The organism is Brevundimonas sp. ZS04 (assembly GCF_001956865.1).
Classification (GTDB): Bacteria; Pseudomonadota; Alphaproteobacteria; order Caulobacterales; family Caulobacteraceae; genus Brevundimonas; species Brevundimonas diminuta.
Genome location: NZ_MTHE01000001.1, coordinates 1 through 55,453 on the forward strand (window position 1 = coordinate 1; position 55,453 = coordinate 55,453).

Sequence of the window (55,453 nt, forward strand, 5' to 3'; positions counted from 1 at the left end):
GGTCGGCTTGGCCGGTTCGGGCGGCGTCGGAATGCCCAGTCCGCTCGAGGTACTGTTGTCGAGGGGTTTGTTCTTGTTGAACATCTATACTCTCCGCGTCACGCCGGGACGACCGGCGTTTGGTCAATGTCAGCCCCTGAGGATACAATCCCTGCCGATACTTAGGGGGGGCTGAGACGGAGAGGTCAAGCGGGGCCTTTCGAACCCCGCTCGCCGATCACAGCGCTTCGACGGCGGCCAAAACCTCTTCGGCATGCCCCTTCACCTTCACGTTCCGCCAGGCGCGGCGGACCGCGCCCTGGCTGTCGATCAGGAAGGTGGCGCGTTCGATGCCCATGTATTCGCGGCCGTAGAGCTTCTTCTGCACCCAGACGCCCCAGGCTTCGGTGACCACCCCGTCTTCGTCTGAGCCGAGCACCACCTTGAGGTCATGCTTGGCCTTGAAGCGGTCCAGCTTCTTCACCGTGTCGCGGGACACGCCGATCACCACGGCGTCGGCCGCCGAGAACCGGTCGATCAGGGCCGAGAAGTCCTGGCCCTCGGTCGTGCAGCCCGGCGTGTCGGCCTTGGGGTAGAAGTAGAGGACGACGTTCTTGCCCTTCAGCCCGTCCAGCGACACGCGCCCGCCGCCATCCGTCGCCAGGTCGAAAGCAGGGGCGGGGGTGTTTTCGGTGATGTTGGTCACAGCGCTCTCCCTAAACCGGCCGCACCAGCACCAGCTTCTTCTTGCCGGCGCCGAGTTTCAGCACGCCGTCGGCGTTCAGGTCGGCCTCTTCGATCAGGCGGGCGCCGTCGTTGACGACCTCGTCGTTCAGGCGAAGGCCGCCGCCCTGGGCCAGACGGCGCGCTTCGCCGTTGGAGCCGCTGAGGCCCGCCTTGGTCGTAACGGCGGCGATCATGGCGCCGATCACTTCGTCACGCGGCAGTTCGACGGTCGGCAGGTCGGCCGACAGCTGACCCTTCTCGAAGGCGGCTTCAGCAGCGGCGCGGGCGGCCTGAGCGGCCTCGACGCCGTGCAGCATGGAGGTGGTGGCGTCGGCCAGGGCCTTCTTGGCCTCGTTGATCTCGGCGCCTTCCAGCGCCTCATACCGCTCGATCTGATCCAGAGGCAGGTCGGTGAACAGGCGCATGAAGCGGCCCACGTCGCCGTCCTCGGTGTTGCGCCAGTACTGCCAGTAGTCGAACGGCGACAGGGCGTCGGCGTTCAGCCACACGGCGCCGCCGACCGTCTTGCCCATCTTCTGGCCCGAGGCGGTGGACAGCAGCGGCGTGGTCAGGCCGAAGGCGGCCTTGTGGTCCACCTTGCGGGTCAGTTCAACGCCGTTGATGATGTTGCCCCACTGGTCCGAGCCGCCCATCTGCAGGGCGCAGCCATAGCGGCGGTTCAGTTCCAGGAAGTCCGTCGCCTGCATCAGCATGTAGTTGAACTCGAGGAAGGTCAGCGGTTGTTCGCGATCCAGGCGCAGCTTGACCGAGTCGAAGCTCAGCATGCGGTTGATGGTGAAGTGGGTGCCGTAGTCGCGCAGGAACTGCAGGTAGCCGAACTGCGACAGCCACTCGTCGTTATCCAGCATGACGGCGTCGGTCGGGCCGTCGCCGAAGGTCAGGAATTTCTCGAACACGCCTTTGATGCCGGCGATGTTCTCGGCGATCTTTTCCTCGGTCAGCAGGGGACGCTGGGTGTCCTTGAACGAGGGATCGCCGACCTTGGTCGTGCCGCCGCCCATCAGGACGATCGGCTTGTGTCCCGCCTGCTGCAGGCGGCGCAGCAGCATGATCTGGATCAGGTGACCGACGTGCAGCGACGGCGCCGTCGCATCGAAGCCGATATAGCCCGTGACCACGCCGGCCGCGGCCGCCTCGTCCAGTTCGACCGGGTGGGTGATCTGGTGAATATAGCCGCGCGCCTTCATCAGGCGCAGGAAGTCCGATTTGAAGGCGGTTTCGGAAACGGTATGGGTCGTGGGCTCGGTCATGGTCGGGTCCGTAGCATCAGAACCGGCGGCCGTCTTCCGAGGAATAATGCCGCCGAGGGAAGGGCGGCAAGGATCGCGGCCGCTCTCTAGTAGAGGCCGTAGTAATAGGCGGCGAAAAGGGCCGATTGCGCGATCATGGGCGCTAGCTACGTCGCGCCTGACGTGGCAGTCAAGCCGCCATGACGACCTCCCCGAAAAAGACTCTCCGCGTGCTCGGCTTCATGACCGGCACTTCGCTGGACGCCGTGGACATGGCGATGATCGAGACCGACGGTCACGACATCCTGTCTTTCGGTCCCGCCGGCGAGATGAAGCTGGACGGCGAGACCCGCGCCATCATCGAAGACGCGATCGACGACGCCTTCGACTGGGAACGCGACGAAGAAGAGCCGGACAGCTTTGAAGACGCGCGCATGGCCGTGGCCGACGCGCATCTGGCGGCGGCGCTCGGCTTCATGGCGGTGAACGGGGTGAAGTCCAGCGCGCTGGATCTGGTCGGCATTCACGGTCAGACGGTCTTGCACGAGGCGCCGACGCCGGATGCTCCGGGCCGCACGGTGCAGTTGATCGACGCTGTCAGCGTGGCCGAGGGACTGGGCGCGCCGGTGGCCTTTGATTTCCGTAGTGCAGACGTGGCGGCGGGCGGGCAGGGCGCGCCGCTGGCCCCTGTCTATCACGCGGCGCTGGTCCGTAAGGCGGGGATGGAGGGGCCGGTCGCCGTGCTGAACCTCGGCGGCGTTGGCAACATCACCCTGATCCGCGCTGACGGCGGGCTGGAGGCCTTTGACACCGGCCCGGCCAACGGCATGGTCGATCTTCTGGTCCAGTCCCGCATGAAGAAGCGGATGGACGAGGGCGGCCGTCTGGCGGCGGCGGGAACGGTCGATCCGGTCGTGCTGGACGCTTACCTGGCACATCCCTATTTCGCGGCGACCGGGCCGAAGTCGCTGGACCGCTTTGACTTTTCGCTGGACCCGGTGGCGGAACTGTCGCTGGAGGACGCGGCTGCGACCCTGACCGCCTTCGCGGCTCAGGCCGTGGCCCTGGGCGTCGCCCGCTGTTCGGAACAGCCGAAGGAGGTCGTCGTCTGCGGCGGCGGTCGCCACAACCCCGTGTTGCTGGCCGCCATTCGTGAACGTGTCGGCGTTCCCGTCTCTACGGCTGAGGACAAGGGCTGGCGCGGCGACTCGATCGAGGCTGAAGCTTTCGCGTTCCTGGCCGCGCGCTGCCGCATGGGCCTGCCGATCAGTTTTCCCGGCACGACGGGGGTCGCAAAGCCGATGACCGGCGGCCGGATTGTAGAGCCAGGAGAAGAATAGGGGTGGGGGCTTCATCGCGTTTCTGGGGCGTCGCCAGCGGTCTGGCGGCGGGCGCCCTGTGGGGTCTGGTGTTTCTGGCGCCGAAGGTCGTGCCCGAGGCTTCGCCGCTGCTGCTGACGGCGGGGCGGTATCTCGCCTATGGCCTGATCGCGGCTCTGTTAATCGCGCCGCGCTGGAGGCGGGCGACAGCGGCCCTGACGCGCAAGGCGTGGGGCGCGCTGGTCTGGCTGAGCCTGGCGGGCAATCTGATCTATTTCGCCTTTCTGGTGGTCGGCGTGCATTACGCGGGCGTTGCAGCCTCGGCCCTGATCGTCGGCATGGTGCCTGTGGTGGTGGCGCTATGGGGCCTGAAGGACAAGGACTCGCCGCCGCTGTCGCGCGTGGCGCCGCCGATCGCCGTGGCGGCGCTGGCGGTCGGCCTGATCGGCTGGGAATCGCTCAGCCAGGGCGGCGGCGCGGCGGCCCAAAGCGGAACGGCCACCCTGATCGGCCTGGGTTGCGCCGTGGCGGCCTTGCTGTCCTGGACCGCCTTCGCCGTAGGCAACAGTCGCTGGATGGGACGCTTGCCTGACGTCACCCCGCATGAGTGGTCGCTGCTGACCGGGGTGGTCACAGGAGGGCTGGCGCTGCTGCTGGTCATCCCGTCGCTGTTCATGCTGGACGGCATGACGGATGACGCCTGGCTGCGCCTGATCGGCGTCAGCGCAGGGGTGGCCATCTTCGCCTCCGTCATCGGCAACGCCTTCTGGAACCAGGCCAGCCGCCTGCTGCCCCTCACCATGCTGGGCCAGATGATCGTTTCCGAGACGTTGTTCGCCTTCATCTACGGCTTCATCTGGGAGCAGCGCGGCCCAACGGTGATCGAGGTCGTCGCCATGATCCTGATGATCGTCAGCGTCGTCTGGTGCGTTCGCGCTCACCGCCCGGCGGCCGTGGCGGCGGCGGAAGGCGAGCATTAGAAAACGACGTAATTTCGTCTTAATCTGCTGTCCAAGTTCTTCATCGGGAGGGACACATGATTGCATGGATCGCCACACTGTTTCTGTTGGGTCAGGCAGAGGTCACCTCGCACTCCAGTGAACTGAGCGCCGAGGCGCGAGCCCTGATTGCTCCCGTGCTTGAAACAATCACCGAGGAACAGCGACGACAAGCGCAAGCGCCGCCTCCTCAGGATCACGAGGAACGTTTTCTCCGGATGTATCGCCTGGATCAGATGGGGCGACAGGCGATGCAGAAAGTCGATCTGAGTATTCTTCCTCCGGATCAGGAGCAGGCCGCCAACAAGGCGATGTGGCAGGTTCAGGAGGAGGTGGACGAAGCCAATCTCAACGCCTTGCTCGCCATGCTGCCGCCGGAAGGCTGGTTCCTCAAAAGCCGCTATGGCGAGGGGCCGTCGCAGACGGCCTTTCTCATCATCCAGCATTCAAACCTTGAGCAGTGGCGACGTTTCGTGCCGGTGCTCGAGCCTCTCGTGGCGACGGGCGAGGTTGATGGGGCGCAGTTCGGTCTGATGTACGATCGACTGGCCGTGAACGAGGGGCGTCCGCAACGCTACGGGACGCAAGTGACCTGCAAGAATGGACGCTGGGTCATCGACTACGACAACCTTGAGGATCCCGCGAACGCCGACCGCCGTCGCGCGGAAGCAGGATTTCCGCATACGCTGGCGCAGTACGAAGCGCGTTTCGCCTCCTGGCCGACTTGCCGCGAAAACTGAGCAACGCTCGCCGTCGCCATGCGTTGAGGTCATAGCGGACCGGGCCCCTCTGGCGACCCTTCATCGCGATGTCGGCCGCGTCGTTGGAAACGGCTCGCGAAGGCGTCGATGGAACTGTTGCTATTGGAGTGGTTGGGCAAGCCCGTCTGGATGTGGGCGGGTTTCCTGACGGTCGTCATCGCCTTGCTGGCGCTGGATTTAGGGCTGTTCAATCGGCGCGATCATGAGATCGGGGTTCGCGAAAGCTTGGCGCTGTCCGCCTTCTACGTCGCCGTGGCTTTGGCCTTCGGCGCGTGGCTGTGGTCATCGCAAGGGGCTGACAGCGCCGTCGAATACCTGACCGCCTACGCTGTCGAGAAAAGTCTGGCGATGGACAATGTCTTCGTCATCGCCTTGATCTTCAGCGCCTTTTCCGTGCCGCGCCTCTATCAGCACCGGGTTCTGTTCTGGGGGGTGCTAGGCGTCATCGTTCTGAGGGCGATCATGATCGGCGGGGGTGCGGTGCTGGTCGCCCGCTATCACTGGGTGCTTTATCTGTTTGCCGGGTTTCTGATCCTCACGGGCGTGAAGATGTTCTTTTCGCGCGGCGAGGAAACGGACATCGCCGATAACGCCCTGCTGAAGTGGTTCCGGCGACGGATGCGGGTGACGAACGACCTGCACGGGCACGCCTTCTTTGTCCGCACGCAAAGCCGCCGCTCCGGCGAGGTGAAGCTGCACGCTACGCCGCTGTTTCTGGCCTTGGTGACGATCGAGATCGCTGACGTGATCTTCGCCGTGGACTCCGTGCCGGCGGTCTTCGCCATCACGACGGACGCCTATGTCGTCTACACGTCCAACATCTTCGCCATATTGGGGCTGAGGGCGCTCTATTTCGCCCTGGCGGCGGTGATTCACCGCTTCGCCTATCTGAAGCAGGCGCTGGCCGTTCTGCTGGTTTTCATCGGCGGCAAGGTGTTCGCCGCGCCGTTGCTGGGGATCGAGAAGGTGCCGCCCGCCGTCTCCCTGTCGGTGACGGCGGCGATCCTGGCGACGGGAGTGGTCTGGTCCCTGTGGCGGACCCGCGCGGAGGCCGGACCTCCGCGCTGATCTTCAGGACGTCAGGCCGGCTTTTCGGCCAGGCGCTTGTCCAGATAGGCGCCGACGCGGCGCTCGACAGCGCCGATATGGTCCTGCCAGAAGTGGGTCGCGCCTTCTTCCAGCTCATAGTCGATGACGATGCCCTTCTGGGTGCGCAGCTTATTGACCACGCGCTCGACCTCGGCCGGGGGCACCACCGTGTCGGCCGTGCCATGCAGGAACAGGCCCGAGGCCGGGCAGGGGGCCAGGAAGCTGAAGTCGTAGATGTTCGAGGGCGGCGACACCGAGATGAAGCCGTCGGTCTCGGGGCGGCGCATCAGCAACTGCATGCCGATGTAGGCGCCGAACTGATAGCCCGCGACCCAGGTCTGGGTGGCGGCAGGGTTGTTGGCCTGCAGCCAGTCCAGCGCCGTGGCCGCATCGGCCAGTTCGCCGATGCCGCTGTCGAACTCGCCCTGGGACTTGCCCACGCCGCGCGAGTTGTAGCGCAGGGTGGCGAACCCGCGCTGAACGAACAGCTGGTGCATCGTCAGGGCGACCGGGTTGTTCATGTGCCCGCCCGCCTTGGGGTGCGGGTGCAGGATCAGGGCGATCGGCGCATCAGGCCGCTTGCCGGGCGAATAACGGCCTTCGATGCGGCCAGAGGCGCCGGGCAGAATGACTTCAGGCATGGATCGCGGTCCCTACAATCAATAGAGGTTTCGCCGGACGGATAATACTTGACCGAGGAGGTAGGACTTTCTAAGTCCCCGGTGCGTGACGCACTCGCCAGCGAGGCCGGGGGTCTTAGCATGGCCGCCCCAAAAAGCGTTAGAATTTTGAGGTTATAGGGATGCGCCTGTCGACAAAGGGACGTTACGCCGTGATGGCGATGGCCGATCTGGCGAAAAACGGCTCGGGCCGGGCCGTGTCCCTGGCCGAAATCGCCACCCGTCAGGAAATCTCGCTCAGCTATCTGGAGCAGTTGTTCGCGCGTCTGCGCAAGGGCGGGCTGGTGAAGAGCATTCGCGGGCCGGGCGGCGGCTATCGCCTGGCCAAGGGGCCGGAGGAGACGGTCGTGGCCGACATCGTTCTGGCCGTCGACGAGCCGATCCGCGCCACGCGCTGCGCGGCCCATGGCACGCCGCGGGGATGCATGACCGGCGGCGCGCGCTGCATCACCCACGATCTTTGGGAAGATCTGGGCGCCGAGATCCATCGCTATCTCGCCGGGGTCAGCCTGGCCGATGTGATTGAAAAACGCACGAACCGGGCGCGCATGGGTCAGAAGGATCCGGCGTCCATGGAGGCAGCAGCGTGAGCGTATATCTGGATTACAACGCCTCGGGTCTGGTTCGTCCTGAAGTTCAGGAAATCATGGCTAAGGCCTTGGCCGACAACGGCAACCCTTCGGCCGTGCACGCCGCCGGTCGACGCGCCCGAGCTCGTATCGAGACGGCGCGCGCCCAGGTGGCCGATCTGGTCGGCGCCGATCCGACGGCGATCATCTTCTCTTCGGGCGGGACCGAGTCCAACGCCCAGGCGATCCACAGCGCCCTGGCCGCTGGTTGTGAGCGACTGATCGTCGGCGCGACCGAGCACCCTTGCGTGGCCGAGGCCGCCGCCGTCAGCGGCGTTCCGGTTGAAGTTCTGCCGGTGGATGCGGATGGCGTGCTCGATCTGGCCTGGCTGGCCGAGGCGTTGGCGCGTCCGGGCCGTGCGGTCGTCGCTATTCATCACGCCAACAATGAAAGCGGCGTGATCCAGCCGATCGCTGAGGCGGCGGCTCTGGCTCGCGCGGCAGGCGGCTGGTTGCATGTCGACGCCATTCAGTCGGCGGGCAAGATTCCCGTGACCATGCGTGTGCTCGGCGCTGACAGCCTGACCCTTTCGGCGCACAAGCTGGGCGGGCCGCAGGGTGTGGGCGCTCTGGTGCTGAGGGACGGCGTTTCAGCCGTGCGCATCTTGCATGGCTCTGGACAGGAGCGGGGCCTCCGCGCCGGAACCGAGAACGTGCCAGGGATCGCCGGCTTCGGCGTCGCCGCCGACTGCGCCGCGCGTGATCTGGACGCCGCCATGGCTCATGTCGCCTGGCGCGACGCGGCCGAGGCCAAGGTCAAGGCGGCGGGTGCGACCGTCATCGGCGGCGCGGTCGAGCGCCTGCCCAACACCCTGTTCATGGCGGTTGAGGGCTGGGACAGCCCGCAGCAGCTGATCACCCTCGATCTGGTCGGGGTCATGGTCTCGGCCGGTTCGGCCTGTTCGTCGGGCAAGGTCAAGCCATCCAAGGCGATCAGCGCCATGGGTCTGCATCATCTGGCGACCGGCGGCGTGCGCGTCTCCGGGGGCTGGGGCACGACCGAGGCTGACTGGAATCGCTTCGCGGATGCCTGGGTCATGGCCTGGGATAAGCACAAGGCGCGCTTGCAAGAGCGCGCAAAGGAAATCGCGTAACTTATGGCTATCGTTCAGGAAACAATCGATACGGTCGCGGAGCTGGAGCGATACAAGTACGGCTTCACTACTGACGTCGAGCAAGAGTTCGCCCCCAAGGGCCTGAACCCCGACATCATCCGCTTCATCTCTGAAAAGAAGGGCGAGCCGGAGTGGATGCTGGAATGGCGTCTGGCCGCCTATGAGCGCTGGCTGGCGATGGAAGAGCCGACCTGGGCGGCGGTGAAATACGATCCCGTCGACTATCAGGATCTCTACTACTACGCCGCGCCGGTGAAGAAGGAGGGGCCGAAGTCGCTGGACGAGGTCGATCCCGAGCTGCTGGAGGTTTACGCCAAGCTGGGCATTCCGCTGAAGGAGCAGGAGGTTCTGGCCGGCGTCCAGGGCGCGCCCAAGGTGGCGGTCGACGCCGTGTTCGACAGCGTCTCGGTCGTCACCACCTTCAAGGAGGAGCTGGCCAAGGCGGGCGTGATTTTCATGCCGATTTCCGAAGCTTTGCGTGAATATCCTGATCTGGTGCGTCAGTATCTGGGCACGGTCGTTCCGGTCAGCGACAACTATTTCGCGGCCCTCAACAGCGCGGTCTTTTCCGACGGTAGCTTCGTCTACATCCCGCCGGGCGTGCGCTGCCCGATGGAGCTGTCGACCTATTTCCGCATCAACGCCAGCCAGACCGGCCAGTTCGAGCGCACCCTGATCATCGCCGACAAGGGTTCCTACGTCTCCTATCTTGAAGGCTGCACCGCGCCGATGCGCGACGAGAACCAGTTGCACGCGGCGGTCGTGGAGATCATCGCCCTGGACGACGCCGAGGTGAAATACTCGACGGTTCAGAACTGGTACCCCGGCGACGCCGAGGGCAAGGGCGGCATCTACAACTTCGTCACCAAGCGCGCCGACTGCCGCGGCGATCGTTCAAAGGTCAGCTGGACCCAGGTCGAGACCGGCTCGGCCGTCACCTGGAAATACCCGTCCTGTATCCTCAAGGGCGAAGAAAGCTCGGGCGAGTTCTACTCCATCGCCATCACCAACGGTCATCAGCAGGCCGACACCGGCACCAAGATGCTGCACCTGGGCAAGAACAGCCGCAGCCGCATCATCGCCAAGACGGTCTCGGCCGGTAAGTCGGACTCGACCTATCGCGGTCTGGTGTCGATCCACCCCAAGGCGACCGGCGTGCGCAACTTCACCCAGTGCGACAGCTTGCTGATCGGCAAGGAGTGCGGCGCCCACACCATTCCCTATATCGAGGTCCGCAACGGCTCGGCCCAGCTTGAGCACGAAGCGACCACGACCCGCCTGTCCGAGGACCAGCTCTTCTACGCCCAGCAGCGCGGTCTGTCGGAAGAGGAGGCCGTGGCCCTGCTGGTCAACGGCTTCGTCCGCGACGTCCTGCAGGAACTGCCGATGGAGTTCGCCGTCGAGGCCCAGAAGCTGGTGGCGATCAGCCTCGAAGGCTCGGTCGGCTGAGTGAGTTGAAGAAGAAAAACAATGCTTAAGATCAATAACCTGCACGTCTCCGTCGCCGACAAGCCGATCCTCAAGGGGCTGACGCTGGACGTGCCTGCGGGCGAAGTTCATGCAGTCATGGGGCCGAACGGGGCGGGCAAGTCGACGCTGGGCTACAGCCTGTCGGGCCGTCCCGGTTATGAGGTGACGGATGGTTCCGCCTCGTGGAACGGCGTGGATCTGCTGGACATCGAACCGGCCGAGCGCGCGGCGGCGGGTCTGTTCCTGTCGTTCCAGTATCCGATCGAGATTCCCGGCGTTCCGGCTATGACCTTCATCCGCACGGCGCTGAACGCCCAGAAGCGCGCGCGCGGCGAGGAAGAGGTTTCGGCCCCGGCCTTCCTGAAGCTGGTCAAGGCGGCGTCGCAGTCGCTGAAGATGGACTTCGACATGCTGAAGCGGCCGCTGAACGTCGGCTTCTCCGGCGGTGAGAAGAAGCGGATGGAGATCCTGCAGATGGCCCTGCTGGAGCCGTCGCTGCTGATCCTGGACGAGACGGACTCCGGCCTCGACATCGACGCCCTGCGCATCGTCGCCGACGGCGTGAACGCCATGCGCAGCCAGGAACGGTCGATGCTGGTGATCACCCACTATCAGCGCCTGCTGGACTACATCAAACCGGACCGCGTGCACGTTCTGGCGGGCGGCCGCATCGTCGCCTCGGGCGGGCCGGAACTGGCGCATGAGCTGGAGGCGGAAGGCTACGACAAGTTCCTGCCGGAGGCGGCATGAAGGCGCTGGCCCGGCTAGATCTGACCGACGCCGCGACCTTCCCCTCGCGGCGGGTTGAGGAATGGAAATACAGTGATCTGAAGCGCCTTCTTCGTGAAGCGCCTGAACCGTCCGGCACCGCCGTCGTGGGCGCGCCGGGGCCGTTCTATGATCTGGGCGGCGACGCGGTCGTCTTCGCCAACGGCCGCCCGGTCGGGGTGAAGGACTATATCGCCTCGGGCGAGCAGACGCTGCGCCTGCGCTTTATCTCGGACGCTGTAGGCACTGGCCACACGGCGGCGGCGCGCATCGTCGCCCGTCCCGGCGCGCGCCTGCTGCTGTTGGAGACGCATGAGGGCAAGGGCTCGGCCTATGTCGCCCACAACAAGGTCGAGATCGACGTCGCCGCCGACGCCGAAGTTATCCGGATCGTCCTGACCGACGAGCCCGCCGACGCCATTTCTGTGGCCGAGGCCGAGGTGCGGCTGGAGGCGGGCGGGCGCTATCGTCAGACCATCGTCGCCACCGGCGCCAAACTGCAACGTCTTGAGACCCGCCTGCGCCACGGAGCGGAAGGCGCCGACGCGCGCGTGGACGGCCTCTATCTGCTGAACGGCGCGCGCCATTCGGATCAGACCTCGGTGATCGACCACGTCGCGGCCAACGGCACGACCAGCCAACTGATCAAGGGCGTGGTCCGCGACGAGGCGCGCGGCGTTTTCCAGGGCAAGATCCTGGTTCAAAAGGGCGCCGACGACACCGACGCACGGATGGGCCACCACGGCCTGATCGCTTCGGATCGCGGCGAGATCGACGTGAAGCCCGAGCTGATCATCTACGCCGACGAGGTGCAGTGCGCCCACGGCGCGACCGTCGGGACGCTGGACGAAAGCGCCCTGTTCTACATGCAGCAGCGCGGCATTTCGGCCGATGAGGCCCGCGCCCTGTTGACCCATGCCTTCCTGATCGAGGTCGTCGACCGGATCGAGCACGAAGGCGCCAGAGAGGTGGTGCGGGAATGGCTGACGGCTCGCCTGTGACCAACGCTTCCGTGACGGGGTTCGATCCCTATGCCGCACGCGCGCAGTTCCCGATCCTGTCGCGACAGGTGAATGGAAAGCCGCTGATCTATCTGGACACCGCCGCCTCGGCGCAGAAGCCGCGCGCCGTCATCGACGTCTTGGTCGCGTCGATGACGGGCAGCTACGCCAACGTCCACCGGGGTCTGCACACCCTGTCGAACGAGGCGACGGAGGCCTATGAGCGTGCGCGCGAGATCGTGGCTCGCTTTTTGAACGCGCCCTCGGCCGACAATATCGTCTGGACCAAGGGCGGGACCGAAGCGATCAATCTGGTCGCCAACGGCGTCGGCCTGTCGATCCAGCCGGGCGATGAGATCATCGTCACCGAGATGGAGCACCACTCCAACATCGTGCCCTGGCACTTCCTGCGCGAACGGCGCGGGGCGGTGCTGAAATGGGCGCCGATCAGGGACGACGGTTCGCTGGACATGGAAGCCTTCGCCGCCCTGCTGGGGCCGAAGACGAAGCTGGTCGCCGTCACCCACATGTCGAACGTGCTGGGCACCATCAATCCGGTCGCTGAGATCACCCATCTGGCCCATGCGGTCGGGGCGCGGGTGCTGGTCGACGGCTGCCAGGGCGCGGTCCACGCGGCGCCGGATGTTCAGGCCATCGGCTGCGACTACTATGTCCTGACCGGGCACAAGCTTTTCGCGCCCACGGGCATCGGCGTCCTTTGCGGCTCGACTGAGGCGCTGGAGGCCCTGCCGCCGTATCAGGGCGGCGGCGAGATGATCGTTACGGTCGAGAAGGAAGGCGTGACCTACGCCAAGCCGCCGCACCGTTTCGAAGCGGGCACGCCGCCGATTCTGGAAGCCATCGGCATGGGCGCGGCGGTCGAGTGGCTGTCGCAATATGATCCGGCGGCCATTCAGGCGCATGAAATGGCGCTGTATCACCATGCCGTCGAGCGCTTGCGGGGGCACAACTGGCTGCGGATTCTGGGCGAGGCGGAAGGGAAGGGCGCCATCCTGACCTTCACCGTCGAGGGCGCGCACGCCCATGACGTGGCCCAGATCATGGACCGTTACGGCGTCGCCGTCCGCGCCGGACTGCACTGCGCTGAGCCACTGGCGAAAAGACTGGGCGTGAGCGCAAGCGCGCGCGCCTCCTTCGCCTTATATAACACCATGGAGGATACAGACGCCTTCGTGGACGCGCTGATCAAGGCGCGGAACTTCTTCGTGTGACGAGTATGGACGCCAAGACCGACAACGCGATCAGCGACAGCGACGCCTTCGCCGCCAGCTGGGACGAGCCGCAAAAGAGCGCCTTGTCCCAGACCGAGCTGGACAAGCTGACGGACGACCTGATCGAGGCGCTGAAGACGGTGTACGACCCGGAAATCCCGGTCGACATCTATGAACTGGGCCTGATCTACAAGGTCGACGTGTCTGACGACCGCGACGTGCTGGTCGAGATGACGCTGACGGCGCCGGGTTGCCCCGTGGCGGGCGAGATGCCCGGCTGGGTCGAGACGGCGGTGGCCAAGGTCGAGGGCGTGCGCAGCGCCAAGGCCAACCTGGTGTTCGATCCGCCGTGGGACTCCTCCAAGATGAGCGACGAGGCCAAGCTGGCCCTGAACATGTTCTGAGGAGGCCCTGATGACCGAACTTCAGACTGCAACGACCCGGCCCCGGCGGCCCCGGCCCAAGGCGGTGACCCTGACGGACGCCGCCGCCGCGCGCGTGCGCGAAATCATGGACAACGCTGAGAAGGACTACGTCGGCCTCCGCGTCGGCGTGAAGAACAGCGGCTGCGCCGGGCAGGAATACACCTTCGCCTATGCGGAAGAAGCCCTGCCGCTGGACGAGGTGGTCGAGGACAAGGGCGTCACCATCCTGATCGAGCCCAAGGCCGTTCTGTTCCTGATCGGCACCGAAATCGACTATGAGGTGACGAAGCTGGCCTCGAAATTCGTCTTCCGCAATCCGAACGAGACGGACGCCTGCGGCTGCGGCGAGAGCGTCACCATCATCCCCGCCGCTGCTCTGGACGCCGACTGACATGATCCGATTGGAGGGGGTGACCCGGCGCTATCGCAGCGCGGCGGGCGACCGCACGGCGCTGGACGCCGTCGATCTGCATGTCGCGCGCGGCGAGGTGTTCGGCGTGGTGGGCCGTTCGGGGGCGGGCAAGTCTACCCTGATCCGCGCCATCAACCGGCTGGAGACGCCTGATGCGGGCAAGGTCTTCGTTGATGGGCAGGAAATTACCGCCCTGAACGCCGCCGAACTGCGGGCCGCGCGGCGCGGCATAGGCATGATCTTCCAGCACTTCAATCTGCTGAACGCCAAGACGATCGAGGACAACGTCGCCTTCCCCTTGCGGCTGGAAGGGCGGCCTGAGGCTGAGGTGAAGGCGCGGGTGAGGGAGCTTCTGGCCCAGCTGGGGCTGGCCGATCATGCCAAGAAGCACCCGTCCCAGTTGTCGGGCGGCCAGAAGCAGCGCGTCGGCATCGCCCGCGCCCTGGCCTGCGGGCCTAGCGTCCTGCTGTGCGACGAAGCGACCAGCGCCCTCGACCCCGAGACGACCGAAGACATCCTGACCCTGCTGGACGGGCTGAACCGCGATCTCGGTCTGACCATCGTCCTGATCACCCATCAGATGGAGGTGGTGCGCCGCGTCTGCGATCGGGTGGCGGTGCTGAAGGACGGCCGGATCGTGGAGCAGGGCGCGACGGCCGACGTCTTCCTGCATCCGCAGCACGCCGTGACCCGCGCCATGCTGGCCGAGGGCGAGGAGACGGTCGACGCCTCGGTCGCGCCCGCCGGGGCGCGCATGGCTCGTCTGACCTTCCGTGGCCCGTCGACCTATGAGCCGGAACTGAGCCGCGTCGCACGCACGGCGGGCGTGGATTACTCAATCCTGTCGGGCCGGATCAGCCGCATCCGGGGCGAGCCCTATGGTCAGATGACGGTCGCCTTCAACGGCGGCGACGCCGAGGCGGCTCTGGCGCAACTGGCCGCGCGCGGCGTCGTGGTGGAGGCGGTCTGATGTTCGCCAATGTGGACTGGGCCGATATCGGCAAGGCGACGATCGACACCCTGCTGATGCTGGGCGGGTCGATGGTGCTGACGGTGATCCTGGGCGTGCCGCTGGGCGTGCTGCTGTATCTGTCGGGCAAGGGGCGGCTGGCGGCCAATCCGGTGCTGAACGCCTTGCTGTCCTTTGTGGTCAATGTGCTGCGTTCGGTGCCCTTCATCATCCTGCTGATCGTCATGCTGCCGGTGACGGTGCTGCTGGTCGGCACATCGCTGGGCGTGGCGGGCGCCATTCCGCCGCTGGTCGTTGGTGCCGCGCCCTTCTATGCGCGCCTGGTCGAGACAGCGCTGCGCGAGGTGGACAAGGGCGTGGTCGAGGCGACCCAGGCCATGGGCGGCTCGACTTTCCAGATCGTGACGCGGGCTCTGTTGCCCGAGGCTATGCCGGGCATCATCGCCGGCGCGACCGTCACCGCCATCGCCCTGGTCAGCTACACCGCCATGGCGGGCGTAGTGGGGGCGGGCGGTCTGGGCGACCTGGCTATCCGCTTCGGCTATCAGCGGTTCCAGACCGACGTCATGGCCGTGACCGTAGTTCTGCTGCTGATCCTCGTACAAATTCTGCAGATGATCGGCGACCGTCTGGTCGCTAAGGTCTCGCACCGCTGATTTTACGAAAGCCTGCCCTATGATCCGCCGTTCGCTGCTGCTGTCCGCCGCCGCTGTCCTGACGCTCGCCGCCTGCAGCCAGGGCGCGGACAAGAAGGCGGGGGCCGAGGGCGCGCCCCTGCTGGTCGGCGCCACCGCCGTGCCGCATGCCGAAATCCTCGAGCAGGTGAAGCCGATCCTGGTCGCCGAAGGCGTGCCGATCGAGATCAAGGTCTTCAATGACTACGTTCAGCCGAACGTGCAACTGGCTGAAAAGCGGCTGGATGTGAACTACTTCCAGACCAAGCCCTATCTGGACGAGTTCAATACGGCGCGCGGCACGAGCTTGGTCACTGTGGCCGGGATCCACGTCGAGCCGCTGGGCCTGTATTCGCGCAAGCACAAGGCGCTGGCCGATCTGCCGAACGGCGCCCAGGTGGTTCTGCCCAACGATGCGTCGAACACCGGTCGCGCCCTGCTGCTGCTGCAGGCGGCGGGCCTGATCACCTTGGCGGATCCGCAAAACCCGCTGCAAACGGTGCGCGACATCGCGACCAATCCCAAGGGGCTGAAGTTCCAGGAGGTTGAGGCCGCGACCATCCCGCGGATCCTGCCCCAGGTGGACGGCGCGGTGATCAACACCAACTACGCCCTCGACGCCGGGCTGAAGCCCAAGACCGACGCGCTTCAACTGGAAGGCGCCGACAGCCCCTATGTGAACTATCTGGTCGCCCGCCCGGACAATCAGAACGACCCGCGCATCCAGGCCCTGGCCAAGGCCCTGCGCGGCCAGGCGATCAAGGACTTCATCGCTTCGAAGTATGAAGGCGCTGTGATCCCGGCGGCCTAGGCTGCGGCGTTGACCGCCTCGGCCGCTGCGGCGGCCTTGGCGGCCTCGTCCGGGGTGGAGACAAGAACGGCGGGCGTGACCGGCTGACCCGTCGCCTCGGCGATCAGTTCCGCCGTCTTGCCTTCCACGGCTGCCTCCAGCCGTTCCAGGAACTCGGCCTTGGGCAATCCGGTCGGGATCGGTTCGAGGAATTCCAGCGTCGCCGTGCCGGGGTTCTTCCGGTACTCTTCCAGCGGCCAGAACAGGCCCAGGTTGGTCGCCAGCGGCACGACCGGCATGTCGAAGTCGCGATACATGTGCCAGACGCCCGAACGGTAACGGTACTTCTCGCCGACCTTGGCCAGATTCCCTTCCGGATAGATCAGGATCTTGCGCCCCTCGCGATTGGCGTCGGCGGCGCGTTCCTTGAGCGCGGCGCGCGCGGCGTGGCCGCCGCAGTTGTTGACGACGATGGCGCCCAGCTTCTTCAGCACGGTTCCCAACAGGGGGAACTTCTCCAGATGGTCGCCGGTGACGAAGGCCACGTCGTCGAACTGATCATAGGTGGCGAAGCCGTCGCCCCAGCTCTGGTGCTTCGAGGCGATGATGAAGGCGCCGGTCGGGATTCGTTCCTTGCCGCGCGTCTCGATGCGGATGCCCGCGAACAGGCTCATGGCCTGCACCATGCGCCGGACATAGCGGCGGATGATCCAGCTTGTAGCCTTGCGGCCCGGCGCCAGTGCCGCAAAGGCTGCGGCCAGGCCGTAGGTGATGGAAAGCGCCCAATAGGCGATGTTGAACAGCAGGCTTCGCATCTGGCGACTATGCCAGCCTGCCGTTCAGAGGCGAGCGTAAAGTGAAGCCTGGAGGATCAGCGCAGCGGTTGACCCGCGCGGATACGGGCGATGACGGCTTCCAGTTGCGCCTGAGGCATGCCGCCGGGGATCAGGTTGCCGTTGATGATGAAGGCGGGGGTTCCGCTCAGGGCCAACGCCGAGGCTTCGCGCGTATTGCGCAGGATCACCGCGTCGATCTCTTCGCGGTGCGTGGCCAGGTCGCGATCCAGCTGGTTCATGTCGACCCCGGCCGCGCGTGCGAGGCTGCGCGCCTGCTGGTCGGTCTCGATACGCCCCTTGGCGCCCATGAAGGCCTTGTGCACCTCATGGTACTTGCCCTGGTAGTTGGCGGCCATCGCCAGACGGGCCACGTTCTCGGACACGGCGCCGAAGATGGGCCATTCCTTGTAGAGGATGCGCACCTTGGGATCGGCCTTCATCAGGCCTTCCAACTCTGGGATCATCATTTTGCAGTAGGGGCAGTTGTAGTCCATGAAGCCGATGATGATGATGTCTGCGTTCTCGGCGCCGATGAACGGCGTCGCCGGATCGCGCAGCAGGTCGCTGAAGCCGACTTCCGCCACCATGGGTAGATCCTGAGCGCCCGACGTCCCAGCCGCGGCGACGGTCGCCGGAGCATTGCCAGCGTCGGCCGGACCGCACGCGGCCAGGGTCAGGGCGACGGCGAGCTTCACTGCGAGGGCGGGGTTCTTCATCGGGTCAGGCTTTCCTGCTTCGTTCGACGCGCGGATGCACGATCAGGTCGGGGAGGGACCGCGCCAGGGCGACGGTTGATGCTTCTTGGTCGAGGCGTCCGCTTAAGTCACGCTTAAGGCGGCGGGCGACGCCTTGTTCAGGCGGGCGATCTCGGCGGCGACCTGTTCGGGCGCGATCTCGCCCATGTGCGCCTTCGCCAGCGTGCCGTCCGCATGAAGGAAGAGCGTTACCGGAATGCCGACCGTGCGATAGTGACGCGGCAGGGCCATGCCGGTGTCGAACAGGACGTGGCGTAGGGATAGGCCCTCGCGCGCCAGGTATTCGCCGACCGTCTCCCGGCTCTCGCCCTGATTGATGAACAGGAAACGGATGCCGGGGTGAGACTGCTCGGCTTGCGCCAGGGCCGGCATCTCTCGGCGGCACGGCGGGCACCAGGTCGCCCAGATGTTGATGACGGTGGGCTGATTGACGGACTGGGCCAGATCGATCGGCGGGCCTTCCAACTGGACCAGAGTCAGTTCGGCGGGAGGCAAGGGCTCGGTCGCCGAGGCCAGTTGATGCGTCGTGACCCAGACCAGCGCGGCCGCCGCCACAGGGGCGATGGCCCAGGCGCGTTCCTGCCGGGTCTTCAGAAGCAGGAAGGTGGCCAAGGCGATGAAGGGCAGAACCCACAACCAGGCGAATTCGCCTTGCCACACGGCGAAGGCGCGCATGGGATCGCCGCTGAAATACGCCCAGTTGGCGACGACATGGGCCAGGCGGGCGACGGCGACCCCACCAATGGCGACGACCGTGCTCCACAGGTTGAAGCGGCCGCTGATCCGGCTGACCAGGATGCTGGAGCCGATCATGAAGACGATGATGCCGGCGATGATGGCGAGACGCTCGCCGGACAGGACCAGGGGGCCGAGCGACAGGCTGTTCATTCGGCCGCCCCCGCTCGTTCCAGCGAGGTCAGGACGGCGCGGGCCGAGGCCTCGCCGATCAGGCGGCTTTCGGCGGCTTCCTTCGAGGTTCTGGACAGGAAGATCATGGTCGGCGGCCCGACGACGCCATATCGGTCGAGCAGATCGCGTACTTCGGGCGTGCTTTGGGTCACATCGACCTTGATCAGGTCGACAGCGCCGAGTTCGGCGAGGACTTCATCGTGCTGGAAAACCTCGCGCTCCATGACGCGGCAACTGACGCACCATTCCGCGGTGAAATAGACCAGAGCGGGGCGAGACTTGGCGGCGGCCTGGGCGACGGCGGTCTCAAGCGCAGCATTGTCGGCAACCACGACCGCCGGAGCGGCTGTGAGAGAAGAGACGCCGTCGGCCGCGAGCGCGGGGCGAGCCAGCGGGGCCAGGGGCCGCCAGGGACTGACGGCGTCGAGGCTGACGCCTATCAACAGCAGTATGCCCCAGACGGCGGCGATCAGGCCGGCCGCGCGAGCGACGCTGTTCAGGACGCCCGACGCCGCCGGGCGGAACAGGCCCAGGGCGGCGGCGGCCGCGAAGCACAGGGCTGCGCCCAGAGAAAGGGTCGCGACTGGCGGCAGGATGCGGCTGGCCAGCCACCAGGCCATGCCCAGGAAGATGAAGCCGAAAACGATCTTCACGCGGTTCATCCACGCTCCGGCCTTGGGCAGGAAGCGCGCGCCCGCGGTTCCGAAGACGATCAGCGGCACGCCCTTGCCCAGCCCCAGGAAGAACAGGGCGGCGGCGCCGAGAATCACATCCCCAGTCTGGGCGATATAGAGCAGGGCTCCAGCCAAAGGGGCGGTGACGCAGGGGCCGGCGATAAGCGCCGACAGGAAACCCAGCCCAGACGCCGAGACCACGGAACGCCGTCCCGTCCCGGTGTCGCGCGACAGGCGGCTGGTCCAGGCTGAGGGCAGTTGAAGCTCGAAGGCGCCGAACATGGAAACTGCTAGGACTGTGAAAACGACGGCCAGGCCGCCTACGGCCCAGGGCGATTGCAACACCATCTGCAGGTTCTGACCCGACCAGGCGGCGGCGACGCCCAGCAGGCCGAAGGCCACAGCCAGACCCAGGACATAGGCGACCGACAGCAGCAGGCCGCGCCGGGTGCCTTGCCCGTCCACGCCCCGTCCGATAACGCCCGCCAGGATGGGGTACATGGGAAAGACGCAGGGCGTGAACGCCAGCAACACGCCGAAGCCGAAAAAGGCCAGCAGCACCCAGACCGTTCCTCCCTGGCGCGACAGCCGGTCAACGAAGCCCTGATCCTGTTGCAACTGGACGGCGGCTGCGGGGAGGACGACATCCGCCTCAGTTGCATCGATGAGCACAGGTTCCGCCTCGGCGCTTTCGGCGGCGTCGGACGTCTGAGCCGCCGGTGTCTTCTGCAAGGCGAGTGCGGCTGCGGCCTGGGCCGTTGCGGCTTCGGCCTCGCGCGAGGCGATGCGGGCGCTCGGCAGGGCGGGGACATCGACCGTTCGCGTGGTCGGCGGATAACAGATCGAGTTTTCCAGACACCCCTGATAGGTGATGTTGATCGACGCAGGCTCGTTCGCGCGCTTCAGCGCGTCCGCCGACAGAACCGCGCGCCCAGCATCGCGCCAGATATCGACGACGCCGAAGCCGGGGTCGTCCTTCTTTTCTCCGGCTCGAAGGCGAAGGGGAAGCGCAGTCTTGCCGTCCGGCGCCGTGGCGGCCGTATGGTCCTTGTAGAGATAGTGCCCCGGCGCGATCTTCCAGGCGAAGACCGTGTCGCCGTCGGCTTCACGCGAAATCTGAAGGGTGAACGCCTCTTCAGGGGAAAGCAGAGGCTGGCCGAAGCTCTGACCCAGCCCCTGGGCCAGGCTCGGCGCCGGAGCTGACAGCATGAGGACGGCCAGGGCCGCCAGGAGGCGCGAGAAAATGATCTTCATACCTGTTTGGGTCGGAGAATGAGCTTAAGTCAGGCTTAAGCCGAGGTTCGCATCAATAGCCAATGAGATTGCTCACTGTAGAAGACGATCCGGTTCTGGCCGACGGATTGCGTGTCGGCCTTGGGGCCTGCGGCTGGACCGTCGAGCCGGTCGCCAGGGTCGAGGACGCTCTGGCTGCGCTCGAAAGCTCGACCTTTGACGCGGTCGTGCTGGATCTGGGCCTGCCGGATGGCGACGGCCTGGAGATCCTGCGCTTCGTACGGCGCCGAGACATGGACGTCGGCGTGGTGATCCTTTCAGCGCGCGACGATAGCCGCGATCGCATCGCGGGGCTGGACGCCGGGGCCGACGACTATGTGGGCAAGCCGTTCGATCTGGATGAGCTGGCGGCGCGCCTAAGGGCGGTCCGTCGCCGTCTGTTGGGGCGTTCACAACCGGCGCTGTCGTACGAGGGGGTGACGCTGGACCCGAAGTCGCGCCTGGCATGGCGGGGCGAGGGCGACCTGCACCTGTCGCGGCGCGAGTTCGCCATCCTTGAAGCCCTGATGGAGCGCCCGTCGCAGGTGCTGTCGCGCAGCCAGTTGGAGGAACGCCTCTACGGTTGGCAGGAGGATATCGGCTCCAACGCCGTCGAGGTCCACATCCATCACCTGCGCGCCAAGCTGGGCGCCGACTTCATCCGCACGGTGCGCGGTCTGGGGTACAAGCTCCAATGATGTCCATCCGAACGCGGCTGTTCGCCATTCTGGCGCTGGTGACCGCCTTGGTCTGGGGCGGGGCGGTCGTCTGGGTCGAAGTTCAGACACGCAATGAGGTGCAGCGCGTGCTGGACCGACGTCTGATGGAGTCGGCCCGGATGGTGTCGTCCATGATGCAGCCGGGCAGTCTGTCGCCTGTCGTCAATGAAGAAGGGGGCGGCCGTCTGGCGGCTTATGACCAGCAACTGGCCTGCCAGATATGGTCGATGCAGGGCGAGTTGATCGCACGGTCGCGAAGCGCGCCATCCGCCATGTTGGCCAGCGGCGAGGATGGATTCTCCGAACGCGTGATCGATGGCGAGCGTTGGCGCGTCTACACCGTCCATGTGCCCGAAGGCGGCTATCGTGTCATGGTCGGCGACAATCTCGCGGTCCGTGAACATCTGGTGGGCAGCGTCGTCACCGGCCTGCTGGGGCCGGCTGTTCTGGGCCTGCTGGCGCTTGGCGTTCTGATCTGGTGGTCGGTGGGGGCGGGCCTGCGGCCCATTCAGCAGATGACCCAGGCGCTCGCCAGTCGTCGAGCGGACGACCTGACGCCGGTTGATGTGGCGCCGGGCGGCAAGGACTTGCAGCCTTTCGTTTCGGCGCTGAACGACCTGATCGCCCGCGTCAGCGAAGCGCGTCGCCGAGAGACCGAGTTCACCGCCGCCGCCGCTCATGAACTGCGGACGCCGCTGGCGGGCCTGCGGGTTCAAGCGCAGATCGCGGCCAATGCGACGGATGAGGGCGTGCGCAAACACGCGCTGGAGCAGATACAGACCTCGGTCGACCGCACTGCGCGCCTTGTGACGGGGCTTCTGGCGTTGGCGCGTGAAGACGAGGCGGCTATCGAAGCCGATGATAGGCGCTGGATCGACTTGCACACCCTGTTCGCCAATGACGCGGATGCGCGTTTGGAAGTCCTAGATCAGCCCTTCCGGATTTACGTTCAGCCGGATCGTTTCGAGACGGCGGCCGCCAATCTGCTGGCCAATGCTCAAGCCATGGCCAGCAGCCGTATCCGTGTCGCGGTCGAAGGTCAGGGGAACGACGCCATTCTGGTGGTCGAGGACGACGGTCCCGGCGTTTCGACGGCTGATCTGGAGCGCCTGGGCCGCCGCTTCTTCCGCACCTCCGATGCGCCGGTCGGCGGCAGCGGTCTGGGCCTATCCATCGTACTGTCGACGATGAAGGCGCATGGCGGGGCTGTGCGCTTTACGCCCTCGGCGCTGGGCGGCTTGCGGGTCGAACTGGACGGCCTGCCGATCCGGCCGGCCTGATCGAAGGCTCAGGCGGGCATTTCGATGGCGGCCACGGCCTGCGCCGCCAGACCTTCGTTGCGTCCGACGAAGCCCATTTCCTCGCTGGTCGTGGCCTTCACGCTGACGGCGTCCAGCGGCAGCTTCAGCAGGCCCGCCAGCCGCTCGCGCATGGCCAGCCGGTGCGGCTTCACCTTGGGCTGCTCGCAGATCAGGGTCACATCGACATTGATGATGCGGCCGCCGCGCAGGGCCACACGCTCCGCGGCGTAGACCAGAAAGCGATCAGACGAGGCGCCCTTCCACTTGGGGTCGCTGGGCGGGAAGTGGTCGCCGATGTCGCCGTCGGCGATGGCGCCCAGAATGGCGTCCGTCAGGGCGTGCAGGCCCGCATCGGCGTCGGAGTGGCCGATCAGGGTCCGATCGTGCGGAATCTCAACCCCGCACAGCCAGACGGAGGCTCCCGGCCCCCAGCGGTGGACGTCATAGCCTTGGCCGATGCGGGTGACGGTGCGGGCGGCGGACAGGGCCTCGGCCATGGCGAAATCCTCTGGATAGGTCAGTTTCATCAGGCGCCGATCGCCCGGGATCAGTCGGACGCGGCCGCCCGCGCGCTCGACCACGGCGGCTTCGTCGGTGGCGGCTTCATCAGCGGGCCAGACGGCATAGGCGTCGCGGATGGTCTTGATGCGGAAGGCCTGCGGGGTCTGGGCGCGCCACAGGTTCTCGCGATCTACGGCGCCGACGACCATGCCCTGATCGCCTCGGCGCAGGCTGTCCGCGACGGGCAGGGCGGGCAGGGCGCCGTCGGCGCTTTCCAAACTGGCCAACAGGCCCGCGATTACCTCAGGGCTCAAAAAGGGACGGGCGGCGTCGTGGATCAGCACCGGCTCTTCATCGGCGCCAGTCAGGGCTGACAGGCCTGCGCAGACGGATTCGGCCCGCGTGTCGCCGCCCGTGACGGCCCGCCACCCAGTCAGGCCCGCAAGGGCGGACTGAAGTTCCGATGCAGCGTCAGCGGCGATCACGACGACGACTTCGCGCGCGCCTGCGTCCAGCAAGGCCTCGACCGGCCAGCGCACGACGGGTTTGCCGGCGACGATGCGCCACTGTTTGCCGCCGCCCGCTCTGGAGCCTGAACCGGCGGCCACGACGATCGCTGAGAATCCCATGCGGGTCTTCTAGGCGTCCCGGTTCCGCTTGACGAGAGGGGCCTTCTTCGGCGCTAAGGAGCGTCATGACGACCGGGTTGCAGATTGGCGATGTGAAGATCGCGGGGCGGGTGCTGATGGCGCCCATGACCGGGATCACGGACCTGCCGTTCCGTGTGCTGGCGTCAAAGCTGGGCGCCGCCTATGTGGCGACGGAGATGGTGGCCGCGGCCGAACTGGCGCGGGCCCGTCCCGACGTTGTGCGTCGCGCCGCCGTGGGCGGGGGGCTGCCTTTGACCGTGATCCAGCTGGTCGGGGGCGATCCGGCCGCCATGGCTGAGGGCGCGCGCATGGCCGAGGCGGCGGGCGCCGACCTCATCGATTTGAATTTCGGCTGTCCGGCCAAGGAAGTCACCGGCGCCGCCTGCGGCTCGGCCTTGATGCGCACGCCTGATCAGGCGGCGCGGATCATGGAGGCGGTCGTCGGCGCCGTCAGCCGCCCAGTCAGCGTCAAGATGCGGCTGGGCTGGGACGAGAACAGCCACAACGCCGCCGATCTGGCGCGCCGGGCCGAGGCGCTGGGCGTCGCCGCCGTCACCGTGCATGGCCGCACGCGCAAGCAGTTCTACACAGGCGTCGCCGACTGGGACGCTGTGGCCGAGGTCAAGCAGGCGGTCGCCATCCCGGTCATCGTCAACGGCGACATCATCACCGCCGAACAGGCGCGTGAGGCGTTGGAGCGTTCGGGCGCCGACGCCCTGATGCTGGGACGCGGGGTCTATGGACGGCCTTGGTTGGCGGCGCATCTGGAGCGCGCTCTGATTGACGGGACACAGCTTCAGGAGCCGTATCGCGAAGAGCGTCTGGCCATCGTCATCGAGCATCTGCGGGCGTCCGCCGCCTTCTACGGCCTGCCCCTGGGGCTAAAAATGTTCCGCAAACACCTGGGCTGGTACATCGAACAGGCGCCCTGGCCTGCCGATCCGCTGGAACGCCGCGCCGCCAAGGCCCGCCTATGTCGCCTGGAGACCCCCGAAGAGGTCGAGACTGCCCTGACCGACTTATGGCTAGGCGTGACGCATTTGAGCAACTTCGATGTTGAAAACAGGACACAGGTGTTCGAAGCTGTGGCCTGATGTCGGACATGCCCGTTTCCACGGCTGAGCAACAGACTCCAGAGCGTTCGTTCTGGGGCCGTCTCGCCGATGGTCGCGCCCGGGCCCTGTTCGGAACCGCCTACGCCATCGCCTTTCTGATCACCGCCGCCGCCATCTGGCTGGTGGCGATCGCGCCGGGCGCTACGGCGGGCGGCGATGCGCGCACGGCGGCCAGCCAGATCGTGCTGTTCATTCTTCTGGCCAATCTGATCCTGATCGCGGGCCTGGCGGCGGTGATCGGCGGACGAGTGCTGCGCCTGACGCGCAATCGGAATGATCCGGGCGCGCGCCTGCACCTGCGCTTCGTCACGCTTTTCTCGCTCGTCTCCGTCGTGCCGGCCGTGCTGATCGCCCTGGTGTTCGGCCTGCTGGTCAACCGAGGAGTGGATCAGTGGTTCAGCACCAATGTCCGTTCGGCGGTCGAGAATGGAGCCGAGATCGGCCGCGCCTATGTCGCCGACGTAGGCGCCGGGCTGGAGGTCGATCTGGAGACGATGGCGACTGAACTGGGCGGAGTACGCGACCTGTTCGACAATCGGATCCAGTTCTCGCGCGCCCTGTCTCAGATCGGCGATTTCTTCGGCTATCCGGCGCTCTACATTCTGGATGACGAGGGGCGCGTTCTCGCCAGCGGCGAACAGCCGGGCGCGCCGCCCTATGTCGCGCCGCCGCGTGAGGCTTTCGAAACCGTGGCCGGCGGCGAGGTGGCCCCGACGACGGTGACGGAAAACCCCGACATGGTTCGGGCGCTATATCCCTTGCCGGATTACGGCCACGCCTATCTCTATGTCGTGAGACCGCTGGCGCCGGGCCTGATCCAGCGCATGCGCAACGGCGAGGAATCCATCACCGCCTATCGCGCCGCCGAGGAAAGCCGTGCGCGCATCCAGGCGGCCTTTGCGCTTAGCTATCTGGAGACGGCCCTGCTGGTGCTAGTGGGCGCGGTCTGGTTGGCCATGTCGGCGGCCAGTTCGATCTCGGCGCCGATCGGGCGCCTGGTGAAGGCGGCGGACCAGGTGGCTGGGGGCGATCTGGACGCGCGGGTCGACAACGCCGGAGCGCCGTCCGAAATCATCGTCCTGTCCGAGGCCTTCAATCGGATGACCGAGGACATCAAGACCCAGCAGGCTGCGTTGAAGACCGCCTCGGACGAGGCGCAGGGCCGCAGTTTGTTCATCGAAACCGTTCTGTCAGGCGTTAGCGCGGGCGTGATCGGTCTGGACCGGATGCGTCGCATCTCGGCAATCAACGACAGCGCCAGTCAGTTGCTGGGTCTCGACCCGGAACAGGTGCAGGGCCTTCGTCTGGCCGATGTGGCGCCGGAACTGGGCGAACTGTCCGAGCGTGGCGAGGCCCATATCGAAGAAGACATAGACGTCAGCCGCGACGGCGAGGCCCTGCGTTTGCGGGTCCGCATCGAGGGCGGGCAGGGCGGCGAGATGGTGCTGACCTTCGACGACATCACCCGTCTGGTCACGGCTCAGCGCAACGCTGCCTGGCGCGACGTGGCGCGCCGCATCGCCCATGAGATCAAGAACCCTCTGACGCCGATCCAGTTGTCGGCCGAACGCCTGCGTCGCCGCTATCGCGAGCGCGTGGGCGATGACGTCGAGGTGTTCGATCGCTGCACTGAGACCATCATTCGTCAGGTAGGTGACATCGGTCGAATGGTGGACGAGTTCTCTTCTTTCGCCCGTATGCCCGCCCCACGCTTCTCGATGGAGAACCCGGCTGAAATGCTGCGCGAGGCGGTGTTCGCCCAGCGTGTGGCCGTGCCTGATATCGGGGTGGATCTGGTGGAGCCGCTGCCCAGCGTCGTACTGCAATGTGACGGCCGCATGGTGGGGCAGGCCCTGGCCAATATCCTGAAGAATGCGGGCGAGGCCGTCGGCGCCAAGCGGGCGCGCGATCCCGTCGCTGAAGAGGCGCTGGGCATCATCGCCAGGCTCGACATTGAGGATGAGCGCGCCGTCTTCACCATAGAGGACGACGGCGTCGGCCTGCCGGCCAAGGATCGCGACCGGCTGACTGAGCCCTATGTCACCACGCGTGAGAAGGGCACAGGCCTGGGCTTGGCCATCGTCAAGCGCATCTGCGAGGACCACGGCGGCGAGTTGCGGCTGGCCGACGCAGAAACACTATCGGGCGCGCGCGTATGCCTGATCTTCCCACTGACCCAGAACCATAAGTCCGCTCATCGCGCTTCCGGCGCGGCGAGCGTGGCGAGTTAAGCGAGGCGTCATGCGTAATACTGGTGCTGATATTCTGGTCGTTGACGACGAAGCGGACATCCGCGAACTGGTCTCGGGCCTGCTTGAGGACGAGGGCCATTCGGTCCGCACGGCGGCCAATTCGGACGAGGCGCTGGCCGCCATCCGGGCGCGCAAGCCGTCCCTGGCGGTGCTCGACATCTGGATGCAGGGCGGCGGCCTGGACGGGCTGGAACTGCTCGATGTCGTGCGCGAGCTGGATCAAGACCTGCCGGTCGTCATGATCTCGGGCCACGGCAACATCGAAACCGCCGTCAGCGCCCTGAAGCGCGGCGCCTATGACTTCATCGAAAAGCCGTTCAAGTCCGACCGGCTGGTCGTGGTGGTGGAGCGCGCCCTGGAGGCGGCCGCCCTGAAGCGTGAAAACCGGCGCCTGCGCGCCCAGACGCTGACGCCCAGCGGATTGATCGGCAAGTCCGTCGCCGCTCAGACTCTGCGCAGCACCATTTCCAAGGTCGCGCCGGCCAACAGCCGCATCCTGATCTCAGGCCCGCCGGGTTCCGGCAAGGAACTGGCGGCGCGCCAAATTCATGAGGCGAGCCCGCGTGCTAAAGCCGAGTTCGTCGCCATTTCCGCCGCCGGGATGGCGCCCGAACGCCTGGATGTCGAACTGTTCGGGGAGGAAGGCGTCGATGGTCGGCCGCGCAAGATCGGCGTTTTCGAGCAAGCTCATAACGGCACCCTGTTCCTGGATGACGTCGCTGACATGCCGCGCGAAAGTCAGAGTCGCATCCTGCGCGTCCTGGTCGAGCAACGCTTCCGTCGGGTCGGCGGCGAACAGGACGTTCAGGTCGATGTGCGGGTCATCAGCTCGACCTCGCGCGATCTGCGCATCGAGATCGGCGAGGGGCGCTTCCGCGAAGATCTCTTCCACCGCCTGAACGTGGTGCCGATCCGGGTGCCGCCGCTGTCGGAACGTCGCGAGGATATCGCCGAGTTGGTGGAGTATTTCGTAGAGAGTCTTTCGGCCTCTCAAGGGCTGCCGCATCGACGCATCGCCGACGACGCCCTGGCTGTGCTTCAGGTCCATCCCTGGCCGGGCAATGTGCGCCAGTTGCGCAACAACATCGAACGCCTGCTGATCCTGGCGACCGGCGGTCCGGACGAGCCGATCACGGCGGACATGTTGCCGCAGGAGGTGGCGTCGTCCGCCAGCCCGACATCCTTGGGCGCCGACCGGATCATCGCCCTGCCGTTGCGTGAGGCGCGCGAAGTGTTCGAGCGGGAGTATCTGTCGGCTCAGATCATGCGATTCGGCGGAAATATCTCGCGTACGGCCGCCTTCATCGGCATGGAAAGATCTGCGTTGCATCGCAAGCTTAAGTCGCTGGGCGTGTCGCCCGCACGCGGCGGAGACGAAGAAGGAGAGGGCGCCTGATGTCCAGGGTCGCCTATGTAAACGGCATCTATCAGCCGCACGGTCAGGCCGTGGTCCATATCGAGGATCGCGGGTTCCAGTTCGCCGACGGCGTCTATGAGGTCTGGTCGGTCTTCGACGGCAAGCTGGCTGATTATCAGGGCCATCTGAGCCGCTTGGCCCGCAGCCTGACTGAACTGCGGATCGACATTCCCATGTCGGCCGAGGCTCTGGGCATCGTGCTGCGTGAGACGATCCGCCGGAACCGGGTGCGCAACGGCATCGTCTACATCCAGATCACGCGCGGCACCGCGCCGCGCGACCACGCCTTCCCCAAAGACGTGGCGCCCAGCGTCATCATCACCGCCAAGTCGATCGACCTGAAGAAAGGCGAGGCTCTGGCCGCCAAGGGCGCAGCCGGCGTCACGCATCCGGACATGCGCTGGGGCCGTTGCGACATCAAAACTGTGGGCTTGCTGCCCAACGCCCTGGCCAAGCAGGCGGCGCGCGAGCACGGCGCCTATGAGGCCATCCTATTCGATGAAATGGGCATGGTGACGGAGGGCTCCTCGACCAACGCCTGGATCATCGATGAGAACGGCAAGCTGCGGACCCGCGACACCCAGGCCAACATCCTGCGCGGCATCACGCGCGCGGCGATCCTGAAGCTGGTCGAGGCCGAGGGGATTGAGCTGGAAGAGCGCGCCTTCAGCGTCGAGGAAGCCAAGCGCGCCCGCGAAGTCTTCGTCACGGCGGCCAGCTCCTTCGTCATGCCGATCACATCGCTGGACGGAACCCGCATCGGCGACGGCAAACCCGGCCTGGTGGCGACCCGCCTGCGCGAGATTTATCTGGAACAGGCGCGCCGCGAAGCCATTTAAGGCGTTGCCGCATCGGCGGGGGCGTGGCTAAGGTCGCGGATGCGGGCGACGCGCCCGCTTCGCGGCCATTCCGCCGCCTATTAAAAAGACCAAGAACAGGATCAACCTGCCATGTCGCAAGACAAACGACAGAACCTCCAGGACACCTTCCTGAACAGCGTCCGCAAGACGAAGACCCCGCTGACCATCTTCCTGGTGAACGGCGTCAAGCTTCAGGGCATCGTCACCTGGTTCGACAACTTCTGTGTGCTGCTGCGTCGCGATGGCCAATCGCAGCTGGTCTACAAGCACGCCATCTCGACCATCATGCCGTCCGCGCCCGTGCAGTTGTACGAGCCCGACGCCGAAGAAGACTGATTGACCTCCAAACTCATTGACCACGCCGTCCCGCTGATCCGGGCCGTCGTCATCCACCCTGACCGCCGCGGCGACAATGCGCGCCACGCGACCGAACGCCTGGAAGAGGCCGTGGGCCTGGCCCAGGCGCTGGACCTCGACGTGCGGGCGCAGGAGATCGTGCGTCTGCGCTCCGTCACGCCCGCCACCCTGATCGGGCGGGGCAAGCTGGAAGAGATTTCAGCCCTGATCCTGGCCGCCGACGCTGAAGCGGTCGTGGTCGACGATCAGCTGACGCCGGTGCAGCAACGCAACCTGGAACGTTTCTGGGACATCAAGGTCATCGACCGCACCGGTCTGATCCTGGAGATCTTCGGCCGCCGCGCCCGCACCCGCGAAGGGCGCCTGCAGGTCGAACTGGCGCGGCTGGAATACGAACGCTCTCGCCTGGTTCGCACCTGGACCCACCTGGAGCGCCAGCGCGGCGGCACCGGCGGCACGGGCGGTCCCGGCGAAACCCAGATCGAGCTGGACAGGCGGATGATCGCCGACCGCATCGTTCGCCTGAAGGCGGAACTGGAAGAGGTGCGTCGTACGCGCGGCCTGCACCGCAAGGCGCGCAAACAGGTTCCATTCCCGTCGGTCGCCCTGGTCGGCTACACCAATGCGGGCAAGTCGACGCTGTTCAACCGGCTGACCGGGGCCGAGGTGATGGCCAAGGATCTGCTGTTCGCCACCCTGGACACCACCCAGCGCACCATCCGTCTGCCGCAGGGACGTCCCGCCATCATCGCCGACACCGTGGGCTTCGTCTCGGACCTGCCGCACGAACTGGTCGAGAGCTTCCGCGCCACCCTGGAAGAGGTCGGCGAGGCCGATCTGATCCTGCACGTGCGCGACATCGCCTCGCCCGACAGCGCCGCCCAGGCCAAGGACGTCGAGGCGGTGCTGGAGCAGATTCCGACGCCCGAGGGCAAGACGCGCCGCATCCTCGAAGTCTGGAACAAGATCGACCTGCTGGAGCCCGAAACCCGCGAAGCCGTGGTCGGCCAGGCCGAACGCCTGGCGCGCGAAGGACAGGCCGTGGCCGTCTCCGCCTGGACCGGCGAGGGGATCGAAGCCCTGCGCGAAACCATCGCCGGGCTGATCGACGATGATCCGGAAACCCACCTGACGGTCGAGCCGCATCGCGGCGACCTGCTGGCCTGGCTCTACGCCAACGGCCGGGTGACGGGGCGCGAGACGGATAATGAAGGACGGGTCCACTTGACGGTCCGCCTCCATCCCGCCGCGCTGGGGCGGCTTGAACGGCTGTATCCGGACGTCATCGACTGATCCTGCCATGCATCTGATCGAGACCATCCTCTTCCTGCTGTTGGCCGTGGTGCTGTCGGGATGGGTGGCTCGCATCACGCGCATCGCCCTGCCTCTGGTGCAGATCGCCCTGGGGGCGGGGGTGGTGCTGATCACAGGGCAGTCGGTTGATCTGAAGCCGGATGTCTTCTTCCTGTTATTCCTGCCGCCGCTGCTGTTCGTGGACGGCTGGCGCATCCCCAAGGAAGCCCTGTTTCGGGACAAGGTGGTGATCCTGGAGCTGGCGCTGGGGCTGGTGGTCTTCACCGTCGTCGGCCTGGGCTTCCTGATCCACTGGATGATCCCGGCCATGCCGCTGGCCGTGGCCTTCGCCTTGGCGGCGATCCTGTCGCCTACGGACCCGATCGCGGTGCAGGCCATCGCCGGGCGCGCGCCGATCCCCAAGCGGCTGATGCACATACTGGAAGGCGAGTCGCTGTTGAACGATGCGACGGGCCTGACCTGTATGCGGATCGCCGTTATTGCGGCGACGACCGGCGCCTTTTCCCTGAGCAGCGCTTTCGGAACCTTCGCCTGGCTGGCGCTGGCGGGCGTGGCGGTGGGCATCGCCGTCACCCTGGCCATCGGCCTGGTGAAGGCCTTCATCAGCCGCCGCTGGGGCGAGGACGTCGGCGGCCAGATCCTGATCAGTCTTCTGATGCCGTTCGCGGCCTATCTGGCGGCGGAAGCCGTCCACGCCTCGGGCATTCTGGCGGCGGTGGCCGCCGGCGTGACCATGAGCTTCACTGAGCGCCAGGGTTCAGCGCTAGCCGCCACGCGTATCCGCCGCGCCGTGGTCTGGGATACGGTGCAGTTCGTCGCCAACGGCCTGATCTTCGTCATCCTGGGCGAGCAGATGCCGTCCATCATGGCCCGCGCGGCGGAGGTGATCCGCACCACCCAGCACAGCGAGGTCTGGTGGCTGGCCGTCTATGTCTTCGCCATCGTTGTGGCCCTAGCGGTTCTGCGATTTGTCTGGGTGTGGACGTCGCTGAAGCTGACCCTGTTTCGCCGCAAGGGCCGCAGCGCGCCGCCCAAGGTCGGCTTGAGGCTGGTGGCGGTCATGTCGCTGGCCGGGGTGCGCGGGGCGATCACCCTGGCGGGCATATTGACGCTGCCCTTCTATCTGGCGGACGGCTCGGCCATGCCGGCGCGGAATCTGGCGATCTTCCTGGCGGCGGGAGTGATCATCGTCTCCCTGGTGCTGGCGACAGTCGCCTTGCCGCGTCTGCTGAAGGGCGTGCAGCTTCCGCCCGAGGACGATCATCAAGCCGAAGAAAGCCGGTCCCGCGTCGCCGCCGCCTGGGCCGCCATTCGCGCCATCGAGGACGCTCAGCACGCCATGGCTGAGGGCAAGCTTGACCCTGACTTCTACGCTGAGACGGCGACGCGGGTGATGGAAGTCTATCGCCACCGCATCGACATGCGGGCCAACATGGAGGCTGACGCCGTTGTCCAGGCCCGCCGCGCCGATGAGATCGAACGTCGTCTCCGCCTGATCGGTCTTGTCGCTGAACGTGAGGAACTGGTGCGCCTGGGTCGCCAGCGGCTGATCGATGAAGAGACAGCGCGCAAGCTGATCCGCGAGATCGACCTGCAGGAACTGCGCTACGTCTAGGCGGCGTCTGTGATCCAGGCGGCCAGGTCCGCGTAGCTGTCGAACACTTGATGTGCTCCGGCCAGCTTCAGACGCTCGGGGTGATCGCCGCGAATATGGCCGCCTGCGCACAGGCCGACCACGGTCATGCCCGCCGCCGCGCCCGCCAAGACGCCGGTCGGGCTGTCCTCGATCACCAGAGTGCGTTGCGGCGCCGCCTTCATGGCGTCGGCGGCGTACAGGAACAGGTCGGGATGCGGCTTGCCCCGGCTCACATGAACGGCGGCGCTGAAGATCGGTCCGGCGAAGGCGTCGTGGGCGCCGAAGCAGCGCAGGCCCAACTCGATCCAGTCGGGCGGGCTGGAAGAGGCGATGCAGCGCCGTTCGTCTCGCCCAACCAGGAAGGCGTCGAATCCCGCGACGGCCGTCAGGTCACGTTGGGCGCGATCGTGGCAGCGGCGCGTCCATTCATCCTGCACGCCGAGCGGGCAGGGCGCGCCCAGGCGTTCGGAAATGATCGGCTCGCAGTCCAGCCATCGCTTGCCCAGATAGGTCGCCAGGGCGTCGTCCAGCGTGGTCGGCAGGCCGATTTCGCTGAGCAGTTCGGCCATCACCGCATTGTTCAGAAGCTCGCTGTCGGCGATGACCCCGTCATAGTCGAAGATGATGAGGTCAAACGGCCTCCGGTTCACGCCCGCTCGGCCGCCTTGGCGGCGTCCCACAGGGCGTCCATTTCGGGCAGGTCGGACTGTTCCGGCGTGCGGCCGTCCTTCTTCAGTTCGGCCTCGATGAATTCGAAACGGCGCACGAATTTGGCGTTGGCGGCGCGCAGGGCGTCTTCCGGTTCGACCTCCAGCTTGCGGGCCAGATTGGCGACGACGAACAGCAGGTCTCCCAGTTCCTCGCGCGCCTTCTCCTTGTCGCCGGCGGCGATCTCGACGCGTAGTTCCTCGACCTCTTCGGCCAGCTTATCGAAGACCTCGTCGGTCGAGGGCCAGTCGAAGCCGACGCGGCCTGCGCGCTTGGTCAGCTTGGCCGCGCGGGTCAGCGCGGGCAGGCCGACTGGCACGTCGTCCAGCACGCCATGCTGTTCCTTGGCCTTGCGCTCGGCGGCCTTGATGTCCTCCCAGCGGTCCTTCTGGGCCGGGCCGGTGGCCTTGGCAGCTTCGTCGCCGAAGACATGCGGGTGGCGGCGAACCAGCTTGTCCGCCATGGCCTCGGCCACATCCTCCAGCCGGAAATGCCCCGCCTCTTCAGCCATGCGCGAGTGGAAGACCACCTGGAACAGCAGGTCGCCCAGTTCGATCCTCAACTCGTCCATGTCGCCGCGCTCGATAGCGTCGGCGACCTCATAGGCCTCCTCGATCGTATAGGGAGCGATCGTCTGGAAGGTCTGCTCCACGTCCCAGGGACAGCCGCCGTTCGGATCGCGCAGGCGAACCATGATGTCCTTCAGGCGGTCGACGGGATGGGTCATTCAGGCGTGTCCGGCGTCTCTTTGCGCCAGGGCGGCGCGGATTTCGTCATGCCGCTGCGGCGTCAGGGGATAGCCCTTCAGCACCCCGGCGGTGGCCGCCAATAGCAGGCCCGGCACGGCGATGAACAGGATCTGCAGGACCAGCAGCGAGAACTCGCTGTTCCCCTCCGGCCCCGGCAGGGCCCTGAACCCCACCAGCGGCAGGATGGCGTAGGGGATCAGGGCGAAGACGTGACCCATCTTGGTCGTGGCCGACAGGATGGAGAACATCAGGCCGGTGCGGTCCACGCCCGTCTCCAGCCGCACTTCGTCGCCGGCGTCCGCCATCATGGCGCGCAACAGGAACAAGCCCGCCGCATAGGGCAGGCCGGCGATGAACATGGCGACCGCCGTCAGGGCGAAGTTGCCGCCGGGAACCAGGGTCGCGCCGACGTAGAAGACGGCGAAGATCAGGCTGGCCACGGCCAGGGCGCGATCCTTGCCGATCTTGGTCGCCAGCCAGGCCCAGATGGGCGCCCCGACCAGGCCGGCCATGAAGTAGATCAGCATGAACAGCGACGCCTGGGTGTGGTCGTAGCCCTTGATCTGACCGAAGAAGAAGAACAGCAACGACCCGGTGATGCCCGGCGCGATGCCCAGCAACAGGTCGGCGATCAGCAGCTTGCGCACCGTCTTCATCTTGAACAGGGCCAGGTAGGCGCTCGGCCCGCCGTGCGGTGCGGCGCCCGCGTTGACCGGCTCGGGGACGGCGACCATGGCCAGGCCGATGGTCAGCGGCAGGGCGATGATGATGGCCCAGCCCATGATGCGAACGCCGTCGACGTAGTTTCCCAGGCCCGTCTTCACCACGATGGTCGGCAGGATCAGGATCAGGATCACGCCGATGATGTTGAACACCTGCCACCAGCCGTAGACGCGACTGCGTTGGTCGTACTGCGGCGCCAGCACGGCGGCCCAGCCCAACTGGCTCAGGGTTCCCATCGAAAATCCGAGGTAGAGCACCAGCAGCCAGGCGAACAGATAGACCGGCCCGGCGCCCGGCTGGACCGTCACGAACATCATCAGCGCCGCCAGCATCAGGATCGGCGTCGCCACCGCCATCCACGGGCGATAGCGACCCAGACGCGTGCGCGTCTTGTCCATGCCCCAGCCGATGAAGGGGTCGAACACGATGTCGATCAGCCGCACGGCCATGAAGACGGCGGCCACCATGCCCATCTCCATGCCGACATGGGTGGCGTAGAATTCCGGCAGAGTGACCGGCAGGGCCACGCCAAAGGCCGCCAGCGGCAGGCACGGGCCTGAGAAGGCGGCCAGGATGGCGTTGGATCGGCGCGGCGCGTCGGGCGCGGCGATGGCGGACGAAGGCGCGGCGGTTGCGGTCATGCGGTCACGGCCCGATCACGGCGCGAGTCGGCCGCAACCGTCACCATGCAGGTTTTCGACGCAGGCGCGAAGACCGCGCGGGGGCTTGCGGCGACTCTCATCCTGGGGCCTGCTGCGGCCATGTGGAAAGCGTCCGCCTCTCTCTTCGCCGCCCTGACCGTCGCCGCCTTAGCCGGGCAGGCGCGCGCCGAGGCGCCCGAACCGATTCCGACGGCGCAAATCTGCGACCGGATGCCTGGCGCATGGGACGACACGGCCGAGGCGAACGCCATATCGCTTTACGCCTTGGAGTGGACGCCGTTCGGGCCTTCGGAACTGGGTTGGGAAGCCTATGTGCCGCTGATGCAGCAAGAGGTCGGCTCGCCCTGCGATCCGACGTCAGCGGGCTTCGCCGAGGCCCTGGCGACGTTTCAGGCGCGCTATGGCCTGGCCGCCAGCGGACGGTTCGATCAGGCGACTTTCCAGGTGTTGCGCGGGCTGTGGCAAGAGCGACGGCCCTTCGTCATGGCGCGGGTGAGGGGCGAATGCCCCGATCCGCCGCCTGTCGGCGACCTGGCCTATCTGACGACAGGCGAGGAGCACGCCGAGCGCCTGACGCGCCTGCTGCGTCGCGACGTGCTGGACGCCTATCGCGCCATGGCGGCGGCGGCGCGCGCCGAGGTTCCCGAGATCGCTGCAGAACCGGAGCTGTTGCGCGTCTTCTCCTCCTTCCGCGACCCTGAGGCTGATGCAGCGCGATGCGCCCGCGACGGCAATTGTGACGGCATACGTCGCGCCGCCTGCTCGCCGCACCGCACCGGCACGGCCGTCGACCTGTATGTCGGCCACTTGCAGGGCATGGGGGTCGATTCCACCGACGCCCACAGCCGTCGCCACATGAGCCAGACCCCGACCTATCGCTGGCTGGTCAAGAACGCCGGGCGGTTCGGCTTCGTGCCCTACGTCTATGAGCCCTGGCATTGGGAATGGGTTGGACGATGATCCGGCCGCTGGCCCATGGGGAGGCGGCGCTGGCGCGCGAGGTGTTCGGGCGCGATTTGCGGCTGGACGACATCCGCTTCCTGGGCTCGCCCTGGCCGTTCGACAGGGCGTTCGTACCGGGACGCTGGTTCGGGCGCGACTGGATCGTCTGGCCCAAGGCGACCCTGGCGCCGGATTTGTCGCAGGCGCCGCTGCGGACCCAGGCCGTCTTCATTCACGAACTGGTTCACGTCTGGCAGGCCCAGAACGGCGTCAACCTGCTGACCGGAAAGCTGAAGGCGGGCGACGGGCCGGGCGCCTACGCCTATCCGGTGGATGAACGCTGCGAGTGGATCGGCCTGAACATCGAACAGCAGGCCATGGTGGTTGAGCATCGCTTTCTGCAGTCGAGGGGCGCGCGGGTTCCGGCCGATCCGGCCTTCTATCAGCGCATCTGTCCGATCGGCATGGCGGATTTTTGAAACGAGGCTCTTGTAGAGCTGCATGAGAACCTTAAATCAGACACTGATGCAGTTGCTATATGAGCGTCATATTTCACTCTCCCTGGACCCGTAACGCCCAAGAAGCTGCACGGTTAATATCATGCGCCAGCCAGCACTCTTTTTTGGTCACGGCTCCCCCATGAACGCCTTGGGCGGTCCCTTCGCGGACGCCTGGCGCGCGCTGGGAGAGGAGATCGGCAAGCCGAAAGGCGTCGTCATGGTCTCGGCTCACTGGGAGACGCGCGGGCTGGGCGTGACGGCGCAGACGCGCCCGGAAACCATCCATGATTTCGGGGGCTTTCCACCTGAACTTCACGCCATGCAGTATCCTGCGCCCGGCTCGCCCGCTCTGGCGGACCGGGTGGCGGAGCTGACCGGCGCGGTGCAGACGACGCAGTGGGGACTGGATCACGGAACCTGGTCCGTGCTGGCTCATGTCTGGCCGGACGCTGACGTGCCCGTGGTGCAGTTGTCGCTGGATCGCACCATCGACGCCCGCGCGCATTATGAACTGGCCAAGCGCCTGCGTCCCTTGCGTGAGGAGGGCGTGATCGTCGCCGGTTCGGGAGACTTCGTGCACAATCTGCGGACGTGGAAGCGGGCGGGCGGCGAACCCTATGACTGGGCCGTCGACTTCAATGAGGCGGTCAAGCGCGCCTTCACGGCGGGCGACCATGACGCCCTGATCGACTGGGTGCATCTGGCCGAGCAGGCGCAGCTCAGCGTGCCGACGGACGAACATTATCTGCCGCTGCTCTATGTGGCCGCCCAGCAGGCGCCGGGCGAGCCCTTGAGCTTCTTCAACGACGTGATCGAGGGCGGCTCGATCTCGATGACGGGCGTCCGGATCGGCTGACCGGACGCCGCGCCGCCTATCTTAACGGCGGCCGCCGCGCAGGGCGTTGTCCAGCGACCACGGCCCCGGTCCGGCGAAGACCAGATACAGGAAGACGAAACAGTAGAGCGCCGCCAACTCCCCGCCGTTGTTGATGGGGTAGGGGCTCTGCGGCGCGTGGACCATCCAATAGGCCGCGGCGGTGAAGCCCGACAGGATGAAGGCGGTCGGGCGACTGAACAGGCCCAGCACCAGCAGGACGCCGCCGACCAGTTCGATCGGCCCGGACCAGCCCGCCAGCGTCGACAGGTCGACCACGCCGCCGCGCCCGCCTGGCGGGAAGCCCAGGATCTTCTGCGCGCCGTGCTGGAGCAGCAGCAGGCCGGAGACAATTCTCAGAATGCTGAGAAAATGCGGCTCCCAATTGGCCAGGGATGTCGAACGTCGGGCCATGAAGTCTCCTCGGCCGTAGCGCCCCGCAAGCGGGACCGGACAGCCGAGGTTATGACACTGGCGTCGAACGGCAAGCGCCTTGTCACGCGCGCTTCAGTTCATCCTCAACCATCTTCTGGATGGTCACATAATCGGTCTTGCCGGTGCCCAGGACCGGGATGGTGTCGACCTTGATGATCTTCTTCGGCACGGCCAGCTCGGGCGCGCCGTTGTCGCGGGCCCATTCCGTCAGACGGGCGCTTTCGGCGCCTGCGACGTCTGTAACCAACACCAGGCGTTCGCCCTTCTTGCTGTCGGGCACGGCGACCACGGCGTGGTGGCCGGTCGGCCAGACGCCGCCGGCCATGCCCTCGACTGCTGTCAGGGACACCATCTCGCCGCCGATCTTGGCGAAGCGTTTCGCCCGACCCAAGATGGTGATGTAGCCCTCGGCGTCGATGTCGACGATGTCGCCGGTGTCGTGCCAGCCGTCGGCCAGCGGCTCCAGATTGTCCGGGTCGTTCGGCGAGATGTAGCCTTCCATCACGTTCGGCCCGCGCAGGTAAAGGCGACCGCCGACCTCGATGCCCTCCACCGGTTCGATCCGGTATTCCATGCCCGGCAGAATCTGGCCCACCGTGCCCGGCCGATTGCGGTCAGGATGGTTCACCGCCACCACAGGCGCCGCCTCGGTGGCGCCGTAACCTTCCAGCAGTTCGACGCCGCCGAACTTGGTGTTGAACATCTGGCGCGTTTCGTCGCGGACCTTTTCCGCACCCGCCACGGCGAACTGCAGGGTGGCGAAGTCGCCGGGTTCAGCCACGCGGGCGTATTGGTTCAGGAAGGTGTCGGTCGCGAACAAGATCGACGCCTTCACCTGGGGCAGCAGGTCGGTGATCTGCTTGGCGTGCAGCGGCGAGGGATATTCAAACGCCTTCAGCCCCTGCAGCAGCGGCAGGATGACCCCGCCCGTCAGGCCGAAACAGTGGAAGGTCGGCAGCGGGTTAAACATGACCCAGTCAGGGTCCAGCTCGATGTGGGCGGCCACCTGGCGGGCATTGGCGACCAGGTTCTTCTGGCTCAGCACCACGCCCTTGGGCGCGCCGAAGCTGCCTGAGGTGAACAGGACCACGCCCGCCGAATCCGGGTCGGTCTTCACGCGGAACCGCTTGGGCGCCATGCCGGCGCTGAGGCCGAACAACTTGTCGGCCAGGCCGATGGTCTTGCGGATGTCGTCCAGCCAGACGATCTCGGAAACCTCGCCCAGGGCCTCCATCAGGTCGTCCAGCTTGGCCTGGGTGACGAAGCGCTTGGCCGACAGGATCTTCTTCACGCCCGCCGTTTTCAGCGCCGCCGTCAGATTGGCCTCGCCCGAGGTGAAGTTCAGCATGACCGGCACGCGCCCGAAGGCGTGCAGGGCGAAGAAGGTCACGACCACGCCCGCGCTGGACGGCAGCAGCACGCCGACGCGTTCGCCCGGCTGGGTCAGTTTGGCGATCTTGCGGCCCAGCACGAAGGCGGCGCGGATCAGGCCGGTATAGGTCAGGGGGTGGCGATCCTGGTCCTCCAGAATCTCCTTGTCGCCGTAGCGGGCGCGCGCATCGATCAGCGCGTCGAACAGAGTCTCGTCGTAGACCTTTTGGTCCAGGGCTGCCCGCAGCAAGCACGTCCTCCTTCGGAGAGCTCTGAGGGGGCTCTCTCGGTTACAAGAGGCCGGAACCTAGTGACGTAAGGTCGCCTTGAAAAGATGCGTAACGTCGCGTGATGGCGTTCTGTTCTCGGACTGAAACCGTCTGTGCCTTGCCTTTGTACATCGGAAGGCCGACATAGCCTCAAGAATTGGGCCGCCTTCATAAACAGGAGCCAGACCGCCGGCGATGGTCACGCTGATCGACACCCTGCAGAAGAAGCCGTCCGAGCTTCGTCACCCGGAAAAGCAGAACCGCCCGGAATCGGCGGTGCTGAAGAAGCCTGACTGGCTGCGCGTGAAGGCGCCCGGCTCGGGCCAGTACAACGCGACCAAGGACATCGTGCGCTCCAAGGGGCTGCATACCGTCTGTGAAGAGGCCGCCTGCCCGAACATCGGCGAGTGCTGGAGCCAGAAGCACGCCACCCTGATGATCATGGGCGACACCTGCACGCGGGCCTGCGCCTTCTGCAACGTGAAGACCGGCTTGCCGCAGCCGCTGGATCCGGAAGAGCCGGCCAAGGTCGGTCTGGCCGTGGCCCAGATGGAGCTGAACCACGTCGTCATCACCTCGGTGGACCGCGACGACGTGTCCGACGGCGGCGCCGCCCACTTCGCCGAAGTGGTGCGCCAGATCCGCATTCAGGCGCCCAAAACCACGATCGAAATCCTGACGCCAGACTTTCTGCGCAAGGACGGCGCAGCCGAGGTGATGATCGACGCGACGCCCGACGTCTTCAATCACAACCTCGAGACGGTTCCACGCCTCTATCTGAAGATCCGCCCCGGCGCCCGCTATTTCCACTCCCTGCGCCTGCTGCAGATGGTCAAGGAGCGCGACCCCAACCAGTTCACCAAGTCCGGCATCATGGTCGGCCTGGGCGAGACCAAGGAAGAGGTCATGCAGGTGATGGACGACATGCGCTCCGCCGGCGTCGACTTCATCACCATCGGCCAGTACCTGCAGCCGACGCGCAAGCACGCGGCCATCGACCGCTTCGTCACGCCCGAAGAGTTCAAGGCCTATGAGGCGATCGCGCGGGCCAAGGGCTTCCTGATGGTGTCGTCCTCGCCGTTGACGCGCTCGTCGCACCACGCGGGCGACGACTTCGCCCGGCTGCGGGCGGTGCGCGAGGCCCAGTTGTCGTCCCGGAACGGCCGCTGATCCTTTGGCCGTCCATCGCGTAACGCGCATCCTGCCCTATGCGCCGGAACAACTCGCCGCGCTGGTGGCGGACGTGCGCGCCTATCCCGACTTCGTGCCGTGGATCACGTCCATGCGCGTCTGGAACGTGCGGGACGAGGCGCCGGGCGTTCACCTGCTGGACGCCGAGGCGGGGGTCGGCTTCGCCTTCCTGACCGAGAAGTTCTCGACATGGGTGCGTCACGATGTCCACGCGCCCAAGGTCGAGGTCGGCCTGATCCGCGGCCCGTTCAAGCACCTGAAGAACCGTTGGGAGTTCCATCCGCATCCGCAGGGAACGCGACTGGAATTCTTCATCGATTTCGCCTTCAAATCGCGCATGCTGGACATGATGCTTCAGGCGAACTTCGACCGGGCGGTCGACAAGCTGATCCAGTGTTTCGAGGGCCGGGCCAAGGCCCTCTACGGCAAGAGGTAGAACCATGGGCGCGCCTTTCGACTTCGATGCGACGGTCGTGGGCGCGGGGGCTGTGGGGCTGGCTTGCGGCCGGGCGCTGTCGCGACGCGGCCTGACGGTGCTGGTGCTGGAGAAGGAGCCGCACATCGGCCAGGGGGTCTCCTCGCGCAATTCCGAGGTGATCCACGGCGGGCTCTACTATCCGACCGGCTCCCTGAAGGCGAAGTTCTGCGTCGAGGGAAGGCGCGCCCTCTATGACTTCCTGGAAAGCCGCAAGGTCGATCATTGGAAATGCGGCAAGCTGGTCGTGGCGACCGAGGAAGCTGAGGTCGAACGCATCGAGGCCATCTTCCAGCAGGCCACGACCAACGGTGTTGAACGGCTCGAGCATCTGACCGGCGCCCAGGCGCGAGCGCTGGAGCCGGAGTTGAACGCTCACGCCGCCATTCTGTCGCCCGAGAGCGGGGTGTTCGACAGCCACGGCTATATGCTGGCCCTTCAGGGCGAGATCGAGGACGCGGGCGGCGCAGTCGTCATCTCGGCGCCGTTCGAGGGGGCGGAACGCCTGCCAGGCGGAGGATTCTCCATCCGTGTGGGCGGGGAGGGGGCGATGACCCTGACCAGCCGCCTGCTGGTCACGGCGCCCGGCCTGTCGGCGCAAGAGGTCGCGGCGCGAATCGAGGGCTACCCGACGGCAGACATTCCCGCGCGCCATCTAGGCAAGGGAATCTATTTCCGCCTGACAGGACCGGCGCCGTTCGACCGCCTGATCTATCCGCCGCCGATTCCCGGCGCGCTGGGCACCCACTACCGCAAGGATCTGGGCGGGCAGGGCGTGTTCGGCCCCGACCTGGCCTATGTCGAGACCGAGGACTATTCGGTCGATCCGGCCAAGGCGGAAGAGTTCGCCCGCTATATCCGCCGTTTCTGCCCCGGCGTAACGGTCGAGCGGCTGACGCCCGACTATGCCGGCATCCGGCCCAAGCTGCACGGGCCGGGCGAACCGCAGCCTGACTTCCAGCTTCATGGCGCAGCGAATCACGGAATGGAGGGGCTGATGGCGCTGTTCGGCATCGAAAGTCCCGGCCTAACGAGTTCGCTGGCTATCGGCGAGGCCGTGGCGCAAAGCCTGACGGCCGGGGTTTGACGCCTGTTCCGTCAGTCTGCGTCGAGACCCTTGAAATCGGTTGCGTCTTCATGCATAAGCCCGCCCTCGCGTGGCGGCTCTTATCGGGGGGCCGCCGCTGTTGTTTTCGCGTCTTCACCGGCGCACCGACTTAGAGATTGAGACGGACATGGCCGTTCCGAAGCGCAAAGTATCCCCCTCGCGTCGCAACATGCGTCGTGCTCATGACGCCCTGGGCGCCAACACCTATGTCGAAGACAAGGACACCGGCGAACTGCGTCGTCCGCACCACATCGACCTGAAGACCGGCATGTACAAAGGCCGTCAGGTTCTGACCCAGCAGGAAGACTAAGTCTTCCTCTGGCGATCCGGCTTCGGTCGGGCGCAAAAATTCAGCGGCGCGCGAGTTTCTCGCGCGCCGTTTTCGCATATGCCGCCCCAGCTTCGCCTGTGGCGATTTCAGCGGGTCTGGTCTAAACCGACCCCACCTTTTCCAACTCAGTCAGAGCGCAGAGTTTCATGACCGATATCGTCGACATCGTCGCCCGCCAGATTCTCGACAGCCGGGGCAATCCGACGGTCGAAGTGGACGTGATCCTGGAAGACGGCAGCTTCGGCCGCGCGGCGGTGCCGTCGGGCGCCTCGACCGGCGCGCACGAAGCCGTTGAACTGCGTGACGGCGACAAGGACATGTGGGGCGGCAAGGGCGTCGAGAAGGCGGTCGACGCCGTCAACGGCGAAATCTTCGACGCCCTGTCCGGCATGGACGCCGAGGATCAGCGCCGCATCGACGAAGCGCTGATCGAGCTGGACGGCACCGAGAACAAGTCGCGCCTGGGCGCCAACGCCATGCTGGGCGTCTCGCTGGCCGTGGCCAAGGCCAGCGCCATCTCGGCCGGTCTGCCGCTACACCGCTACATTGGCGGCGTCTCGGCCCGCATTCTGCCCACGCCGATGATGAACATCATCAACGGCGGCGCCCACGCCGACAACCCGATCGACATCCAGGAATTCATGATCATGCCGACGGGCGCCGAGAACTTCTCGGAAGCCCTGCGCATGGGCGCCGAGATCTTCCACGCCCTGAAGAAGGCGTTGAAGGACGCCGGTCACAACACCAACGTCGGCGACGAGGGCGGCTTCGCCCCGAATCTGGCCTCGGCTGACGAAGCCCTGACCTTCATCACCAAGGCGGGCCAGGCGGCCGGCTATCTGGCGGGCGAGGACTTCCACCTGGCGCTGGACGTCGCCTCGACCGAATTCTTCAAGAACGGCAAATATGAGCTGACCGGCGAGGGCAAGTCCTTCGACGCCGAGGGCATGGTCAACTACCTGGCCGATCTGGTCGAACGCTTCCCGATCGTCTCGATCGAGGACGGCTGCGCAGAGGACGACTTCGACGGCTGGAAGCTGCTGACGGACCGTCTGGGCGATCGCGTGCAACTGGTCGGCGACGACCTGTTCGTGACCAACCCGCGCCGTCTGGCCGCAGGCATCGGCGAAGGTCTGGCCAACTCCATTCTGATCAAGGTCAACCAGATCGGCACCCTGTCCGAGACCCTGGACGCCGTCGATATGGCGCACCGCGCGGGCTACACCGCCGTGATGTCGCACCGTTCGGGCGAGACCGAAGATTCGACCATCGCCGACCTGGCCGTGGCGACCAACTGCGGTCAGATCAAGACCGGCTCGCTGGCTCGTTCGGACCGCACGGCCAAGTACAACCAGCTGCTGCGCATCGAAGAGATGCTGGGTGATCAGGCCGCCTATTTCGGCGACGGCATGCTGCTGAAATAAGCCGCATCACGAAGATGTGCTGGACGCCGCCTCCGAACCTCGGGGGCGGCGTTCGCAATTACGGCCAAGCTACGGTTCGTTAGGCATTTTCGGTCACTGATAGGTCACCGTGTTTATGCGCGCTCAGAAGGAGCTTCCGCCGTGCCCGAGCAGATGAAGCCCTATTTGCCGACCGTCCTGCTGTTGCTGCTGATCGCCTATCTGGGCGTACAGGCCCTGACGGGTGAACGCGGCCTGCTAAGCGGCGGTGAACGCGACGCTTTGCTGGCGCAGCGCCAGACCCAGCTGATGCGCCTGGCCGAGCAGCGTCAGGATCTGGAAGTCCGCGTTCGCTATCTGCGCACCGAGAGCCTGTCGAAGGATCTGCTGGAAGAACGGGCGAGGGCGGTGATCGGCTTTGCCGACCCGCGTGACTATGTGGTCCGCCTGAACGGCCCGGCCGGCCACAACCCTGACGCGACGCGCGCCTCCTGAACTATTGTTACAGCCCGGTCGGCTGCTTTGCGTTTCGGGAACGAAGGCTGCTAAAGCCCCTTTCCGTAACGATAAGAGTCCCTGATACAGGGGTGTAAGCCGGGAGATGCCGGATGGCGAAAGCCGCCGCTCAGAAAAACTCGCCCAGCGCGGGCGACAAGATTCCGAACACGCCTCAGGCTTCCAAGGAAGACCTGCTGCGTTTCTATCGCGAGATGGTCCTCATCCGCCGCTTTGAAGAGCGCGCGGGCCAGCTGTACGGCATGGGCCTGATCGGAGGCTTCTGCCACCTGTACATCGGTCAGGAAGCCGTGGCCGTCGGCGTTCAGGAGAGCGTCAAGCAGGGCTACGACAAGATCATCACGGGCTATCGCGACCACGGCCACATGCTGGTCGCGGGCATGGACCCGAAGGAAGTCATGGCCGAGCTGACGGGCCGTATCGGCGGATCGTCTAAGGGCAAGGGCGGGTCGATGCACATGTTCGACGTGCCGACCGGCTTCTACGGCGGTCACGGCATCGTCGGCGCCCAGGTGGCGCTGGGCACGGGCCTGGCCTTCGCGGGCAAGTACCGTGGCGATGACTCGGTCAGCTTCGTCTATTTCGGCGACGGCGCCTCGAACCAGGGGCAGGTCTACGAGAGCTTCAACATGGCCCAGCTGTGGAAGCTGCCGGCCATCTACATCATCGAGAACAACCAGTACGCCATGGGCACGAGCATCGAACGCTCGTCGTCCACGACCGAACTGTATCAGCGCGGCGCCAGCTTCGGCATCCCGGGCGAACAGGTCGACGGCATGGACGTCCTGGCCGTGCGTGACGCCGCCGCCCGCGCCGTGGCCCGCGCCCGCGCCGGCGAAGGCCCCTATATTCTGGAAGTGAAGACCTACCGCTATCGCGGCCACTCCATGTCCGACCCGGCCAAATACCGGACCAAGGAAGAGGTGGACGAGGTCAAGAAGACCCGCGACCCGATCGACCACCTGAAGATGCTGCTCGCCGCCGCCAAGGCGACCGAGGACGAGTTGAAGGCGATCGACAACGAAGTGAAGGCCATCGTGGCCGAAGCTGTGCAGTTCGCTCAAGAGAGCCCTGAGCCGGATGCGTCCGAGCTCTACACCGACGTCTACGTGGAGGCCTGATACGTGACGGACATTCTGATGCCGGCGCTGTCTCCCACGATGGAAGAGGGCACGCTGACCAAGTGGCACATCAAGGCTGGCGATGTCGTGTCGGCCGGCCAGGTGATCGCCGAGATCGAAACCGACAAGGCGACGATGGAAGTCGAAGCCGTCGATGAAGGCGAAGTGCTGGAAATTCTGGTGCCGGAAGGCGCTGAGAACGTGAAGGTCAACACGCCGATCGCCCGCCTGGCGGGCGAGGAGGGGGCTGCGGCTCCGGCACCCAAGGCGGACGAGGCGCCCAAGGCTGAACCCGCCAAGGTCGAAGGCGCGCCCGCCGACGCCCCGGTCAAGCCTAAGGTTGAACTGCGCGACCCGGAAATCCCCGCCGACGCCAAGCTGGTCAAGACCACCATCCGCGACGCCCTGCGCGACGCCATGGCCGAGGAAATGCGCCGCGACGAGGCTGTCTTCCTGATGGGCGAGGAAGTCGCCCAGTATCAGGGGGCCTATAAGGTCAGCCGCGACCTGCTGCAGGAATTCGGCGACCGTCGCGTGGTCGACACCCCGATCACCGAGCACGGCTTCGCCGGCCTGGGCGTCGGCGCCGCCATGGCGGGTCTGAAACCCATCGTCGAGTTCATGACGTGGAACTTCGGCATGCAGGCCATCGACCACGTGATCAACTCGGCGGCCAAGACCCTGTACATGTCGGGCGGCCAGATCCGTTGCCCGATCGTGTTCCGCGGCCCGAACGGCGCCGCCGCCCGCGTGGCGGCCCAGCACAGCCAGGACTATTCGGCCTGGTACGCTCAGGTTCCGGGCCTGAAGGTCATCGCCCCCTATGACGCCGCTGATGCGAAGGGCCTGCTGAAGGCCGCCATCCGCGACCCGAACCCGGTCGTCTTCCTCGAGCACGAGATGATGTACGGCCTCGAGTTCGACGTGCCGGACGTCGAGGACTACGTCGTGCCGATCGGCAAGGCCAAGGTTCGTCGCGAAGGCACGGACGTCACCATCACGGCGCACAGCCGCATGGTCGGTTTCGCCCTTCAGGCCGCTGAAAAGCTGGCCGAAGAAGGGGTCTCGGTCGAGGTCGTCGACCTGCGCACCCTGCGTCCGCTGGATCACGAAACCATCGTCGAAAGCGTCAAGAAGACCAACCGTCTGGTCTCGGCCGAAGAGGGCTGGGGTCCGATGGGCGTCGGCGCCGAAGTGGTGGCGCGCGTGATCGAACACGCCTTCGACTATCTGGACGCTCCGCCGCTGCGCGTGCACCAGGAAGACGTGCCGCTGCCCTACGCCGCCAACCTGGAAGCCCTGTCCCTGCCGGGCGTCGACAAGATCGTCGCCGCCGTGAAGAAGGTGATGGCATGACCGATATCCTGATGCCCGCCCTGTCTCCGACGATGGAGGAGGGCGTCCTGGCCAAATGGCACGTCAAGGTCGGCGACACCGTCGCGGCGGGCGACGTCATCGCCGAGATCGAGACCGACAAGGCGACGATGGAAGTCGAAGCCGTCGATGAGGGCGAAGTGCTGGAGATTCTGGTGCCGGAAGGCGCCGAGGGCGTGAAGGTCAACACGCCGATCGCCCGCCTGTCCGGCGACGCCGTGGCGCCTGCGCCCAAGAAGACCGAAGCTCCGGCCGAAGCGACTAAGGCGGAAGCGCCTAAGGCTGAGGCTCCAAAGGCTGAAGCGGCGCCCGCTCCGGCCGCGCCGAAGTCGGACGACGGCGGCCGCATCTTCGCCTCGCCGCTGGCGCGCCGTCTGGCCGCCCAGGCCGGTCTGGATCTGAAGACCGTCAAGGGCACCGGCCCGCACGGCCGCATCGTCAAGCGCGACGTGGAGGCCGCAGGCAAGGGCGGCGCTCAACCGGCCGCCGCCGCGACGACGGCTGCATCCGCCGCAGAGCCGCGCAAGGCCCTGTCGCTGGCGCAGATGGGCATTCCGGACGGCAGCTACGACCTGATCCCGCTGGACGGCATGAAGAAGGCCGTCGCCCGCCGCATGGTCGACAGCGTGCAGAACGTGCCGCACTTCCCGCTGTTCATCGACTGCGAGATCGACCAGCTGATGGCCGTTCGCGCCAAGGTGAACAAGATGCTGGAGCCGCAGGGCGTCAAGGTCTCGGTGAACGACTTCGTCATCAAGGCCGCCGCCCTGGCGCTGAAGATGGTGCCGGAGGCGAACGCCTCCTACACCCCCGAAGGCATCGCCATGCACCACAACGCCGACGTCTCCATGGCGGTGGCGATCGACGGCGGCCTGATCACCCCGATCATCCGCAAGGCCGAGACCAAGGGCCTGGCCCAGATCGCGACCGAGTCCAAGGACCTGGCCAAACGTGCGCGCGAGCGCAAGTTGAAGCCGGAAGAGTTCCAGGGCGGCACCTTCTCCGTGTCCAACCTGGGCATGTTCGGCATCAAGCAGTTCACCTCGATCATCAATGAGCCGCAGGGCTGCATCATGAGCGTGGGCGCCGGCGAACAACGCCCGGTCGTCAAGGACGGCCAGATCGTGCCGGCCACCGTCATGACCGTGACCCTGACCTGCGATCACCGCGTGGTCGACGGCGCGACGGGCGCCCGCTTCCTGCAGGCTTTCAAGCCGCTGATCGAAGATCCCGTGGCGATGTTGGCGTAAGGGAGGAGAGGGGTCATGACCTCGGTCTATGACTTCTCCGCCCGGGCCATTGATGGCGCGGACGTGTCGCTGGACCGCTTTCGCGGTCAGGCGTTGCTGATCGTCAATACGGCGTCCAAGTGCGGCTTCACCGGTCAATACGACGGGCTGGAGAAGCTGCACCGCGACTTCGCCGACGCGCCGTTCGAAGTCCTGGGCTTTCCCTGCAACCAGTTCGGCCAACAGGAGCCGGGGAGGGCGGCGGAAATCGCCGCCTTCTGCGCCAGCAGCTTCGACGTGACCTTTCCCTTGTTCGACAAGATCGAGGTCAATGGGCCGAACCGGCACCCGCTCTATGCCTGGTTGACCAAACAGAAGCGCGGCTTCCTGGGCTCCCAGGCCATCAAGTGGAACTTCACCAAGTTCCTGACCGACCGCGAAGGCCGCGTCATCGCGCGCTATTCGCCCCAGACTGAACCCGAGGCCATCAAGGCCGACATCGAGAAGTTGATCTGATCATGGCCCAAGAATTCGATCTCGTCGTCATCGGCTCGGGCCCCGGCGGTTACGTCGCGGCCATCCGCGCCAGCCAACTGGGCCAGAAGGTCGCCATCATCGAGCGCGAGAACCTGGGCGGCATCTGCTTGAACTGGGGCTGCATCCCGACCAAGGCCCTGCTGAAGTCGGGCGAGAAGTTCGAGAGCCTGTCGCACCTGAAGGACTACGGCCTGTCCGCCTCGGGCGCGTCGTTCGACTTCGACGCCATCATCCAGCGCTCGCGCGGCGTGGCCAAGCAGTTGAATCAGGGCGTCGGCTTCCTGATGAAGAAGAACAAGATCGAGGTCATCGAAGGTTCGGCCAAGCTCGAGAAAGGCGCCGCCGCCCCGAAGGTCGTCGTGGCTCTGAAGGCCGGCGGCTCGCGCACGATCGAAGCCAAGACCGTCATGCTGGCCGTCGGCGCCCGCGCTCGCGCCCTGCCGCAGATCGGGCTCGAGGCCGACGGCGACAAGATCTGGGCGTACCGCGACGCCCTGGCGCCGAAGAAACTGCCTAAGACCTTCGTGGTGATCGGCTCGGGCGCCATCGGTATCGAATTCGCCAGCTTCTACCGCGCCCTCGGCGCCGAGGTGACGGTCGTGGAAGCCGTCGACCGCATCATGCCAGTCGAGGACGAAGAGGTCTCCAAGGCCGCCCAGAAGGGCTTCGAGAAGCGCGGGATCAAGTTCAAGCTCGGCGCCAAGGTGACGAAGGTCTCCAAGGATTCCAAGGGTGTGAAGGTCGATCTTGAGGTCAACGGCAAGACCGAAAGCCTGGAGGCTGAGGTCTGCATCTCGGCTGTCGGCATCACCGCCAACACCGACGGCATCGGTCTGGAGGCGCTAGGCGTCGAACTGGACCGCGGCCACATCAAGACCGACAGCCACTGCCAGACCAATGTGAAGGGCCTGTACGCCATCGGCGACTGCGCGGGCGCGCCCTGGCTGGCGCACAAGGCCTCGCACGAAGGCATCCACGCCGCCGAACACATCGCCGGCTACAAGACGCCGAATGTCCATTCGCCCATCGCCGGCTGCACCTACGCCCAGCCGCAGGTCGCCTCGGTCGGGGTGACGGAGCAGGGCGCCAAGGCCGAGGGCCGCGAGGTCAAGATCGGCCGCTTCCCCTTCAAGGTGAACGGCAAGGCCATCGCGGCGGGCGAGACCGAAGGCTTCGTCAAGGTCATTTTCGACGCCAAGACCGGCGCCCTGATCGGCGCCCACATGATCGGCGCCGACGTCACCGAGATGATCCAGGGCTACGTCACCGCAATCACCATGGAAGCGACCGAGGAAGACATCCACGGCATCGTCTATCCGCACCCGACCATGTCTGAGGCCATGCACGAGGCCGCGCTCGACGCCTATGGCCGCGTGATCCATATCTAGGGCGGTTGTTAGAAAATCTGAACTGTGGCTAAGAGGAGCGCTCCTCCCCATGGTTCGGATTTTCCATGATTGTCGCGCCTGACGTCCTCGGCCTGATCGGCAACACGCCTCTGGTGCGCCTGAAACGCGCGTCTGAGGCCACGGGTTGTGAAATTCTGGGCAAGGCCGAGTTTCTGAACGTCGGCGGTTCGATCAAGGATCGCGCCGCGCTCAGCATCATCCGCGCGGCGCGCGCCTCGGGCGCGTTGAAGCCCGGCGGCACGATCGTCGAGGGCACGGCGGGCAACACCGGCATCGGCCTTGCGCTGGTCGGGGCGGCGTTGGGCCATCCGGTCGTCATCGTCATGCCGCGCACCCAGACGGAAGAGAAGAAGCGCGCCGTCCGCCTGCACGGCGCCCGTCTGATCGAGGTGGATCCTGCGCCCTTCGCCAGCCCGAACCATTTCGTCCATTTCTCGCGCCGTCTGGCCGAGGAACTGAACGACAGCGAGCCGAACGGCGCCTACTACGCCGATCAGTTCGACAATCTGGCCAACCGTCAGGCCCACTATGAAGCCACCGGGCCCGAAATCTGGAAGCAGACCGACGGCCGCGTCGACGGCTTCATCTGCGCCGTGGGTTCGGGCGGGACATTGACCGGAACCACGACCTATCTGCGCGAACAGAACCCGGCGCTGAAGATCGGTCTCGCCGATGTGCCGGGCGCCTCGCTCTACAGTTGGTTCACCGAGGGCGTGCTGAAAGGCGAGGGCGGTTCGGTCGCCGAGGGGATCGGCGTCAATCGCATCACCGGCAATCTGAACGGCCTGTCGGTCGATCACGCCTATCGGATCGAGGATGCGGAATTCCTGCCCATCCTGTTCGACCTGGTGCGAGAGGAGGGGCTGTCCCTCGGTCCGTCCAGCGGGGTCAACATCGCCGGCGCCATCCGCATGGCGCGTGATCTCGGTCCCGGCCATACCATCGTGACCGTGCTGTGCGATGCGGGCCAGCGCTACGCCAGCAAGATCTACGACCAAGCCTTCCTGAACGCGCGCGGCTTGCCGACGCCTGACTGGATCGGTCGATGACCCGCCGCAAAGAGATCGCCGTCGAAAGTCGGATTCCGCCGCTCAACGCCCTGAAGGCGTTCGAGGCCGCCGCACGTCGCCTGAACATCACACGCGCCGCCGAAGAGCTGTCGGTCACGCCAGGCGCCATCAGCCAGCAGATCCGCATCCTAGAGGAACACGCCGGCGCGCCGCTGTTCCACCGCGAAGGCCGTCAGATCGCCCTGACCGAGCTGGGCGCTGAACTCTATCCCTTGCTGCGTGACGGCTTCGACTATCTGAAACGGGCAGGGGATCTGCTGTATCGCCCCGATCGCCGTCACGCCCTGGCGGTCAGCGTGCCGCCGTCCTTCGCCTCAAAATGGCTGGCGCCGCGCATCGCCCGTTTCACAGCCGCGCACCCTGAGATCGAGGTGTGGATGTCCGCCGACATGCGCCTCGCCGACGTCAGCGGCGGCCGGGTTGATGTGGCCGTTCGTTATGGTCGGGGCGACTATTCCGGGGTGCGATCCGAAAAGCTGCTTGACGCCGACGTAACCCCGGTTTGCGCTCCGTCGTTAACCATGGGCGGGAACGCCTTACGCCGTCCGGCGGACTTGGCGCATCATGCCTTGATCCACCTGCGTCCCAGTGAGCTGGAGGAACCGCGTCCGGACTGGGCGGCCTGGTTCAAGGCTCGTGGACTGACGAGCATCGACGCCCAGTCAGGGCCGCGCTTTGATCAGACCGCGTTGGCTATTGAAGCGGCCGCGCACGGCCAGGGCGTGGCCTTGGCGCCGTTTGCTTTCGTGGCGGGGGATCTGGCGTCCGGTCGCCTGGTGGCGCCTTTCGCCGACGGCGCGCTGAGCACGGCGCTGGCTTATTACGTACTGATCAAGCGCAGCGGCGCGTCAACGCCCGCCCGAGCCTTCGCCGCCTGGCTCAAGGAAGAGGCGAAAGCCGCCGCAGACGCGAGCGTCGATGATCTGTGAGGCGATGTTCGATTTATCGCCTAAGATATATTATGCGAAGGCCGACCATGTTCGCACCTGTTGCAAACCAGAGCGGACTTACGCGCTGCGGAGCATTCAAATCACGCAGCAGCGCGTAAGTCCGCGGGCCACCGCGCAAACCTTCCCCCTTGATTACCCCGATCAAAACCTGCTGTAGCCCGAAACGGCTACGGTTGAATGTGTGTCTGTGTATGAGTTTGATTCCACCAGCATTAGTTGGTCCGCGCTGCACAGATCCCGACGGGTTTCCTCGATATGCGGCGACCATCTGGCTCGACTTCCTGCGAGCGCATCAAGCAGTCGCGACTCGGGAAAAACACGCTCTTTCAATCGGGCGCTTATACCGCGACGCCGAAGCACTGAACCCGAGTGTCGACCTGGATAGCGCCTTGATGACGGCAAATATCTTCGATCTAGAACGTGTGCTCTCGTCAGCTCTTATTGGGCACCAGGCACACGGCAGCGACGACAAGCTGTGGGCGATCCAAAAACGGTTCGTGTTCAGCTTCCTCGCAACCGTCATTGGCGCAGAAAGCCCTGATTTGTCGCGCGAGCTTAAACGGCTTGAACGAACATACGCGCAGCTTCGTAGCCGATCCGTGCCGAGAAACATACCCGTTCGGTCGGTTCCGGCCGATGTTCTGGAGGAACTGTTTGATATCATTAGACCAGATAGTGCCCGCAACCCGTTTCGCACTGAAGCGTCTCGTTTTCGCAACTTCATTATATTCATGATGTTGTTTCAGTTGGGGCTTCGTCTTGGAGAGCTGCTCCTTCTTACACCAGATAGCGTCGCCAATGAGTTCGATTTTAGGACAGGAACGCAAGTGTATTGGGTGACAATTGAGGCATCCGAACAGCACGACATTCGTGCGCGAGCCCCACGCCTGAAGAATGGTTGGGCTAGTCGCCAACTGCCGCTTTCGAAGGAGTTGGTAAGCGCGATCGACATTTACGTCAGTCAATGTCGAGGAAATCCTCCTCACGCGTTTCTTCTGTCGTCGCAGGAAGGACGCCCACTGTCTCGGCAGAGCGTTGATCTCGTGTTCGCTCAAGCCAAGAAGAGGTTGTCGAATGATGCCCTTCAATCACTTCAAGTGAAGGCGGGTGGAGGAATGTCGCCACACTCGCTGAGGCACACTGCGGCCGTAGTTCGATTTCAGCGATTTGCAGACAGCGGCATGAGTCACGATGAAATGGTTCGACGCATGCGGCCCTTTTTCGGTTGGGCACCCGGCTCTGAAATGCCCTTCCACTATGCGAGGGCTTTCTTCGACCCAAGATATGCGAAGATGTGGGACGAAACGTTTGATGATGCACTTTCGGCGCTTCGGCATGGAGCGTGGGCATGATGGAGCACGACTTCGTAACGGCTTCGAATGGAGTGCAGATCCCCCTCCCCGCACTCCCAGCCCTACCGCCGCTGGTGAAATATTTTGATAGATTTGGGCGGTGCGAACAAATTTTACGAAACCCAGCTACAGAAAAATGGGTCATTCCAGTAAATGGTCAAAATTTTATTGTAGACATAGACTTTGGGCACGCCTGGATTGAATCCTTCATTAAGGGTCATCTTGTTGATATACTAACGAGGGGATCTGTAATTACGGTTCAAAATTACTATCGCGCATTCTGCGATCTAAATGCGTCAGGAGCACTGCGCACTATCATTTTTGCAGTAGCGACAGAACCACCCTCTGCGTTCCAGAATATGTGGATCGACACGTTCCGAAATTCGCTGAGCCGCCACCAGGCGGTCGCTATTCGGTCGGCTCTTCGCTTCGCTTGCGAGTGGGGCGTTGGGCAGTGGAGGTCGTCGGACGTCAGCTTGGTGCGATCATTACCTGGCCACGAGCTGAGTAAGTATGCGGGCGTCAGAGACGGCTCCAGTATGGTTGCAACGGCTCAGCAAAGTATGCTCACCGAGTTCCTAGACCAGACAGCGCGCAATGCGTGCCGATTGCGTGGCGTGGGCGAACTTCAGGCCGCAGGAGTTTTGGCGCTTGCGTTTCAGTTTGGCTTGAGAAGAACCCAGATCGCCTCACTTGAAAAAGAAGATTTTGTCTTCCACAGCGACAACACCCTTCATGTTCGTGTCGAACTGTTGAAACAAAGAGGTCAAAAGGTCGGCCGCACCGTCAATCGTCGAATCCAAACGAGCTGGGTCCCCATTTTTAAAGAGTGGTCTGCGCGCCGGCGAAAGCCTGCACAGAAATTCTTCGACATGACGCCGGATCAAGTTGGTGCTGCGATTTCATCCTGGATGGCGGAAATTACGGGGAAAAGACACTCTGGAGGGGACCTGCGGCATACGAGCGCGCAAAGACTTGTAGACGCTGGAGTTTCTCGGGAGAGCTTGACAGATTTTCTCGGCCACACTGACGTTACAACGGCAAATGTGTACTTCTCATCTTCATCTACCCAGGCGAGCCTCGTCAATGCGGCCATGGGGTACTCACCAGCATATCAGGGCGTAGCAGCAGCTGCCCGCGGCGACCTGATCACTGCGGCAGAACTACTTTCAAGGCCAATTGATCAACAGATCGCCGGCATACCGCATGGCTTCCCGATTACGGGGATTGGGGCATGTAAGGCTGGCCAGTCGTCCTGCCAGCGAAACCCGGTTCTCGCCTGCTACACCTGCCACAAG

Annotated in this window: 55 protein-coding genes (1 of these 55 cut by a window edge); 42 read left to right on the forward strand and 13 right to left on the reverse strand. The window is 65.5% G+C overall.

Annotated elements, in window-relative coordinates:
• Positions 1-217 precede the first annotated feature (217 nt).
• Together BJP32_RS00005 and tyrS are read right to left on the reverse strand one after the other, a co-directional pair.
• Positions 218-685 carry a peroxiredoxin gene (locus BJP32_RS00005; protein WP_046653955.1) on the reverse strand — a complete coding sequence of 156 codons (468 nt, stop codon included), beginning with the start codon at positions 683-685 and terminating at the stop codon, positions 218-220.
• Positions 686-695: 10 nt separating this feature from the next.
• Positions 696-1,976 (reverse strand): tyrosine--tRNA ligase, encoded by a 1,281-nt coding sequence (gene tyrS / locus BJP32_RS00010; protein WP_046653956.1) that lies wholly within the window; start codon positions 1,974-1,976, stop codon positions 696-698.
• A gap of 179 nt (positions 1,977-2,155) precedes the next feature.
• Between tyrS and BJP32_RS00015 the strand changes: the two genes are divergently transcribed.
• From BJP32_RS00015 to BJP32_RS00030, 4 genes are all read left to right on the forward strand, one after another.
• Positions 2,156-3,295, forward strand: coding sequence for an anhydro-N-acetylmuramic acid kinase (locus BJP32_RS00015; protein ID WP_046653957.1), 1,140 nt, complete (start codon positions 2,156-2,158; stop codon positions 3,293-3,295).
• 2 nt (positions 3,296-3,297) lie between these two features.
• The gene (locus BJP32_RS00020) at positions 3,298-4,254 is read left to right on the forward strand and encodes a DMT family transporter (protein WP_076222440.1); all 957 of its coding nucleotides are present in this window, start codon (positions 3,298-3,300) and stop codon (positions 4,252-4,254) included.
• 56 nt (positions 4,255-4,310) lie between these two features.
• Positions 4,311-5,012, forward strand: a complete 702-nt coding sequence (locus BJP32_RS00025) for a DUF6624 domain-containing protein (protein WP_046653960.1) — start codon at positions 4,311-4,313, stop codon at positions 5,010-5,012.
• Between the two features lie 108 nt (positions 5,013-5,120).
• Positions 5,121-6,101, forward strand: coding sequence for a TerC family protein (locus BJP32_RS00030; protein ID WP_046653965.1), 981 nt, complete (start codon positions 5,121-5,123; stop codon positions 6,099-6,101).
• An 11-nt stretch (positions 6,102-6,112) separates the two neighbouring features.
• Here BJP32_RS00030 and BJP32_RS00035 read toward each other — a convergent pair whose 3' ends face one another.
• On the reverse strand, positions 6,113-6,763 hold the full coding sequence (locus tag BJP32_RS00035; protein WP_003164840.1) for an alpha/beta hydrolase: 651 nt from the start codon (positions 6,761-6,763) through the stop codon (positions 6,113-6,115).
• Positions 6,764-6,924: 161 nt separating this feature from the next.
• Here BJP32_RS00035 and BJP32_RS00040 point away from each other — a divergent pair, with 161 nt between their 5' ends.
• Genes BJP32_RS00040 through BJP32_RS00090 form a run of 11 tightly spaced genes read left to right on the forward strand, consistent with a single transcriptional unit; the run spans position 6,925 to position 16,309 of the window.
• A complete protein-coding gene (locus tag BJP32_RS00040; RefSeq protein WP_046653966.1) occupies positions 6,925-7,392 on the forward strand; it encodes an Rrf2 family transcriptional regulator in 468 nt (155 codons plus the stop codon).
• The gene (locus BJP32_RS00045) at positions 7,389-8,525 is read left to right on the forward strand and encodes a cysteine desulfurase family protein (protein WP_046653967.1); all 1,137 of its coding nucleotides are present in this window, start codon (positions 7,389-7,391) and stop codon (positions 8,523-8,525) included. The genes BJP32_RS00040 and BJP32_RS00045 overlap by 4 nt, the downstream gene beginning before the upstream one ends.
• 3 nt (positions 8,526-8,528) lie before the next feature.
• Positions 8,529-9,995, forward strand: a complete 1,467-nt coding sequence (gene sufB, locus BJP32_RS00050) for a Fe-S cluster assembly protein SufB (RefSeq protein WP_046653969.1) — start codon at positions 8,529-8,531, stop codon at positions 9,993-9,995.
• Between the two features lie 21 nt (positions 9,996-10,016).
• Positions 10,017-10,766: a Fe-S cluster assembly ATPase SufC gene (sufC, locus tag BJP32_RS00055; RefSeq protein WP_046653971.1), complete on the forward strand. Its 750-nt coding sequence runs from the start codon at positions 10,017-10,019 to the stop codon at positions 10,764-10,766.
• Entirely contained in the window at positions 10,763-11,785 is a 1,023-nt protein-coding gene (gene sufD / locus BJP32_RS00060) for a Fe-S cluster assembly protein SufD (RefSeq protein ID WP_046653973.1), read from the forward strand. Before sufC ends, sufD begins: the two co-directional genes overlap by 4 nt.
• Positions 11,764-13,017 (forward strand): aminotransferase class V-fold PLP-dependent enzyme, encoded by a 1,254-nt coding sequence (locus tag BJP32_RS00065; RefSeq protein WP_046653974.1) that lies wholly within the window; start codon positions 11,764-11,766, stop codon positions 13,015-13,017. Before sufD ends, BJP32_RS00065 begins: the two co-directional genes overlap by 22 nt.
• Positions 13,018-13,022: 5 nt before the next feature.
• Positions 13,023-13,421 (forward strand): SUF system Fe-S cluster assembly protein, encoded by a 399-nt coding sequence (locus BJP32_RS00070; RefSeq protein ID WP_003164845.1) that lies wholly within the window; start codon positions 13,023-13,025, stop codon positions 13,419-13,421.
• Positions 13,422-13,431: 10 nt separating this feature from the next.
• Positions 13,432-13,833: an iron-sulfur cluster assembly accessory protein gene (locus BJP32_RS00075; RefSeq protein WP_040345340.1), complete on the forward strand. Its 402-nt coding sequence runs from the start codon at positions 13,432-13,434 to the stop codon at positions 13,831-13,833.
• A gap of 1 nt (position 13,834) precedes the next feature.
• Entirely contained in the window at positions 13,835-14,824 is a 990-nt protein-coding gene (locus tag BJP32_RS00080) for a methionine ABC transporter ATP-binding protein (RefSeq protein ID WP_046653975.1), read from the forward strand.
• Complete coding sequence (locus tag BJP32_RS00085) at positions 14,824-15,480, forward strand: methionine ABC transporter permease (protein ID WP_003164848.1); 657 nt, start codon at positions 14,824-14,826, stop codon at positions 15,478-15,480. Before BJP32_RS00080 ends, BJP32_RS00085 begins: the two co-directional genes overlap by 1 nt.
• A gap of 19 nt (positions 15,481-15,499) precedes the next feature.
• Positions 15,500-16,309 carry a MetQ/NlpA family ABC transporter substrate-binding protein gene (locus BJP32_RS00090; RefSeq protein WP_046653977.1) on the forward strand — a complete coding sequence of 270 codons (810 nt, stop codon included), beginning with the start codon at positions 15,500-15,502 and terminating at the stop codon, positions 16,307-16,309.
• On the opposite strand, the gene BJP32_RS00095 is transcribed toward BJP32_RS00090, so the two are convergent.
• The 4 genes from BJP32_RS00095 to dsbD all read right to left on the reverse strand — a co-directional run bounded on the left by BJP32_RS00095 (position 16,306) and on the right by dsbD (position 20,716).
• Positions 16,306-17,103, reverse strand: a complete 798-nt coding sequence (locus BJP32_RS00095) for a 1-acyl-sn-glycerol-3-phosphate acyltransferase (protein WP_046653978.1) — start codon at positions 17,101-17,103, stop codon at positions 16,306-16,308. The genes BJP32_RS00090 and BJP32_RS00095 overlap by 4 nt on opposite strands.
• Before the next feature lie 56 nt (positions 17,104-17,159).
• Complete coding sequence (locus tag BJP32_RS00100) at positions 17,160-17,840, reverse strand: DsbA family protein (RefSeq protein WP_046653979.1); 681 nt, start codon at positions 17,838-17,840, stop codon at positions 17,160-17,162.
• A 102-nt stretch (positions 17,841-17,942) separates the two neighbouring features.
• Positions 17,943-18,767, reverse strand: coding sequence for a TlpA disulfide reductase family protein (locus BJP32_RS00105; protein ID WP_046653980.1), 825 nt, complete (start codon positions 18,765-18,767; stop codon positions 17,943-17,945).
• Positions 18,764-20,716, reverse strand: coding sequence for a protein-disulfide reductase DsbD (gene dsbD / locus BJP32_RS00110; RefSeq protein WP_046653981.1), 1,953 nt, complete (start codon positions 20,714-20,716; stop codon positions 18,764-18,766). The genes BJP32_RS00105 and dsbD overlap by 4 nt, the downstream gene beginning before the upstream one ends.
• A 62-nt stretch (positions 20,717-20,778) precedes the next feature.
• Between dsbD and BJP32_RS00115 the strand changes: the two genes are divergently transcribed.
• Both BJP32_RS00115 and BJP32_RS00120 read left to right on the forward strand, forming a co-directional pair.
• Entirely contained in the window at positions 20,779-21,432 is a 654-nt protein-coding gene (locus BJP32_RS00115) for a response regulator transcription factor (RefSeq protein WP_046653983.1), read from the forward strand.
• Complete coding sequence (locus BJP32_RS00120; protein WP_046653984.1) at positions 21,429-22,733, forward strand: ATP-binding protein; 1,305 nt, start codon at positions 21,429-21,431, stop codon at positions 22,731-22,733. Before BJP32_RS00115 ends, BJP32_RS00120 begins: the two co-directional genes overlap by 4 nt.
• A gap of 8 nt (positions 22,734-22,741) precedes the next feature.
• Here the strand turns inward: BJP32_RS00120 and BJP32_RS00125 are convergent, their stop codons facing one another.
• On the reverse strand, positions 22,742-23,884 hold the full coding sequence (locus BJP32_RS00125; RefSeq protein WP_046653985.1) for a bifunctional 2-C-methyl-D-erythritol 4-phosphate cytidylyltransferase/2-C-methyl-D-erythritol 2,4-cyclodiphosphate synthase: 1,143 nt from the start codon (positions 23,882-23,884) through the stop codon (positions 22,742-22,744).
• Positions 23,885-23,949: 65 nt separating this feature from the next.
• On the opposite strand from BJP32_RS00125, the gene dusB reads away from it, so the two are divergent.
• The 7 genes from dusB to BJP32_RS00160 all read left to right on the forward strand — a co-directional run bounded on the left by dusB (position 23,950) and on the right by BJP32_RS00160 (position 32,835).
• Positions 23,950-24,999, forward strand: coding sequence for a tRNA dihydrouridine synthase DusB (gene dusB, locus BJP32_RS00130; RefSeq protein ID WP_046653986.1), 1,050 nt, complete (start codon positions 23,950-23,952; stop codon positions 24,997-24,999).
• The gene (locus tag BJP32_RS00135; protein ID WP_076222441.1) at positions 24,999-27,251 is read left to right on the forward strand and encodes a PAS domain-containing sensor histidine kinase; all 2,253 of its coding nucleotides are present in this window, start codon (positions 24,999-25,001) and stop codon (positions 27,249-27,251) included. Before dusB ends, BJP32_RS00135 begins: the two co-directional genes overlap by 1 nt.
• Before the next feature lie 10 nt (positions 27,252-27,261).
• Entirely contained in the window at positions 27,262-28,668 is a 1,407-nt protein-coding gene (locus tag BJP32_RS00140; protein ID WP_003164859.1) for a sigma-54 dependent transcriptional regulator, read from the forward strand.
• Positions 28,668-29,528 (forward strand): D-amino-acid transaminase, encoded by an 861-nt coding sequence (locus BJP32_RS00145; RefSeq protein ID WP_076222442.1) that lies wholly within the window; start codon positions 28,668-28,670, stop codon positions 29,526-29,528. Before BJP32_RS00140 ends, BJP32_RS00145 begins: the two co-directional genes overlap by 1 nt.
• 111 nt (positions 29,529-29,639) lie before the next feature.
• Positions 29,640-29,885: an RNA chaperone Hfq gene (gene hfq / locus BJP32_RS00150; protein WP_003164861.1), complete on the forward strand. Its 246-nt coding sequence runs from the start codon at positions 29,640-29,642 to the stop codon at positions 29,883-29,885.
• A complete protein-coding gene (hflX, locus tag BJP32_RS00155) occupies positions 29,886-31,199 on the forward strand; it encodes a GTPase HflX (protein ID WP_046653991.1) in 1,314 nt (437 codons plus the stop codon).
• A gap of 7 nt (positions 31,200-31,206) precedes the next feature.
• Entirely contained in the window at positions 31,207-32,835 is a 1,629-nt protein-coding gene (locus tag BJP32_RS00160) for a Na+/H+ antiporter (RefSeq protein ID WP_046653992.1), read from the forward strand.
• Here BJP32_RS00160 and BJP32_RS00165 read toward each other — a convergent pair.
• Genes BJP32_RS00165 through BJP32_RS00175 form a run of 3 tightly spaced genes read right to left on the reverse strand, consistent with a single transcriptional unit; the run spans position 32,832 to position 35,677 of the window.
• Entirely contained in the window at positions 32,832-33,506 is a 675-nt protein-coding gene (locus tag BJP32_RS00165; protein WP_046654041.1) for an HAD family phosphatase, read from the reverse strand. The genes BJP32_RS00160 and BJP32_RS00165 overlap by 4 nt on opposite strands.
• Positions 33,503-34,291: a nucleoside triphosphate pyrophosphohydrolase gene (gene mazG, locus BJP32_RS00170; protein ID WP_046653996.1), complete on the reverse strand. Its 789-nt coding sequence runs from the start codon at positions 34,289-34,291 to the stop codon at positions 33,503-33,505. The genes BJP32_RS00165 and mazG overlap by 4 nt, the downstream gene beginning before the upstream one ends.
• Entirely contained in the window at positions 34,292-35,677 is a 1,386-nt protein-coding gene (locus BJP32_RS00175) for an MFS transporter (protein ID WP_046653997.1), read from the reverse strand.
• Positions 35,678-35,722: 45 nt separating this feature from the next.
• On the opposite strand from BJP32_RS00175, the gene BJP32_RS00180 reads away from it, so the two are divergent.
• The 3 genes from BJP32_RS00180 to ygiD all read left to right on the forward strand — a co-directional run bounded on the left by BJP32_RS00180 (position 35,723) and on the right by ygiD (position 37,996).
• Positions 35,723-36,658: a M15 family metallopeptidase gene (locus tag BJP32_RS00180; RefSeq protein ID WP_233126641.1), complete on the forward strand. Its 936-nt coding sequence runs from the start codon at positions 35,723-35,725 to the stop codon at positions 36,656-36,658.
• Positions 36,655-37,119: a hypothetical protein gene (locus tag BJP32_RS00185; RefSeq protein ID WP_128116106.1), complete on the forward strand. Its 465-nt coding sequence runs from the start codon at positions 36,655-36,657 to the stop codon at positions 37,117-37,119. Before BJP32_RS00180 ends, BJP32_RS00185 begins: the two co-directional genes overlap by 4 nt.
• Positions 37,120-37,240: 121 nt before the next feature.
• A complete protein-coding gene (gene ygiD, locus BJP32_RS00190) occupies positions 37,241-37,996 on the forward strand; it encodes a 4,5-DOPA dioxygenase extradiol (protein WP_076222443.1) in 756 nt (251 codons plus the stop codon).
• 21 nt (positions 37,997-38,017) lie between these two features.
• On the opposite strand, the gene BJP32_RS00195 is transcribed toward ygiD, so the two are convergent.
• Both BJP32_RS00195 and BJP32_RS00200 read right to left on the reverse strand, forming a co-directional pair.
• Positions 38,018-38,428, reverse strand: a complete 411-nt coding sequence (locus BJP32_RS00195; RefSeq protein WP_003164868.1) for a DoxX family protein — start codon at positions 38,426-38,428, stop codon at positions 38,018-38,020.
• A gap of 82 nt (positions 38,429-38,510) precedes the next feature.
• A complete protein-coding gene (locus BJP32_RS00200) occupies positions 38,511-40,067 on the reverse strand; it encodes an AMP-binding protein (protein ID WP_369822374.1) in 1,557 nt (518 codons plus the stop codon).
• A 217-nt stretch (positions 40,068-40,284) separates the two neighbouring features.
• Here BJP32_RS00200 and lipA point away from each other — a divergent pair, with 217 nt between their 5' ends.
• The 15 genes from lipA to BJP32_RS00275 form a co-directional block, all read left to right on the forward strand.
• Positions 40,285-41,259, forward strand: coding sequence for a lipoyl synthase (gene lipA / locus BJP32_RS00205; protein ID WP_076222446.1), 975 nt, complete (start codon positions 40,285-40,287; stop codon positions 41,257-41,259).
• 4 nt (positions 41,260-41,263) lie between these two features.
• Complete coding sequence (locus tag BJP32_RS00210) at positions 41,264-41,716, forward strand: type II toxin-antitoxin system RatA family toxin (RefSeq protein ID WP_003169367.1); 453 nt, start codon at positions 41,264-41,266, stop codon at positions 41,714-41,716.
• A gap of 4 nt (positions 41,717-41,720) precedes the next feature.
• Positions 41,721-42,842 (forward strand): NAD(P)/FAD-dependent oxidoreductase, encoded by a 1,122-nt coding sequence (locus tag BJP32_RS00215; protein WP_076222448.1) that lies wholly within the window; start codon positions 41,721-41,723, stop codon positions 42,840-42,842.
• A gap of 148 nt (positions 42,843-42,990) precedes the next feature.
• The gene (gene rpmF, locus BJP32_RS00220; protein WP_040345353.1) at positions 42,991-43,173 is read left to right on the forward strand and encodes a 50S ribosomal protein L32; all 183 of its coding nucleotides are present in this window, start codon (positions 42,991-42,993) and stop codon (positions 43,171-43,173) included.
• Positions 43,174-43,340: 167 nt separating this feature from the next.
• The gene (gene eno, locus BJP32_RS00225) at positions 43,341-44,618 is read left to right on the forward strand and encodes a phosphopyruvate hydratase (protein WP_003164875.1); all 1,278 of its coding nucleotides are present in this window, start codon (positions 43,341-43,343) and stop codon (positions 44,616-44,618) included.
• A 153-nt stretch (positions 44,619-44,771) separates the two neighbouring features.
• A complete protein-coding gene (locus BJP32_RS00230; RefSeq protein ID WP_076222450.1) occupies positions 44,772-45,092 on the forward strand; it encodes a septum formation initiator family protein in 321 nt (106 codons plus the stop codon).
• Positions 45,093-45,205: 113 nt separating this feature from the next.
• Positions 45,206-46,234, forward strand: coding sequence for a pyruvate dehydrogenase (acetyl-transferring) E1 component subunit alpha (pdhA, locus tag BJP32_RS00235; RefSeq protein ID WP_003164877.1), 1,029 nt, complete (start codon positions 45,206-45,208; stop codon positions 46,232-46,234).
• 3 nt (positions 46,235-46,237) lie between these two features.
• On the forward strand, positions 46,238-47,590 hold the full coding sequence (locus BJP32_RS00240) for a pyruvate dehydrogenase complex E1 component subunit beta (RefSeq protein WP_076222452.1): 1,353 nt from the start codon (positions 46,238-46,240) through the stop codon (positions 47,588-47,590).
• Entirely contained in the window at positions 47,587-48,858 is a 1,272-nt protein-coding gene (locus BJP32_RS00245) for a pyruvate dehydrogenase complex dihydrolipoamide acetyltransferase (protein WP_076222454.1), read from the forward strand. The genes BJP32_RS00240 and BJP32_RS00245 overlap by 4 nt, the downstream gene beginning before the upstream one ends.
• 15 nt (positions 48,859-48,873) lie before the next feature.
• Positions 48,874-49,353: a glutathione peroxidase gene (locus BJP32_RS00250; protein ID WP_003164879.1), complete on the forward strand. Its 480-nt coding sequence runs from the start codon at positions 48,874-48,876 to the stop codon at positions 49,351-49,353.
• 2 nt (positions 49,354-49,355) lie between these two features.
• Positions 49,356-50,762 (forward strand): dihydrolipoyl dehydrogenase, encoded by a 1,407-nt coding sequence (gene lpdA / locus BJP32_RS00255; protein ID WP_076222456.1) that lies wholly within the window; start codon positions 49,356-49,358, stop codon positions 50,760-50,762.
• A 65-nt stretch (positions 50,763-50,827) separates the two neighbouring features.
• A complete protein-coding gene (locus BJP32_RS00260) occupies positions 50,828-51,832 on the forward strand; it encodes a cysteine synthase A (RefSeq protein WP_046654015.1) in 1,005 nt (334 codons plus the stop codon).
• A complete protein-coding gene (gene gcvA, locus BJP32_RS00265; RefSeq protein ID WP_076222458.1) occupies positions 51,829-52,782 on the forward strand; it encodes a transcriptional regulator GcvA in 954 nt (317 codons plus the stop codon). The genes BJP32_RS00260 and gcvA overlap by 4 nt, the downstream gene beginning before the upstream one ends.
• A gap of 212 nt (positions 52,783-52,994) precedes the next feature.
• Entirely contained in the window at positions 52,995-54,155 is a 1,161-nt protein-coding gene (locus BJP32_RS00270; protein ID WP_083673828.1) for a tyrosine-type recombinase/integrase, read from the forward strand.
• A protein-coding gene (locus BJP32_RS00275) for a site-specific integrase (RefSeq protein ID WP_083673829.1) crosses the window boundary here: on the forward strand, positions 54,152-55,453 show its 5' portion. The gene runs 189 nt beyond the window's last position; 1,302 of the gene's 1,491 nt are visible here — the first part of the coding sequence; the start codon lies at positions 54,152-54,154; its stop codon lies off the right edge, out of view. Before BJP32_RS00270 ends, BJP32_RS00275 begins: the two co-directional genes overlap by 4 nt.

What these genes read in the sequence shown, in the direction of transcription:
- tyrS (WP_046653956.1), bottom strand. Translation starts at nt 1,976, where the DNA reads ATGACCGAGCCCACGACCCATACCGTTTCCGAAACCGCCTTCAAATCG.
- BJP32_RS00015 (WP_046653957.1), top strand. Translation starts at nt 2,156, where the DNA reads ATGACGACCTCCCCGAAAAAGACTCTCCGCGTGCTCGGCTTCATGACC.
- BJP32_RS00025 (WP_046653960.1), top strand. Translation starts at nt 4,311, where the DNA reads ATGATTGCATGGATCGCCACACTGTTTCTGTTGGGTCAGGCAGAGGTC.
- BJP32_RS00030 (WP_046653965.1), top strand. Translation starts at nt 5,121, where the DNA reads ATGGAACTGTTGCTATTGGAGTGGTTGGGCAAGCCCGTCTGGATGTGG.
- BJP32_RS00035 (WP_003164840.1), bottom strand. Translation starts at nt 6,763, where the DNA reads ATGCCTGAAGTCATTCTGCCCGGCGCCTCTGGCCGCATCGAAGGCCGT.
- BJP32_RS00040 (WP_046653966.1), top strand. Translation starts at nt 6,925, where the DNA reads ATGCGCCTGTCGACAAAGGGACGTTACGCCGTGATGGCGATGGCCGAT.
- sufB (WP_046653969.1), top strand. Translation starts at nt 8,529, where the DNA reads ATGGCTATCGTTCAGGAAACAATCGATACGGTCGCGGAGCTGGAGCGA.
- sufC (WP_046653971.1), top strand. Translation starts at nt 10,017, where the DNA reads ATGCTTAAGATCAATAACCTGCACGTCTCCGTCGCCGACAAGCCGATC.
- sufD (WP_046653973.1), top strand. Translation starts at nt 10,763, where the DNA reads ATGAAGGCGCTGGCCCGGCTAGATCTGACCGACGCCGCGACCTTCCCC.
- BJP32_RS00065 (WP_046653974.1), top strand. Translation starts at nt 11,764, where the DNA reads ATGGCTGACGGCTCGCCTGTGACCAACGCTTCCGTGACGGGGTTCGAT.
- BJP32_RS00070 (WP_003164845.1), top strand. Translation starts at nt 13,023, where the DNA reads ATGGACGCCAAGACCGACAACGCGATCAGCGACAGCGACGCCTTCGCC.
- BJP32_RS00075 (WP_040345340.1), top strand. Translation starts at nt 13,432, where the DNA reads ATGACCGAACTTCAGACTGCAACGACCCGGCCCCGGCGGCCCCGGCCC.
- BJP32_RS00080 (WP_046653975.1), top strand. Translation starts at nt 13,835, where the DNA reads ATGATCCGATTGGAGGGGGTGACCCGGCGCTATCGCAGCGCGGCGGGC.
- BJP32_RS00085 (WP_003164848.1), top strand. Translation starts at nt 14,824, where the DNA reads ATGTTCGCCAATGTGGACTGGGCCGATATCGGCAAGGCGACGATCGAC.
- BJP32_RS00090 (WP_046653977.1), top strand. Translation starts at nt 15,500, where the DNA reads ATGATCCGCCGTTCGCTGCTGCTGTCCGCCGCCGCTGTCCTGACGCTC.
- BJP32_RS00095 (WP_046653978.1), bottom strand. Translation starts at nt 17,103, where the DNA reads ATGCGAAGCCTGCTGTTCAACATCGCCTATTGGGCGCTTTCCATCACC.
- BJP32_RS00100 (WP_046653979.1), bottom strand. Translation starts at nt 17,840, where the DNA reads ATGAAGAACCCCGCCCTCGCAGTGAAGCTCGCCGTCGCCCTGACCCTG.
- BJP32_RS00105 (WP_046653980.1), bottom strand. Translation starts at nt 18,767, where the DNA reads ATGAACAGCCTGTCGCTCGGCCCCCTGGTCCTGTCCGGCGAGCGTCTC.
- dsbD (WP_046653981.1), bottom strand. Translation starts at nt 20,716, where the DNA reads ATGAAGATCATTTTCTCGCGCCTCCTGGCGGCCCTGGCCGTCCTCATG.
- BJP32_RS00115 (WP_046653983.1), top strand. Translation starts at nt 20,779, where the DNA reads ATGAGATTGCTCACTGTAGAAGACGATCCGGTTCTGGCCGACGGATTG.
- BJP32_RS00120 (WP_046653984.1), top strand. Translation starts at nt 21,429, where the DNA reads ATGATGTCCATCCGAACGCGGCTGTTCGCCATTCTGGCGCTGGTGACC.
- BJP32_RS00125 (WP_046653985.1), bottom strand. Translation starts at nt 23,884, where the DNA reads ATGGGATTCTCAGCGATCGTCGTGGCCGCCGGTTCAGGCTCCAGAGCG.
- dusB (WP_046653986.1), top strand. Translation starts at nt 23,950, where the DNA reads ATGACGACCGGGTTGCAGATTGGCGATGTGAAGATCGCGGGGCGGGTG.
- BJP32_RS00135 (WP_076222441.1), top strand. Translation starts at nt 24,999, where the DNA reads ATGTCGGACATGCCCGTTTCCACGGCTGAGCAACAGACTCCAGAGCGT.
- BJP32_RS00140 (WP_003164859.1), top strand. Translation starts at nt 27,262, where the DNA reads ATGCGTAATACTGGTGCTGATATTCTGGTCGTTGACGACGAAGCGGAC.
- BJP32_RS00145 (WP_076222442.1), top strand. Translation starts at nt 28,668, where the DNA reads ATGTCCAGGGTCGCCTATGTAAACGGCATCTATCAGCCGCACGGTCAG.
- hfq (WP_003164861.1), top strand. Translation starts at nt 29,640, where the DNA reads ATGTCGCAAGACAAACGACAGAACCTCCAGGACACCTTCCTGAACAGC.
- BJP32_RS00160 (WP_046653992.1), top strand. Translation starts at nt 31,207, where the DNA reads ATGCATCTGATCGAGACCATCCTCTTCCTGCTGTTGGCCGTGGTGCTG.
- mazG (WP_046653996.1), bottom strand. Translation starts at nt 34,291, where the DNA reads ATGACCCATCCCGTCGACCGCCTGAAGGACATCATGGTTCGCCTGCGC.
- BJP32_RS00175 (WP_046653997.1), bottom strand. Translation starts at nt 35,677, where the DNA reads ATGACCGCAACCGCCGCGCCTTCGTCCGCCATCGCCGCGCCCGACGCG.
- BJP32_RS00180 (WP_233126641.1), top strand. Translation starts at nt 35,723, where the DNA reads ATGCAGGTTTTCGACGCAGGCGCGAAGACCGCGCGGGGGCTTGCGGCG.
- BJP32_RS00185 (WP_128116106.1), top strand. Translation starts at nt 36,655, where the DNA reads ATGATCCGGCCGCTGGCCCATGGGGAGGCGGCGCTGGCGCGCGAGGTG.
- ygiD (WP_076222443.1), top strand. Translation starts at nt 37,241, where the DNA reads ATGCGCCAGCCAGCACTCTTTTTTGGTCACGGCTCCCCCATGAACGCC.
- BJP32_RS00195 (WP_003164868.1), bottom strand. Translation starts at nt 38,428, where the DNA reads ATGGCCCGACGTTCGACATCCCTGGCCAATTGGGAGCCGCATTTTCTC.
- lipA (WP_076222446.1), top strand. Translation starts at nt 40,285, where the DNA reads ATGGTCACGCTGATCGACACCCTGCAGAAGAAGCCGTCCGAGCTTCGT.
- BJP32_RS00215 (WP_076222448.1), top strand. Translation starts at nt 41,721, where the DNA reads ATGGGCGCGCCTTTCGACTTCGATGCGACGGTCGTGGGCGCGGGGGCT.
- rpmF (WP_040345353.1), top strand. Translation starts at nt 42,991, where the DNA reads ATGGCCGTTCCGAAGCGCAAAGTATCCCCCTCGCGTCGCAACATGCGT.
- eno (WP_003164875.1), top strand. Translation starts at nt 43,341, where the DNA reads ATGACCGATATCGTCGACATCGTCGCCCGCCAGATTCTCGACAGCCGG.
- BJP32_RS00230 (WP_076222450.1), top strand. Translation starts at nt 44,772, where the DNA reads ATGAAGCCCTATTTGCCGACCGTCCTGCTGTTGCTGCTGATCGCCTAT.
- pdhA (WP_003164877.1), top strand. Translation starts at nt 45,206, where the DNA reads ATGGCGAAAGCCGCCGCTCAGAAAAACTCGCCCAGCGCGGGCGACAAG.
- BJP32_RS00245 (WP_076222454.1), top strand. Translation starts at nt 47,587, where the DNA reads ATGACCGATATCCTGATGCCCGCCCTGTCTCCGACGATGGAGGAGGGC.
- BJP32_RS00250 (WP_003164879.1), top strand. Translation starts at nt 48,874, where the DNA reads ATGACCTCGGTCTATGACTTCTCCGCCCGGGCCATTGATGGCGCGGAC.
- lpdA (WP_076222456.1), top strand. Translation starts at nt 49,356, where the DNA reads ATGGCCCAAGAATTCGATCTCGTCGTCATCGGCTCGGGCCCCGGCGGT.
- BJP32_RS00260 (WP_046654015.1), top strand. Translation starts at nt 50,828, where the DNA reads ATGATTGTCGCGCCTGACGTCCTCGGCCTGATCGGCAACACGCCTCTG.
- gcvA (WP_076222458.1), top strand. Translation starts at nt 51,829, where the DNA reads ATGACCCGCCGCAAAGAGATCGCCGTCGAAAGTCGGATTCCGCCGCTC.
- BJP32_RS00270 (WP_083673828.1), top strand. Translation starts at nt 52,995, where the DNA reads ATGAGTTTGATTCCACCAGCATTAGTTGGTCCGCGCTGCACAGATCCC.